Here is a 52,296-nt window from a genome sequence, read left to right as displayed (position 1 = left end):
GAATAAAGCGTTAGGCAAAAGCATATAAGTTGGCAATTGCGGAACCACAGCGCGAATTCCTTGCTTAGTCCGAATATCAGACTTAGCAGAAACAGGCGCTAGAATAGAATCCGTAGAAAGAGATGGAGTAGATATATCTGTAGAAGAGACCTCTATCGGATCAGATGATGCAGACGGAAAATCCGTAGTAGAAGCTCCATCAGAAGCAGAAGAATCGGGTGTAGGCGGGGTAACTGGAATAGATGGTACAGATAGCTCAGACGGAGAATCCGTGGGGGGTACAGACATAGAATCAATAGGGGCAGGTCTAACTGAAGAAGATTGATCAGAAGTCTCATCAGACGATTGATCAGAAGTCTCATCAGACGGAAGAGAAGGAGGCATAAGCGGAATAGGTAGTACAGGAGTAGACCCAGCAGGAAGGGACTCAGCTAAATCAGATGAAACAGACGGAGAATGATCCTTAGTAGAAGCTCCATCAGAAGCAGAAGAATCGGGTGTAGGCGGGGTAACTGGAATAGATGGTACAGATAGCTCAGACGGAGAATCCGTGGGGGGTACAGACATAGAATCAATAGGGGCAGGTCTAACTGAAGAAGATTGATCAGAAGTCTCATCAGACGATTGATCAGAAGTCTCATCAGACGGAAGAGAAGGAGGCATAAGCGGAATAGGTAGTACAGGAGTAGACCCAGCAGGAAGGGATTCAGCTAAATCAGATGAAACAGACGGAGAATGATCCTCAGTAGGAGCTCCATCAGAAGCAGAAAAATCGGGTGTAGGCGGAGCAACTGGAATAGATGGTACAGACGAAGAATCTATGGGTAGTGCAGGCGTAGAATCAGTAGAAGGAGAGACAACTGGAGGAGACTTATCAGATGAAGGAGATGCTGGTAAAACAGATACATTCTCAGAAGGATTTGATGGTGGCTGAATGTAGACAGCTTCGAGACGAAAATCCCAAAAATCTCTCCTCCCCTTAACTAATCTATTTTTGGAATCCGCCTTTCCAAAAGAAGAATTTTGTCCATAACCACGAAGGTGGTATTGATAAGGAAAACCACTTACTGTGGTATAATTACTGATTAACTTAAAAGAATCCTCATTTGCCTTCCCAGAAACTTGAATAAGTGAAATGCTCTCAGTGCTTCCATTACTTACCTTTCCACTGCTCACCTTCTTTTCTGAGTTCCTAAAAAAATCATTCATATTAACCAAAGTTGTTCCCGAAACATCACCATTGATCAAAATACGATCATTTTTGTTAGGCTCAAACAAGCCATTCTCATTCAAAAACGCACCGAGCGTAATCTGAACATTACCCTTCGCAATATATACTTCTTGGTATCGTTCACTTTCAATGCACAGTGTTTGATAACCACTGGATCCATTCTGACTGAAAACAAGACTACTATCAGAAAGCTGCAGACGAGAAACGGAGAAATCAACAGAATTAGATTCTTGTAAATCTTTCTGTCTTCTTTTTTCTATAAACCATGTTGAACCATGATTTAACTGTAAAACAACACTAGCCGCCTTCCCCACATGGATACCTCCTCTAAGTGAAGAATCCTGAGCTTTAATAGATACAACAGAGTTATTTTCAGCTTTTAATAACAAACCACCAGAAACCTTTGTATTTTCTGATAATTCAATAGAAGCTTCAACACCATAACCGTCAGCGCCAGTGGCATAAATAGCCGTCCCATCCGGAACTGCAAGAGTTGTATTCGACAAATGAACAAATGCCTCCCCCATAGTAATATGTGGTGTTTTCGAAACAGTCTCTTCTTTTCCGTAGAACTTAGCTACTTTATTAGAATCTAACAGATTAAAATACAGACCATACTCCCCTTTTCCTTTTACAGAAATCGTTGAATTCTCGATCTTAATATTTGTCTTCTTTAAAGTATCTGATGTGATATAATCTTGAATAAATTGGCCTTTGCTATTTAAAAAAACTGAGAAATTTTCGACCAAGAAGCCATTCATATCAGTAAGTTGCAGAGAAGACGCCTTCAAATGAACATTCCCACCTTGTAAAACCTCAAATGCCTCTGATAATGTGCTTGTATTTGTATCATTGACTGTGGCATTCTCCTTTTTTCCTGTTCCCTCAATTGTAAGGTTAGAAAGAAGGTATTTCCCACCAAGACGCGATAAAAATGAGCCCTTCTCATTAAAAGTAACCGAGCCACCCGACATCCTAACCATTGCACCAGACTCACTAACAATACCTGCATTCACATTTAAATTATTTTGTGTTTTTAAACCGCTTGTTTGCGTATTTAGACCGCTTGGATCGATTTCAATACCTATACGAACTAAAGCAACATCCGTCTCTTTCCCCGATGCATAAATAGCCTGAGGGCTCCCCTTAATAGCCCCATCTGTCATGCTAATAGTTCCTTTCTCAGCACGAAGTCCGAGTACACCCTTAAAATTTGATTCCTTCAGAATAAACTTTCCATTATCTTTCACATATCCACCATAGATAGATATCGTATTTGAATCACCTCCTGAGATTTCTATCTTAGACGCATCAATAATTGTGCCTTTTTTTTCTACATGTATGACTGCGACAGGAACCGAACCAGAAGAATCTTTCTGAGAATCTGTTAAATTATAAGTTTTATTTTTGATTGTATGTGTTTTACCATCGTTGCACATAATATAAGAGCTCCCTGTTACATCACAGGAAGCTCTACGATTATCAGAATTTGCATTAACACTTACAGTTGAAAGAAAAGAAAAAGTAATAGTTGTAAAATTAAATAAAAACCTATAATTTTTAGCTATATTAATCATAACTTTATTGTAAACTTTCTCCCCCCCTTTATATTTAAGAGAAAATAATATGATAATTTAAATATTTACAACGTAAAAAACTATTCTTGTAGTTTCATATAACACCCCTCACTTATGTAAAAATTACCTTATATTTCACGGATAACTAAAAACGGTAGCGAAGACTGCTAGAGAAACTCATTCCTGAAAAACCAGCTTTTCCAAATTGATGCTGATAGGTTACATCTCCATGAAACGCAAATTTTGAAGATAATTGCGCATTAAAACCCAATCCCGTTTCTAGAAAAGAACCAAAAGCACCCAACTGGAAAGCATCTTCAAAATGCACAGACTGACTTCCTCCAAAACCACGAGCAAAATGCATCTTGCCAGTAAAAGAAACAACACGCCCTTCTTGTGAGGTATCAAGGGTCTTCGTTAAACGCACACCAGAACGCATGATCCACTTATCAAGTCTTCCCATATCAATATCAAATCCATCAACATCGGATGTCTTATCAAATCGTAAATTTTGGTACATAACCTGAACCTGCGGATCAAAAACAAGACCTTTGTGCCCTGTCATAATCGACTTACCAGAAGTTAACGAAGCACTCAGAGATTTTCCCTTCAATGTTGCCGTCTTTCCCCTTGCAAGAGTAAGAACATCACCTTTAAAAGAACCATATGAGAAAAGACTATCTACATAAAAGCCCTCATCATGCTGAACAGTACCATAGGCTGCGGCTGTCCATTTATCAAATGCACTCTTCTGACTTTGTTCAACATCTCGAGGTTGTAAAGAAAGCTTTCCGTAAGACCCCATAACCCCAAAAGACATAGCAATATTAGAATCTTCAATTGTTTTCAGTAAGAGACCTGCCTCTACACCATTATAATCAAGGTTACCTCCGTAACCATATTCAAGTGTAGATAAATCCGATCCATAACGATAGTTCCCACCATATCCGCGCAAGAATAAAGCAGGATTTTCATAAATTTCTGGCATCCCAGTATCAGTAACACGAAGTGCTTCCAATTGCTTATTTTGATTTCTTACATCCATCAAACCAGCATGAAAGAAAGCGTTTGGTAAAAGAAGATAAGTTGGGACTTGCGGCACAACCGCCATAATTACCTCTTCATGCTGAGAAAGAGAAGAAGCGGAATCCAACATTATGGAATTATGATGAACATGACCCTCAGCAGAACGGGATGTACGACGACGAGAAGAAACTCTCTGCACCTGATTCTGACTAGAACGGGATGACGTAACGCGCTCGATATAGTCAGGTTCAAGACGAAAATCCCAAAAATCTTCAGTACCATTAACCTGATCTTTACGCCCATTTTTTGCTTGCCCTGGACCGTAAGCACGAAGACTATAACGATAAGGTGATCCCTTTAATGTTATATAAGGAACTGGTGATTTAAAAGAATTCTCCGTCGCCTTTCCATAAACCTGAATAATTGAAACGCCGCGAGCACGCCCTTGACGACCTTTGCTCTTTTTCACCTTATTTGTCAGTTTTTTTGGAATGCTCACTACATATACTTTAGTTGTTCCATAAACATCACCATAGATTAAAACTTTATCAGCCTGTATTACCTGATTATCTGTAGAAAAAGATGCATTTACATGAAGACGCGCATCACCATGCGCAACGTAAGCATGATCTGAATAGCTATCATTTAATCTCCCGATACGAAGCACCTGATAACGACTGTCTTGTGGTTTCTTAAAAAAAACAGAACTGTCAACAAGCCTCATAAATGAAATCGACGAATCCGTAGATTTTCCATTCCATAGATTATTGTTTTTTCTTGGTGTCACAGTCCACTGCGCCTTATTAGATAATTCAAGCTCAGCATAAGAATTGCTGTCAATACGTGCTCCTCCTACAAGGAAAGAATTATTCGCTTCAATCACCGCATAAGAATTATTTTTAACTTCTAATAACAAATCAGCAGAAACACGCGAACCATCTGATACAGTGATATAAGGAACCCTTCTAGAATCATCGACATAAACAGCCGTACCATCGAAGGCTCTTAAAGTGCTCTTCTTAAACTGAAACTCTCCTAATTCGGAAAGTAATTCACCCACTACATATTCATAATCGGAGAGACCTCCCTGAAAATGTAAACCGTGAGTTCCATGCCCCTTAATAACAATGTTTGTATTATAAATAATACCCTTAGATAGTTCCTGCAATTTTAGCGAATAACCATTGTAAGGAAAAACTGCTGGTGCACTTTCACCTACCAAAGCATGAACATTGGCAACGTCAACTTTACCATCTTTAACAAAAAGAAAGCTTCCTTGTTGCACACCAAAAACTGACCGATTTATGCCATTATTACGGCCGCTTATTTCTTTGCTCTTTCCAGTATTAACACCATTTCCAGTAACAGAAATACTATCTAAGATAGTTATAACTTTTCGAGCAGTCACCACTTCTGACGCAACTGAACCAACTCCTTTCAACTGTAGCGTCCCCCAATTTTTTGAATCCAGTCCTTTTTCTGGTTTTATGACTATTTCACGAGACTTTTCCGTGACCACAGCACCAACAAGTTTCTTATCAAAATTATCCTCATATGATGTAGAAATATCTTTCGATGCAAAAGAACCTTTAACTTTTTCAAAGTTATTACATGAATATGACTTAAAAAGAGAACCACATGAAGCTTTTAAATCCTGTGCATCAGCGGCTATATTGAATGCGAAAGGGAAAACAGATGTTGTAAGAACACATAAATATGCATGGCGTTTTAAAACTTTAATCATAATTTATTGTAAACTTTCTTTCTCACGCTTATTAAAAACTGAATAGATACAACCAACAATTAATCTATTATGTATTAATCGCTTAATTCGTTTTGTGTTAAATGTAAAGCCATAACCAAAAAAATAACATGTTAAAGTCACAATTTATATTTTTGTTATGTTTTTGATTTTCGCAATAAATGCGTTAAAGAAAAATACAGCTAGAAATAGTAAGCTTCATCCACCAGAAAATCTTTTCCAGAAAAACAAACCTTGATAAGTTTATACACGTATCAAGTCACTATGGAACGTAATTTTTGAAACAATTGCGCATAAACAGCAAATCAAATTTCTCTAAAAATTCCAACTAGAAAATATTTCCCAAATACACAATTTGTTTATGGCTAAAATCACAAATGAAATATTTTCTAGGAAAAATAACCTGTACTTCTTCAATCATGCAGAAACGTCTTGGTAATATAATCAACGTCTCTATAACTCGATCCATAGTTTCACCAGTTATTTTAATGAGTTTTATAAAGATTTTATGCGCATGCCCCTTCATAGACAGCTTAATAAGACACCATTTCGCTACCTAAAGGTAGCTCCATTGAAGAAAACATATCAATATAATACAAAAAAGAATAACCATTATAAAACAACATATATAATTCTTCTATAATTTTCTTTCTACTTCTTATGAAAATAAGAATACATTCCGTTCAATTACTTTTCTAGCATATATCTTTCATGAACTCATTTTAGGTTTCATACAGATTTATGTTTCATATAAAACCAAAATAAAAAACATTAAAGAGATCACAATTTAAAATTGCGATATTCATAAAAAACGTCTAAAATACAACTAGAATTTGTTGAAAATATCGCCACAAAAAACAAAAATTAAAAATCATGAAGTATAAAAATCTTATCTTCATTTTCAGGTAAACAGCAAAGAAATATTTTTGCATTTTTAAAGACATGTAAAGAAATTATTTTGAAAATAACCAATAAAATAACAGACAAAAAAGCCACAAGCATAGCCTGTGGCTCTTTAAAGGATTGACTCCAAAACATTACACTAGAACTGATAGCGTGCTCCACCAGAAAAACTTATTCCAGAGAAACCTGCTTTATCGAGTTTATGTTGGTAAATCAAATCAGTGTGAAGCGAAAAATTTTGAGATAATCGCGCATTAAATCCTAATCCAGCCTCTAGAGAAGAACCAAAAGCCCCTAACTGGAATGCATCCTTGAAGTGCACTGTCTGTTTGCCTCCAAAACCATGAGCAAAATAAAGTTTACCATAGAAAGCAACAACATTTACTCCTTCAGATCCAGCAGATAACTTAGACAAACGCCCACCAACACGTGCTACCCATTGATCAAGTGTGCCCATCTCAATGTCAAAGTTATCAATATCACGAGCCTTACTAAACTGGAGATGCTGATAAACAACCTGAGCTTGTGGCTCAAAGACAACACCCTTATAACCTGTGGCAAATGACTGACCACCAGTCAATGAAACGCTTAAAGGATTGCCTTTCAATGTAGCTGTCTTGCCACGTGCAAAGGTAAGAACATCACCTTTAAACAGACCATAGGAGAGAAGACCATCCACATAGAAGCCCGCATCATGCTGTACGGTACCATAGGCTGATGCTGTCCATTTATCAAATGCACTCTTCTGGCTTTGTTCAACCTCTAAAGGTTGCAGAGAAAGTTTTCCATAAGATCCCATCACCCCAAAGGACACGGTACTTCCAACATTCTCAATGGTTTTCAGCAAAATACCCGCCTCTATACCATTATAATCAACATCACCCCCATAACCATATTCAAGTGCAGATAAATCTGAAGCATAACGGTAACGTCCACCATAGCCACGCAAATATAAAGCAGGATTTTCACGAGCTTCTAACGTTCCACCGGAAGCAATACGCACAGCTTCCAACTGCTTATTTTGATTGTTAATATCCACCAAACCAGCATGGAATATACTATTTGGCAAGAGAAGATAAGTGGGAACTTGCGGAACAACAGACCTTACAACTTGTTCAGGAAGAGGTTCCAATTGGTCAGGACGAAGCTCAAAATTTGAATCTGTACCAGCAGAAGGCTGCGGTCTTAACACAATTTCAGGTTCGGGCTTAGGAGCAGGGTCAACATATCGATTTTCAAGACGAAAATCCCAAAACTCTCCCTCACCTTTGACCAACCTTTGCTCAGAATGTGCTTTTCCTAAACTAGAACTCGGACCATAAGCATAGAGCTTATATTGGTAAGGCAAATTTTCCAACGCAACATAACCGCCATCTAGTGTAAAAGAATCTTCCTTTGCCTCTCCAGAAACCTGAATAATGGAGATACCATGATTATTTCCGCCACTCCCCGTTCCTCCTCCTGGGCTTCCAGAAACAGTTTGCACATGAACTATCGTTTTTCCCTCAACATCACCATAGATTAAAACCCGATCTGTTTTCTGATCTTTAAGAGCTCCTCCCTTATTCAAATATGTATTAAGATAAAGATGCGTATCACCCTGTGCACTATAAACTGCTTCCTCTCTTATAACAACAATATGTGTCCTACCATACGGACGAGAAACTTTCTTTGCCCCCTCTCCAACACAAAGTGTCTGATAACCATCAGCTATATCAGCTTTTGGTTGTGAAAAAACGATAGAACTATCTGCAAGAGATACCCTTGAAACAAATGACTTATCTATAGAATTCGAATCCTGAACTTTTTGATATTGAGGTCGAGACAAAGTCCACTTTGAATTTCTTAAATTCAATAAAATAATAGAACTTTCATCAACATGACTTCCCCCTGAAAGAACAGAGGAATTAGCAAAAATCTCTAAAGAAGAGCTATCATCAGCTTTTAACAATAGATCTCCAGAAAGCACTGTACCTTCTGCAAGTGTAACAGAACTACGAAACTTGCTACTATAAACAGCTGTGCCATTCGGAACTGTAAAAGAAGTTTCTTGCAAATCAACAGTATATACTCCAGCTACAACCCCACCGTTCTTCCATGCACCTTCTTCATCTTTCAAAAAGCGCATACCATAAAAGTCTTCTCCCCCCTTCACAACAACAGTAGATTCTGAAAGCAGAGCAGAACCATGTTTTGCCTGGAGTAAAATGCCATGCGCATCAACAACATCCACCTTACCTTTGATAAAATGAATAAATCCATGATCTTTCGATATATGAAAAGCTGAGCTTTCACTAGACCTTTCTGTATTTTCCTCTCGGAGCCCCTTTCCAGTAATAGAAGTCTCTACGAGAGCGACATATCCTTTTCCTTCTGTTTTAACCCCTGTACCCCCTGTAAAATCAACTGTTCCCCCTTTCATCATAATGTCTGCACTAATACTCTTATTCTCCTCATTACCATTGCTTACCTCAGGAGTACGACTTAAAAGACCTATTGCTTTGTTACTCGCTTTAATATTTGTATTAACTAAATTAACATAAGATCGCCCACTAACACCATTTTCCGTATGTGCAAAAACACCTACTTTATTGGCATCAATCGTCCCATTTTCTATAACAACGCTACCATGAGCAACATCCACACCTGTTGATACATCTTTCAAAGTTGAACTATTCAGAACAATTTTTCCACCCTCTGATGCTTTTGCGCCAATTTCCCAAATTTTTCTTTCTGCTTCATTACTCGCACCAGCATTCGCACTCTTAACAGTGATCTTATCTCCTTTAACACTCGTTTTATCTTTAGAAACCTCTATAGCAATATTTACATTACCACTGCCATTTTTTTCATAAGTCTTATCAGAAATTACTTTGCTTTTACCATCACTACATTTATAAAATGAAGCTGAAGCTTCTCCGTTACATGAAGCCCCGCTATTTTCTACCTCACTACGCCCCACATTACTCTGTGCATTATTATTAGTAACACCCGAACCATTGCCATTCACTTCTTGCCTAGCAGATACATCGTGTACAAAAAAAAGCATCGCTGTTGTTACAGCATATAAAGAGAGATAATTTTTAAATTTGACCATAATTCCACCATAAACTCCCCCCTCGACTTAATTAGACACACGCACTCTGCTAAGCTTCTTTGACCAAGCACAGCATTAAGTACATTCTGTTTTAATATTCAGCGCACTATTAGTTTATTTTGTGCTTTATGTAAATGTAAAAATACAATGAAAAAAATAATATAATATAAAACTCATTAAAAAAGCAGTTATCTAAAAACAAATTTAATGAATTTATAAACAATCAAAGTGCATATTTGACACATTATAGTGCATTCATTGAAAATGATTATTTATCCATATTGCATATTCAATGAAATCCAGAATATAGTAAAATCTTTCCATTTCAGTCTTTTTTTATAACGGATCTATCAAAACTGCTCCTTTGCACATCATAAGTGAGATAAATATATGGATAAAAACCGCTTTTTAAAAGGCTAAAAGTGTCTCTTGTGAAATACCTCAATATAAGATCTACTAAAACAGAGATCTGAAAAATAGCATGATGGTGCAACTTATTTCCTGAAAATTAACCACCCGGCATAGACATAACTGCATGTTCATTAACATAATTGCATGTTTAAGACAGAAAAGTAAATCGACATCCTACGGATAATCCTAGCTTTTATATACTAAACTGAAAAAAGAAGATTGCATATATTTATTTGTGTTATTCCTGAAAACAGCAATACAATCTCATTTGAACAGAATATGAAGGCATAAAAATGTCAACTATCATCCATTTTTATCCTTCTCCTTTTATTTGACATTATAACTTTCCAAAATATCAAAAGCTTTATCATTTAAAATACTAAATACGTAAGAAGTTCGTGTTTTTATTCTCGCCATCCTTTATAATGAAATGCCCTCCTCATAAAATACAGCATGGACATAGCGTAGTTCATTCACATACTCTTTAGGGTAACATCTTATTTTGCCACAAACCTATTCCACCACAGCACTCGTAAAGAAGTATAATAAAAATCCATTGGATCCCACCATAAAAAACCAAACATATTATTCTATCTATCAACGCGTAATATTGCGACCGATCTTAAAAATAGTTCATAAAAGGATATATTTATTCTTTCTCAAATGTTTTTTCATTCACACACCAATTTCTTTTGTGATCTACAAGAAAACAGTTTTGTTTTCCTATATTCAAGAAATTTAACTGTATTCGTGGTTTTCATTCAAAATGAATTAACACTATAAATTTATTGATTATCCCTAAATTTATTCATTACCATAAAGCACAAAATTTAGAAATTATTTACGCACAAATCTGAGCCAACGTTTCAAGAAGAATGGGAAAGCTTCAACTAGAAAACACATTGAAGAAATGCAAGATAACTATATTTTCAAAAATATGAGCAAAATAAGCTAATAGAGAAAGAAAAAGCCACAAGCTATGCTTGTGACTTTTTAAAGTGTTCATCAAAACATAATAAATTAAAAATGATAACGCAATCCGCCAGAAACACCAGTTCCAGAAAAACCAGCCTTTGTAATTTTGCGCTGATAGACCAGATCACCGTAAAGAGCAAATTTTTGAGACAATTGAGCATTAAAGCCTAATCCAGCCTCGATGGTAGAACCAAAAGCACCCAACTGAAAAGCATCTTTAAAGTGTACAAATTGTTTTCCTCCAAAACTATGAGCAAAATGAAGCTTTCCATAAAGAGAAACAAGATGTGCTTCTTCAGTCATCGTAAGAGTTTTGGTTAAACGCCCACCAACACGGATCGCCCATTGATCAAGCTTTCCCATATCGATATCAAAATCATCAATATCATGTGCTTTATCAAAGTGTAGCTGTTGATAAATAAGCTGGGCCTGTGGATCAAAAACAAGACCTTGATTTCCTGCCATCAATGCCTCACCAACGGTTAACGAAGCATTCAAAGACTTACCCTTTAGTTTTGCTGTCTCGCCCCGAGCAAGCGTCGAAACATCACCATTAAACAAACCATAAGAGAGCAGACCATCAACATACAAGCCCGTATGATATTGCATACCACCATATGCTGTAACTGACCATTTATTAAACGCACTTTTTTGGCTCTGCTCAACATCCAAAGGTTGCAAAAGCAGTCTATCATAAGTCCCTATAATTCCTAAAGATGTGGTATTATAGGCATTCTCAATTGTTTTAAGCAAAAGACCCGCTTCAATGGCACTATAATCAAGCTCACCTCCATAACCATATTCAAGCGCAGAAAGATTTGAAGAATAACGATAACTCCCACCATAACCGCGCACAAAAAAGGCAGGTCTCTCATCACTTCTCACCCCTTCTTCAGAAGCAATTCGCAAAGCTTCTAACCGTTTATTTTGATTTCCAATATCCATCAACCCCATGTGAAATAAGGCATTTGGCAAAAGTAGATAAGTTGGAACTTGCGGAACAACAGCCTTAACACCCGGTTCAGGCTTAGGTTTTGGCTCTGGTGCAGGCGCAGGAGCTGGCTCTGGTGCTGGTGCAGGCGCAGGAGCTGGCTCTGGTGCTGGTGCAGGAGCTGGCTCTGGTGCAGGTGCAGGTGCAGGAGCTGGCTCTGGCCCTGGCACAGGACGGGGATCAACATACCTATTCTCGAGACGAAAATCCCAAAATCCCTCCTCACCTGCAACCAATCTTTGAGTAGAATTTGCTCCCCCTAAATCAGATTCTGGACCATAAGCATAGAGGATATACTGATAAGGTGAGTGGCCCAACGTAACATAACCACCGTCCAGCTGAAAAGAATTTTGATCTGCTTTACCAGAAACCTGAATAATTGAGATACCTTGGTTATTCCCACCACTCCCCGTATAACCTCCTTGACTTCCCGAAACACCACGCACATGAACCATCGTTTTCCCAGAAACATCCCCATGAATTAAAAGACGATCCGTATGTTGATCCTTAATATCACCTCCTTCATTCAGGAATGTATTCATATAAATGTGTGCACCATCCTGCGCTTTATAAACCGTACCCGTCCCGTTTCCAATCCTAAGTGTTTGATAAACGTAACTCTCGTCAGGTTTTGAATCTGTAAATTTAATAGTACTATCACCCATAAGAGTGACGTGTGAAACAGATGAACTATTTATAAAACCAAGTTCTTTCTGCTTTCTCTGTTGCAATTTTTGTAAAATCCATGTGGAACCAGCACCCAAATAAAGTTCGGCTTTAGAAGAATCATCAACATAAGTCTCTCCTTCCATAGTAGAAGCGTCTGCTAAAATGATCAAAGAAGCACCTTTCTCAGCTTTTAACAATGAACGCCCTGAAAGAGTGCTTTGCGATAAACTCACAGCACCATGAGTATCCCCTGTACTATAAACGGACACACCCTCAGAAACTGTAAACATCGTTTTAGCCAAATTAACAACTTCCAATCTAGGTGGAGTTTTCTCCTGCTCGGATAAAGGATCTTCTCTAAGCGCATGTTCTGTTAGTGCACTCTCTCCCCGAAAATATATACCATGCTTTCCATTACCCTTCACTGTAATGGAAGAGGATTTAATATTAACCTGAGTTACCTCAGCCTTATTTGATAATTCCTCAGACAGAGGAACTGAATTAGAAGTACTAACTGTATTTTCTAACAACACGCCATGAGTATCAGGAACATCAATAGTCCCGCTAAAATTAACAGATCCCCCTACATCCACACGGAGAACCGCGTAATTTTTGTCATTATCTCCTTTTCCAGTAAAAGTAACATCATCGAGAATTATTTCTCCCCCTAATGTTGAAGAAACCCCATGACTGTTTTTAATATCAATGCCTCCACCTTTCATGGTAATTTTAGCACCACCATAACTCCAAAGGCTTGCATCGCCATCGCTTGTTTCAATATTTACATTCTCTAAAACAACAACTGAATTCCCTGTTGCCTTAACTGCCTGACGACTTTCCTCAATATTCCCACCATATACCCCAATTAACCCATTATTAGCGTAAAGAGCTACCTCAACATTCTTAAGCGTAAACCCCGGCAAAATAATCTTTCCATTTTCTGATACAGATACACCACGTGTACGAGGATTATCAGAACTATCACCAAGAATAATTACCTTTTCTCCCTTAACCGCCGCATTCATCCCTTTCACTGTTATAGCCGTCCCAGAGGGATAATCAGAAACATTTTTACCCGTAATTTTATAATTTCCATTCCTAATTGTGTCTATTCCACAAGCATCGCATAGATAATATGACCCATCATACAATGAAACCTTTCCCTTATCCTCGCTATACTTAAAAACATATTTATCCCCCTTGCTATCACCCCCCATACCGCTAAGAGGACGATTAACATTACTCCCACTAAGCTTATTGTCTGACTTCTCATCCATTACCCCTTCTTCTCCCCCAAGACTCCTATAGTCTAATTTGCCCCCAAGACTGGAATTCCCACTAGGCACAGGAGTAACGGTAATCTTTAAAGGATAATTTGAATCACTTGAATTAGCCGTAATAACAGGAAGTGGAGTAACAGAGACATCAGTAGAAATACTTCTCTTCACTGTATGTGCACAAACCTCTACTCCATTTTGTAGCAATGAAAGGATAGCTGTTGTAAAGGTACATAAACACACATGATTTCTAAAAACTTTAATCATAGTTCCCTCGAAACTTTCTTTCCCCTCTCATTGAAAACGAAAGCACTCGCACAACATTCCGATGGCACCTCTACAAAAGAAGCTATAATCATCAGGATGCGTCTACTGCTCATTTGAATGGTGTGATGCATTATTCAAATAAATTTGGCGGAAGACCTACAACAACCACTTATAAGAGAACAACTAATTAACACACCTAATAAGTGTATAATGCATTCTGTATTTTGTGTAAAGTGAAAATAAAACTATAAAGAGTAATTGTTTAAAAATACAATCTATCATTGTGAGCTTCAAAAGAGTGACTAAAAATATGCATAAAAAGTCATCAAAATTAGAAAATGAATTTTTAAAATTCAGCTTTAGAAAAGCTCAAGCGCTATAATGAATAAATCAAATTATCACAAAGCAGGATATCGAGCTCTCTCACATCACAGAGCCCTAAAAATTAGCTACCGTATTGTATTATTATTAGCAAAATTTTTAAAAATGCGCTTGATCACAGATAAAAACAAATATTTTCACGCATAAAATGAGCAAAAAATAAAGATTATGACTTTTTTCATTCTTATCAAAAGGAGAATAATCTTTTGATATTAATATAAATTGTTAAAAAATAAAAAGGCAGCACGATGGCTGCCTTTCATATAGAGGTATGTATTACACCTTATATTAGAATTGATAGCGTACTCCACCAGAAAAACTTGCTCCAGAGAAACCTGCTTTATTGAGCTTATGTTGGTAAAGAACATCACCATGAAGAGAAAACTTCGGATCTATCTTGGCATTAAATCCTAATCCAGCCTCTAGAGAAGAACCAAAAGCCCCTAACTGGAATGCATCCTTGAAGTGCACTGTCTGTTTGCCTCCAAAACCATGAGCAAAATAAAGTTTACCATAGAAAGCAACAACATTTACTCCTTCAGATCCAGCAGATAACTTAGACAAACGCCCACCAACACGTGCTACCCATTGATCAAGTGTGCCCATCTCAATGTCAAAGTTATCAATATCACGAGCCTTACTAAACTGGAGATGCTGATAAACAACCTGAGCTTGTGGTTCAAGGACAACACCCTTATAACCTGTAGCAAATGACTGACCACTAGTTAATGAAACGCTTAAAGGATTGCCTTTCAATGTAGCTGTCTTGCCACGTGCAAGGGTAAGAACATCACCTTTAAACAGACCATAGGAGAAAAGACCATCCACATAGAAGCCCGCATCATGCTGTACGGTACCATAGGCTGATGCTGTCCATTTATCAAATGCACTCTTCTGGCTTTGTTCAACCTCTAAAGGTTGCAGAGAAAGCTTTCCATAAGATCCCATTACCCCAAAGGACACAGTATTCCCAACACTTTCAATGGCTTGCAGCAAAACACCCGCCTCTACACCATTATAGTCAATTTCACCTCCATAACCATATTCAAGTGCAGATAAATCTGAAGCATAACGGTAATTTCCACCATAGCCACGCAAATATAAAGCAGGACTTTCACGAGCTTCTAACGTTCCACCGGAAGAAATACGCACAGCTTCCAACTGCTTATTTTGATTGTTGATATCCATCAAACCAGCATGGAATATACTATTTGGCAAGAGAAGATAAGTGGGAACTTGAGGAACAACAGACCTTGCAACTTGTTTAGGAAGAGAAGATAAACCGACTCTACTTCCACGAGAATCATTAGACTTAACATACTGATTCTCTAAACGGAAATCCCAAAACTCTCCACCATCCTTCATAAACCTCTGATGAACACTCTTCTGTTTTGAAGTCGTTTCTGGACCGTAAGAACGGAGAGTATATTTGTAAGGTGAATTCTGCAATGCAATATAGCCACCTTTCAGTTGGAAAGAATCTTTTTCCGCCTTTCCATATACCTGAATCACTGGAACACTATGAGCAATATGAGCACCATTTTTAACCCCTCCTGCACTACCCGAAGTAGCCGCTACATGCACAGTAGTTTTTCCTTCAACATTACCATGAATTAACAACCGATCGGTTACTTGTTCACCACTCTGATCATTAGGATTCAAACGTGCATTGAGATAAATCACAGCCTCACCCTGTGCTTTATAAACCGTACCCTCCCCTTTTCCAATTTGGAGTGTCTGATATTTACCCTCAGTTTCCGAAGATAAAAACTTAATACCACTATTTACAAGACTTACAGAAGAAACACACGAATCTACACACTGTGAATCTTGAGCTTTCAAATCGCTATATTTACCCCTTTTGAGGATCCATTCTGATCCATTTTCCAAGTCTATTTTAGCGTAAGAATTGCTATCAATATGTGCACTACCTGAAATAATAGAGTTCTTAGCCAGCACCAATATATTAGAACTATTCTCAACTCTCAACAAGCTATCACCAGAAAGAATTGTTTTATTTTCTAAAGAAACGAGACCACCGGAATTATTAGCATAAATAGCTACACTCTTTGCAACTTCGAAAGTTGTCTTTTTCAAAGAAACTTCCCCCGTTACACCCACAGGTTTTTTCTTCTGTGCAAACTCAGCACTTCGATTTTGTCTTCCTGCCCTACCCGATTCTGCTCCATCAAAATGAATACCATAGGATTTTTCACCATCCACTTTAACAGTAGAAGATTCGACATTCGCGCGATTCATAGAAGAACGAACATTAGCAGATCTCTTTCTTCTATGAGAGACTGTATCAACGGCACTACCATCAGTTCCCTTAATCCTCAAAGCACTAGTACTGGTAACTACACTTCCATCAACAAAATCGATAGAACCACCACCACTTAGTAGAAAAGCGGAAGCCTCATCCTTCTTCGCAGCATCCAACTCCGCGGACTTATTGCCGTTAATAATTTTAACTTTACTGAGCTTAACACTTCCGCCCAGATCTGAATTAACAGCAACTCCACCTGTGAAGCTAATAGAACCAGAATTCATTATTATCTCACCGCCGTTACTAGACAAACCAGCAGCAGCAATTGGTCCTTCCACACTAATATCTGTGGAATTTAAATGAATACTCGATCCTGACTTTGCCAAAGCACCCACCTGATGAACACTAATCGTTCCATCAATGATTTTGACTTCTCCACCATTCCGAGTCTCAAGCCCAATCATAGAGGATTTAATAGCTGATTTCTTATTCAAAACAACCTTCCCCCCCTCTTCTGCAAGCACAGAACCCACAGGCTCTATTTCACTAAGAGACGTACCGGAATAAGGCTTACCACTAATATCAGCACTCTCTAAATCAACAGTGGTATTTTTAACATGCATAGCAGGTTTTTCATCTTTCGACGCCACTACAAGATTTTGTATTTTTTTCGGTTCACCACCACTACATACATAAGAGGTTTCCGCACTCCGCGCATCACTTTTCTTTATATCATTACAACTAACGGAAATATTTTCTTTACCAGAAGAACCATCAACACGCGCAACTGGAGAAGTGTCAGATCTCCCAGAAGAACCAGTCTTTCCAGAAGTATCTACTGAAGTAGCAGAAGAAGATGACACATCCTTAGATGTTCCAGATCCTCCAGAACTAGAAAGCAGAACTCGCCCTCTAGAACTGCTCGACGCGCCAGCCTGAGTAGGTGCAGGTTTAGCTGTAACAGGCGCAGAAGGTACACCATTTTCAACACCTTCAGAAATTTCAGATGAAACAGAAGCTGAAGAGGATGGATCAACAGACGAAACTTCAGAATTACCAGTTTCACTATCTTCTACATCAGTTTCACTATCTTCTACACCAGATTCACCATTTTCTACATCATCGGTGGAAGAAACAGAAAGAAGAGATCGCCCAGGAATAGAAACAGCATGAGAATTATCATTATACGCATAAACAAGAGGTGTATAATGTTCATCTTCTAAACGAAAATCCCAAACCTCCGTACTGCCCGGAAGCAATGTTTTATCAAAATATCCCATTTTTGGAGGGACTTCTGGACCATAAGCATGGAGGACATACTTATAAGGATCCCCCCCCAGCGTGACATAACCACCGGAAAGAACAAAAGAATCCTTTTTTGCTTTTCCATACACCTGAACTACTGGAATACTGTGATGTTTATGCGCATTTGATTCTATGTTTCCTGAATCGTCACTCACATGTATCGTAGTTTTTCCAGAAACATCACCATGAATCAATAATCTATCAGATATTTGAGAATTTGCTGCATTATTTAATCCCAAATTAACATTCAAGTAAACTTTTGAATCTCCAGCAGAACTATAAACTACACTCTTTCCATTTCCATTCCCTATACGAAGCGTTTGATAAACCTTCTGCGCATTATTACCATTTTGTGAATTGAACATAATAGAACTATCTGAAAGGTTTATAGATGAAACACATGAACCTGTAATATTACATGTAACCTGATGATTTCCTTTACTTTTTGTCAAATTCCACTTTGAATTGTTAGACAAATAAAGAGCAGATTTAGTATCCTTCTCAAGATGAATTTCCCCTGAAATTTCAGAATTATCAACAAAAATAGAAAGATTAGATTCAGCGTTCTGTTTAGTTCTCAACAATAGATCACCGGAAAGAACTGACTTCTCTTTTACAATGACAGCTCCCCACATACCATCACTATAAATAGCTGCAGAATCTGGAACTTTGAGAGTAGTTCCTTTCAAAAGAACCGTATATATTGTATCTTTCTTTTTAATATACCCGTTATTATCATCGCTTCCATCAAAATGTATACCATACGAGCTATTACCATTTATTGTAATATCTGAGGATTCAAAAACCGCTCTGCTCCGCCCTATCCTGTCCTTCAGGTCACTTGGCAACGAATTCGTCGAACCACTTCGCAACAAAGGTCGTATTCCACTAAAAATAGGTAGATGCTTTTTTTCAATTTCTTCTGCAACAGAAACAGGAACAACACTCTCATATTCGGCACTACCATCATTATTTATACTATCACGTATCCATAGAGCGACAGAAGCATCAGAATTGCTAGAATCACTAAATTTTCCTTTATGAAGAGAAACAAAACCTCCATTTAAATAAAAAAGAACACTATCTGCATTTTCAGATTTTTCTGCTTTTTTAATATTAATATCGACTTCCTCTAAGCTGACAAATCCCCCACTTTCTGATGCAACTCCTATCCCACCCTCTGGGAAAGTGAGCGAACCGGATTTCATTACAATTCCAGACTTACCAGCACTAAACAAACCCATTTTTTCTAGTTCTACATTATTCTGTTCGCTTAATTCTTTGTTTAAACTCACCTCAACATCTGTCTTATCCAAAGAAACAAATGATCCACCGTCAGACCTAACCCCCTCAACAAAAGCACTGATTCCCCCCTTCTTCATGGAAACTATCCCACCGTCTTCTGCTTCAATTCCATACAAAAAACCACGAATTTTTAACTCCTCCAGCTCAATATGCCCATTTAACTCTGCAAAAACAGCACTCGCAACCCCCATTGTGTTATATTGCAATTTCATGGGACCAATATTCTCCTCCTTCATGGATACATTTTTTGCTTTAACAGTCGTTCTTTTAAAAAATTTATTTTCCCCTTGAGTTTTTGTGGAAATTATATCTTCACCAACATCTCCTCCTTGACCGTTTATTTCTTTCCCCTCTACATGCAAAGCATTGTCACCAAACTTGTCAACGTTAATAATCCCCCACCCCATTTTGTGTTTTTCACCATCTTTACAAACAACAGGAGAAAATTCTATAGGATTTCCTCCATTATTACTTTTTTTTCGTTCAATTTTACATTCGTTACCATCCGCAGCTTCAGCACGACTATCTGTCACATAAAAATTTACGCCTTGAAAAAAGAAGAGAACGCTTGTTGTGAGTGCACACAAACGTGTACGATTTTTAAATACATTGATCATATGTCAAACTTTCTAAATATAACTTGCAAAGACACTAGAATTAAGTGAAAATAAGATAATCGCACGATTTGTAACATACATAAGTCAATTTTACAACATAGTGTTGCTTATTTAGATATCATATTGTGCATAAAAATGCCTAAGTTAAATTTTTAAGTGTAAAAACCAGTGTAAAACCACTTATAATTTCATAAAATAAAGGATAAAAAACGATGATAAAATATCTGAAATGGGCAACTTCTGTTCTAATTGTTGTAGTAAGCTTTGCAACATTTTCATGGGCAGATGCGGGTGTTAATGCAAATATAACCATTGATCATGTTTCGGGAACAACCTCTGTTCCAACCTCTCCCCAAAAGGTTGTTGTGTTTGATCTTGCATCGCTTGATAATATGAATCGTCTTGGTATTAAAGCAGTTTTTGGTATTCCTGAAGTAAAAAAACCAACCTATCTTCAGCAATTTAATGATGCAAAATATGAAAAAATTGGTACCATTTTTGAACCGGATTATGAAAAAATTGCTACCCTTCAACCTGATCTCATTATCATTTCTTCACGGACTCAATCCAAATATCAGGATTTATCCAAAATTGCTCCCACAATTGATCTTACTATAGGAAATGAAAATTCGCTTGAGGATATTAAACGGAATGTGTCTATCCTCGGGAAAATTTTTGGTAAAGAAAAGGAAGCTAAGCAAGAAATAGCAAAACTCGATGAGAAATTAGCAGAAGTTCGTGAAAACACTCAAGGAAAAGGGACAGGGCTTGTGCTTATGACATCTGGAGGAAAGATAAGTGCTTTAGGTCTAAAGTCACGTTTTGATATTATTCATTCCTCATTTGGAATTTCTCCTGCAACTGACAAATTAACCGTGCAAAAACATGGACAACTCATTTCCCCTGAATTTATTCTTGAAACAAATCCTGACTGGTTATTGGTAATTGATCGGGATGCAGCAATCGGACGAGAAGGTCAATCTGCAGCACAATTGCTCAACAATGAGCTTGTTCACCGCACAACAGCTGGAAAACAGAAACAAATTATCTATCTAGACTCTTGGAGCTGGTATCGTGTAAGTGGTGGTTTGACTGGACTTAACGAAGCAGCACAACAGATCAATGAAGCCTTTACAAAAAGCAAATAGAAGACTTAAAAGTACTTAATTGTCATAGTAAGTGAAATAATTATAGTAAATTTAAGAGCAGAAGTTACTTATAAAAGATTTCTGCTCTTTTTTGGAAATAATCTGACGTGAAAAGTTACTGGATAGCCATAATAGTTCTTACTCTACTGTCTATCCTGAGTATTTTTGTTGGTTATTCTGATGTAACACCTTCTGATCTCTTATCAGGCGATCCACATGCGTGGCTTATTTTCTGGCAAACACGACTTCCTCGCACGATTTCAGTATTTCTGGTAGGTGCAACGCTTGCACTCTCAGGTATGATTATGCAACTGCTTACACGCAATCGCTTTGTTGAGCCATCTACCACTGGAACTGTTGAATCTGCTTCTCTTGGCATACTTTTTGTTATGATTTTTTTCCCCCACATCCCTGTTTTAGGAAAAATGATTGTTTCTACAACTTTTGCCATGACGGGCGCACTACTTTTTATGTTTTTATCGCGCAAAATTCCTCTAAAATCTGCTCTTATCGTGCCACTTACAGGGATCATGCTAGGATACGTTATTGGCTCTTTAACCAACGCTATTGCGGATCATGAAATGTTGCTGCCCTCTCTTCAAGCTTATTTATTCGGCAGTTTTGCAATGATTCTCGAAGGAAAATATGAACTCCTATGGCTTTCTCTTCCGTTATGCATTCTTTCCTATTTTATCGCTGACCGCTTTACCGTAGCTGGTCTGGGGGAAGATTTAACCAACAATCTTGGACTTAATTATCGTACCGTTATGATCTTGGGTCTTTTTATTGTTGCATCAATCACCGCTGTTGTCATCTGTACAGTCGGTAAAATTCCTTTTGTTGGACTCATCATTCCAAATCTTGTTTCAAATTTCATGGGTGATAATATGCGCTATACTGCTCCTTGGGTAGCAATCAGTGGTGCAGGACTGGTTTTGATCTGTGATCTTTTAGGACGAATCATTCATCCTTCTCTTGAAATTCCCATCAGCACTTTGATGGGTGTTATTGGTAGTTTTGTTTTTATAATATTGCTTTTACGCTGGAGAAAGCGTCTTGGATAAAGAGAAAAAAGCAACGCTTATATTAACAACACTTATTGTAATGGCGTGCACTGTAATTGGTCTTTACATGACATGGAATATCAGCATCTATACATGGATATTCCGCCTCACAAAACTTGTTTCTCTTCTCCTTATTGCATACACTATCGCGGTTTCAACTGTTTTATTTCAAACAGTTGTCAATAATCGTCTTCTTACTCCTTCTATTATGGGGTTTGATCAGCTTTATATTTTAATCAAAACCCTTACAATGTATTTTTTCGGCTCTCTTTCTTTGCCCTTTTTAAAGGAAGAAGGACAATTAATTCTTGAAGCTCTGATTCTCGTTATCTTTTCAATAAGTCTTTTTCGTTGGCTCTTTTCAGGGAATCTAAAAGGGCTTCATTTAACTCTTTTGATTGGTGTTATTTTGGGAGGATTTTTTTTCAGCTTACGCATGTTTATGCAATTACAGTTGAACCCAGATCAAATGATGAATTTAACAGACATTATGTTTGCAAATTTTAATAAATTAAATACATCATTAATAAGTTTTGGCACGATTATTGTATTCGTTGTGAGTTTCATTTGTTGGCGTTTCCGCCACTTGCTTGATATTCTTGCTCTCGGGCGTGAAGCAGCACTCAATCTTGGAGTTGATTATCACAAAGCTATTACAACTATTCTTATTTTTATTTCTATTCTCGTATCCATTTCCACAGCGCTTGTCGGACCGGTAACCTTTTTTGGGTTGTTAGTTGCCAATCTTTCTTATGAACTTTCTCCTCAGACAAAACATCGTACTGTTGTGTCGATTGCAATATTATTGGCTATCATTTGTCTGGTTGGTGGACAATTTATTTTAGAACAAATTTTCCATATGGCAGGACGCTTAAGTTTTATCATTGAATTTTGTGGTGGTATTGTCTTCTTAACATTATTGATGAAGGGAAAACTAAAATGATTGAGATCAATCATCTTTCCAAAACTTATGGAGACAATTTGGTTATCGATAATTTATGCCTTCATCTACCCAAAGGAGGGATTATTTCTCTTATTGGGCCTAATGGCTCTGGAAAATCAACTCTTTTAATGCTGATAAGACGTCTTTTACCAAGCCATAAAGGATCAATTAACATTGATGGTTTTAATATTGATAAAATACCACACGATCTTTTGGCTCAAAAACTCTCACTTTTGCGTCAAGATAATCCTTTATCCATTCGTCTCACTGTGTACGATTTAGTCAGTTTTGGGCGCTATCCTTATTCCAAAGGAAGATATAATAAAGAAGATAAACAATTTATTGACAGTGCAATTCGTTATCTCGACTTACAAGACTTAAAGAACCACTTTTTAGATGAGCTTTCTGGTGGACAACGCCAACGTGCTTTTATCGCAATGATCATCTGCCAAAATACAGATTATCTTTTATTAGACGAGCCATTGAATAACCTTGACATGAAACATTCTGTGTCCATGATGAAACATTTACGTCGCACAGCTGACGAGCTTAAAAAAACCATTCTCATTGTTATGCATGATATTAATTTTGCCTCATCTTATTCAGATACGATCGTTGCACTTAAAAATGGTAAAGCAGCTTATTGTGGAACCCCAAAAGAAATTATGCAACCAGAAATTCTCAAAGAGATTTACGATATCGATATTCAAATTAAAATATTCAATGGCGTACCGATTGCTCTTTATTATCAATGAATTTTTCTTATAATTTATCATCTAAAGACTCTTCTTTTATACTTGTGTGCGTTACAAAATCTGCTAGAAAGGACAAAGTCTACATATTGGGGAATAGTTTAATGGTAGAACAGCGGACTCTGACTCCGTCAATCTTGGTTCGAATCCAGGTTCCCCAGCCAATATTGGTGTAATGCTGGTAAATTTTAGTACAATAGCATCTGCTTCCTATGCAATACCAGCCAATCTCAATACTATCTAACTGATCTCGAAACACTGCCAGACAATACTGAAATAATGCGAGTCAATCTCAGTGTAATAAGTGCAATAAAAATATCCTGCTTACAAAAAACGGTAGACAGATTGATCTGAACGGTATTTCCGCAATGACAGAAACTAACGACTTACAGCTCTTAGTTTTTTTCTGATACTATTTTAAGTGATCCCAAAGATCTAAGGCATCAAAATGATCTACAAAAAGATCATAGCAATAAGGTCATATAACCAATATAAATCCTTTCGTTAAAGGTGTGATATTGCAATTCACATTGGATCCTCTGCTGAAAATTCTGAAAAGCCTGATGATAATTGAAAACAATTATATTTCTCCAAAATAGACAAATAAAGTAAGACAATATCCATTAAATGCATTACACCCCCTGCCGCCATTATATGCCTTGCATCTACTGTTTTAAAAGATAAATTATGTCAGTAAAAACGTATTATCGTATATCATTTTTTACATTTTTCCGTATTTCTTTAAAAGCAATTCACGTACCTCATCTGCTATTTTTGTACCACGACTGGCGCAGCTCATCTTAATCAAGCGATGCAAACTTTCTGGCACATCAATTGTAAGACGCTTCATGCCTCCATCCATACTTCCTTTATGATTTTCAACCCATGCATCAGCCGTTAAGGGAATCGATTTATTGGTTGGCTTCGTACCAATCTTAATTTTTTTATTCATCATACGAACTCCTTGATTTCTGCTACAACAGCCTCAATTTCTGCTGCCGCAGGTCCCTGTTTATCAACTTCATAGACAGCCTTTCCCTGCGCCACAGTTTCCGCAAAAATCACACGCTGAGCAACGCTAGCGGAAAAAACAGGCACTGGATACACTCCCAGAGCTTCACCGACATCACGCCCTATCGCTGTATTGACTATTCTGCGATTAATCACAAAAGCAGATTTTAGATTGTCCTTATAGACACGCGCTTCATCAATAAGCTTTACAATTCCATCAGCAGCCCAAATATCATACGGACTGGGTTGTACAGGAATGAGGACCAAATCCGAAGCCATAAGAGCACTACGCGCAAGATCAGTCACACGTGGAGGACCATCAATAATGATATGATCATAATTATGAGCAATCTGTGTAATCTCTTTGTGAACCGTTGCACGCGGCAAACCGACAACTGGAAACAAAGGATCTCCTTCACGGGCGGCAGCCCAATCCAATGAGCTTCCTTGCGGATCAACATCAATAAGCAACACGCGTGCTCCAGCCCGTGCGAGACTAGCTGCGAGATTCACGCTCAACGTGGTTTTTCCTACTCCACCTTTTTGATTCAAAAGTCCAATGATCATACATTACGCCTTTCCGCTTTATCGTTTTTACGATTATACAGAAAATTACAAAGTAAACAAGCATCTGATACACGCAAAACAATCACCTCTCCCATTTCACGATAAAAATGATAGCGATATAGCCTTATTAAATATTTGAAGAACTCTCATCCTTCCCCACAAACGGACAAAAGAAAAAAAAGAGAAAAATCCACATTTTCTAAGGCGACGAATACTATCGACAAGTTATAAGATTAAATCCATAATTGTGCATCAAAACATCTTTACTGAAAAATATTTCAGTATACGATTCACCATAAAAACTTGGAATAATCTTTGAGAATTGAATAATCTCTTTTGTTTGTATACCTTTATCTACAAAATCATCCTTGATAAGAATCCCTCGCAAAAACCCGTGCATTTCCCCATAACAGATGATCCCATCATCTTGATAACAAGGACCATCACGCTACGATCTCCCCTCTTACCTTTGCTCTTATATGAAAATTTTATCAAGAGCTGTATTGGATATCGAGGTTATTCACATACTTTTCCCTCTTGCCACAGAGAAATAAATGATTTTTTTGATTAAGTTTACTAAGAGAATAAAGGAAAAGAATACGCTTTCATTCACTGCACTACCTATATGAGATTAAAATAGATTCAGAGAATAAACTATCAAAAGATACATAATGAAAATGCGGATATAAAATATCTTATATAATACATTCATTTTTTCCAATCGGATCTATTTTTCTCGACATAGAAAACATTTTTTTAAGATATCATCTGAAAAACTTTATCCTTATAATGCCCTTTTAACATACTAGAAAACCTCATGAAAATGATGATATTGGAGATAATGAAAAAGATGCACTTACAACAAATTGATCCTGATATTTTTATCAGCGCACAGATTAGCATTGAGCATATAAAAATATTAGCACAAGCGGGTTTTAAAACAATTGTCTGTAACCGACCTGATCAAGAAGATCCTCATCAACCTGATTTTTCCACCATTAAAACTGGTGCACAGGAATATGGTATAGAAGCATATTATATTCCTATCGCGCCACCGACCATAAAACAATCAGATATTGAAAGCATGAAAACAGTGCTAAAAACAGCATCTAGACCTCTTCTTGCCTATTGCCACCACGGAACACGCTCACAGCATCTTTATCGGTTAGCTTGCCTTTAAACTCTTGCCTTAACAGTTTCCAAAGCAAGCGATAAACCTTTGAACTAAACACCACTCATTTTAAAAAATTCTGTAATCAAATATTGAAACCATGCAAGCAATTTTAAAAACGGTATCTTATCCCCTTCCTACCTATCGCATATCATAAAATATGCTCACCACATTTTGACTGATCAACCATCTTTAAGCACTTATTTTAATAAATTATAAAGAAATAAGCAGTAAGTCTTCTGAAGAGTCATAAAATGATCAAATTTCATAAATTTATGAAGAAGATAATGCTTAAATCAGAACACCGGACATTAGAAGCCCTTTCTCAACAAAGAAAAACGCATATACTTTATAATATTTTAGAGTATATTTTTGTGATCGTCATCAGTTTAAGTGCTATTTGTGCCACTCTTATATCCTTTTCAGATCAACTGAAGACATATTTTTAAAAGTAAGTAGCCTGTCTAGCTGTGATAAAGGCTGTACTGTCGCCAAAATTTCTTTTGCTGCTTTTTCATCACATCGCATTTGAGCGATCAATGGCTCAAGACCATCGAATTTTTCTTGCCCTCGCAAAAACTGAAAAAAAGAAACCGTGCAACTTTCTCCGTAAAGATCATCGTTAAAATTGAACAAATAAGTTTCTAAAAGCGGAGCACCATCTTTAACAACTGTCGGACGACACCCAAAACTTGCAACCCCATCATGTAAAACACCGTTAGCACGACGTAATCGTACCGCATATACACCATGCGCCAAACTGACCTGAGGAGGTAAAATCTGGTTAGCAGTAGGAAACCCTAAAAGACGTCCGAGTTTTTCACCCTCGACAACATTTGAGCGCACCCGATAATGATAACCTAACAAATGAGCTGCAATTTCCACCTGACCTTGTGAAAGAAGTTTACGAATAGAACTAGAAGAAATGATCGGTTCCTGTAGATCCTTTGTGCTCCCCACACAAGGAACTTGCACAACTTCAAATCCATATTCTTCTCCTTTTTTATAAAGAAGATATGGATTTCCACTTTTTTGATGACCAAATCGAAAATTTTCACCCGTTACCACAATTGAGACATCGAAAGTTTGTTTTAAAATTACATTGATAAATTCATCCGCCGAAAGAGCGGCAAAATTTGCATCAAAGGGCTGCTCGATCACACCATGAAACCCAAGAATTTTAAAAATTTCAGCTTTTTCAACAGCCTCGGTCAAGCGATCGACAGGAACTGATCGTTGAAAAAAACTTCTTGGATGTGGTTCAAAGGTTAAAACAACGGCTGGCTTGTTTCTTATGCGCGCTAAATCAAGAGCTTTTTGAAGAACAACTTGATGTCCACAATGAACACCATCAAAATTTCCAAGTGCCAACACTGCTCCCCGTAAGGAAACAGGAAGCATATGATACCCCCGAAGACGCAAAAAATCAGCCATTACTGAAGTGCCCACATAACTGCCTGTGGCTTATAGCCATGACGTTTAATAAAAGAATGCAATGCTTGCTTATCCACAACACCGTTTTGCATATAGTTATAGCGATGAATCCCCCCCATGATATAAAGTACATCAAGACCAAAATGAACAGCCCCTTTAACATCGGTCAAAAGACCGTCACCAATCGCCAAAACTTGGCTATTTTCCACGGTGCCACGAATTTTTTTAAGTGTTTCAAAAGCACACTCATAAATAGGTGCATGGGGTTTACCAGCAATACGCACCTCCCCCCCTAATTGTTGGTAAAGGCGCGCTAGTGCACCAGCGCACCAAAATTCCTGATTTCCATGATGTACAATCACATCAGGATTGGCACAAATAAAAGGCAAATTCCGTGCACGTAGACGGCGAAACATGTCTTCATAAGCAGATGGCTTTTCATCAAGCTCTTCAAGAAAACCACTACAAACCACTACAGATGCTTCACATTCCTCAACAAGTTCACAATCTAATCCTTCAAACAGATTCAAATCACGTTGCTGACCAATGAAAAAAACTTTACGCGGAGCAACACGAATAAGGTCGCGCGTCACATCCCCCGAAGTAATAAGAGCATCATAATAATCGCTATGAACATTCATATTTTGTAACTGGATAATAACATCTTCTCGTGGTCGAGGTGAATTGGTTAAGAGAATAACACTTTTCCCCATCTGCCGAATTTTGTACAACACTTGCAATGCCGGTTCAAAAGCATGTACGCCGTTATGCACAACACCCCAAACATCGCAAAAAATAGCATCATAACGCGCTATAATAGTATCAATATGGGTAAGCTCATTCATGTCGCACCTAGTTTGTATCTTTACCATTTATCAAACTGCCTTTTACTTTAAAACTACTTATCGGAAGATAATTCTTCTGTCATCTGCTTTCTCAACACTTATTTTTTGCTCTCTTCATCGCTTAACAACGTATAGAGAAATTTGAGAAATGGTAAAATAAAAGAAGTGATTGTAAACGGTAAAAATTCTGAAATGCGTTATATGAGGAACTGATAATTCCACAATAACAAAAACTGCAATTCCCACAATTTATATAACCTTATATAATTATATAACCTTATATAACCAACGCAAGACATGTAAAATTGCATGCGAGCAAACTTCCATAAAATAATATACTTCCATTTATATTTAAGAAAATGAGAAATCAAATATAGTCTTACTGGAGATTAAAAAACTGTCAAAATGCAAGCCTAACTCAAAATGCAAGCCTAACATAGGGTAAAATTAAGAGGAATATTTGCAGTAAACAAGTAGCCTCTATATTCTTTTAAGTTATACAAACTATTTAATAAGTTATACAACTGTTTCACAGCATTATTTGCACAAATAACGAACAAAGTTATTACAAATTTCATATGGATTTTATCTACTCTATCTACTCTAGTAATTTTAATTTACAACTATAATTGTTTAGAAGATTTTGAAATATAATATATTTCATATAGTTATCGCGTAATAAAAACATATATTTTTTTATACCCCCCATATATAGAGAAGATGCGAATATTTATCCGCTGCCATTAATATATATATCATTAAAATATAATTATGAAGAATGATAATGAAAACAATTCAAACGTGAACAACAGTTAAAGTCCATCATAGCTTAATATTCCATGTCAACAAATATAGCAGTTCAATAAAATAACATGCATTTATAGCAGTTATGAGCGAATATATGATTTGAAACCAGTGTTATTATCAATTTAAATGCTCTATTTATTGGCACAATGACAAAGTCAATTTGACTCTTTGCGTAATGTAATTAAGCAAGATAATGTACTTTCTAAATCAACAATTACAAATGGATCTCGACCAACCACAGCTTCTCTTGATCTAAAAGAGTTTTTAAGATCCACCAAATCATAGGAAGATTCTCTCATTTCAAATCTTCTTTATGATAAAATAATCAACCCCTTTTCCTTACACGCCACAAATCACGGCTATGTGAAGATAAAAATTGCTTAAGATAAGAACTAAAAGCGCATTTTATAAATCACCTCGATGCAAAAGCTATCGGCAATATTGGAAATGAGGAAATATATGAGAAGGTAGCCATTATACTGTAAGCGGCAAGCAAAACGATAGCATCAGCCTATGAAAAAAGCATAAATGTAAAGATAGTGTCATAATAAATTTTGCTTTATACCTTTCACAGTATCGTTGTTGTTGCGAAAAAGTATTTTTGAACGATAGAAAGGTTTCTTTAAAAAGCTGCGTGAATAAGCAACTAAATACATGCCAATAAAAAACGTTATGGCGTTTTTTATTTCGTAGAAGGTATTCCTATTAAAGAATACGATAAACAAACGCATGAGCGAATGCGTAATCTTTATATTTAAGAGACATGCTTTTGTATGCTTTTAAAATGGGTTACATAGACAGTCAATAAATGAAACAAACCGAAGAGATAGATTGGCTATGTCAGAGTGAAAATCTTCGTCCTTTAGGAAGAGGAAAAAAGCAATCCCCAAAATACAGATTAACATAAAAATGGTTGAGAATAACATCTCACCTCAATGTGCAACGTACAAGCCGACTCACAATTCTTCTTTGAGGTTATAACGACCTAGAACATCCACTTGAGTATATCCATGAAAGTGTTAAAAATACACTTCCTGCATTCCCATTACGAGAGCAAGGACGACAAAGGCATAAATGCCTACAATGAATATTGAATAAAGCATAGCAGCTTTTATGATATCAGTCATTAGAACTTCCTTCTATTCTTTGTAAGATCAATTTTGCAGATAACATGATGTTACAGTCTGTAATATATGCTGATATAATATGCTAAGCAAACTGATTTTTTCTCATAAAAACTTTAGACACCTTAACGCGAATGATGAAAGAATAGAACTTTATTGTATTTGCTTTGTTTTTTTATGTATCAGATGTTGGGTGTAAAAAACTCTTTGTTATACAAATGTTCTGATTGATTTTATAGCGTCACAAAATCAACCAAAGCTGTTCTATAAAAACACAAAACCTAACCATTAAAGAAAAAGCATAAAGGATAACTTCATCTTGAAGATTGGAACGAGAGGTTGCAAACAGCAGAAACTTTATTTTGCAGGAGCAATTATTACTCCTAGAGCTTTTCTTTTATCTATAAAGTACGCATAACTATAAAGTGCCCATAAACATAAAGAAGAATTATAAACAGTAAATTATGCATTATTGAATGAAGTCATCAGCGAAAAGACTCTTTTATAAATACAATAGTAGCAATATCGTGAGGAACAGATTTAAAAGTTTATAATTATAAAGATTATAATTGCCTGTTGTTTTAGGAACTCTTGAAAGAGTGTAAAAAATCCTATATAGTCGCCAATTGCAAAGAAAAGCTAATGATAATTGAAAAAAGGAGTTTTATGGCTGTATAGCTATTTAAAGATATCTTTTTTGATATTGCCGTGTGTTGATTTGTTCAAAGAAATGTTTGTTTGAACTTTATGCCGTATGTATGCGGAATAAAGAAAATATAAAAAGCAAGTATTAAGAGAAACAAATCTTTCTGAACCAGTGTTGGATGGTCTTCTAGAGATACAAGGACACCTATCATTGGATACGTAGAAGTAGCAAGGCTATAGAGAGCGAAATGTTGGATCTTTAAAGCGTTTAAGCCTTTATGTGTCGCAAATTTTATTTATGTGTCACAAATTTTATTGGCATAGAATTGATATTAACACATCTATCATTTTCTGCCAAGGAAAGGCAAAACAGATTTGGATTTCTCTAATACCCACCTCGTGTGAGTAAAAGGTTGGTGTGGAAGTGTATAGCATTTTATTGAATTGATGTCACGTCAGTATCCAATATATCGCATCGCTAGTAGTTATAGAGCAAATACCCGTGGTGGTTTTAGAGTAAAAGAGCAAAATAAATATTTCATATGACGCGTTAAAAATCGAAGGGATATACGCTTTTTAAAATTATTGTGCTGTTATTATAACAGTGTTCGCACAATAAATTCAATTGAGTATATCAGCGTTGAAAAAAGCTGTTTGATCTCCCTTATTTGAAAGCAAGATTAAACAATACTGTTGAAGGGGAAATAGAAATGTCTGTAGTGCAATACGGCGATGATAGTTTTGCATCAAAAGCAAAAGCTCTCGATAACAATCTTATTGATCGTAATTGGGCAATGACAAAATTTGTAGCTGCTGTTAAAAGCTTGGCACAAGTAGTCGATTACGAAAGTAATATGTTAGAGAACAGTGGCATTCCAGATTATGAAGAAATAAATTCATGTAAAATACGTGGCTTACGTGATCTTAATAAATCTATGAACGATGTAAAACGCTACATGAATGAAGATATTGAGAATGAAATTGAAAGCTTGTTATCAGATTTACAGGAAAAATTACATCATAATAGTGAATTGCTTCAAACACATTTAAATGCAATAAATGATCTTTCACAAGCTATACAAATAACTGCTCGTGCAAAAGAAACAGATGGGAACCGGTGATTTAATTTCAGTCAATACTAGGCATTCTAACTAATTAAATCATTTATGTCGCGTATGGATTTGTCGAGCAATTATGCATATTCTAGCGTATTTTATCAGTAAGCATCATGATTTACAATTTTGAAGCTTACCGAGAAAATTTGATTATAAAGAGAGAATTGTTTCGAATATAAAAAAGATATGTATATTCCCATTTTTATTAATGAAAAGGAAATTTCCCCCTACACTAAAAAGAGTTATCTCTTCTAGAAAAGTACTCCTTTTAAGACATTTTGGATAATAGCATCTTTATATATGGCTCCCTTCTCTAAATTCCTTATGAAAATATGCGTTTTCTTCTATCATGTTATTAAACGCTATCGTCTTAATTTCTTTGCTATTGTTTAGATTTTTCAATGAATCTTATTTGTTCTCAATGTTTATATCTTCAATGTTTATATCTAAAGCATTTATATTTATAAGGCGCCATCATCTCTTTACGCTTGTTCTTAATATACGCTTGTGCTTATATAAGGCTTATATAAGCCTGTGCTTAATTTTATTTTCCATCTCCCAGTATTTTGCTATCTCCCAATTATATTTTCTCACTTCCAATATTGCGATAGCTTTTACACTGAGACAGTCCATAAAAAGACATTTTCATCCTTATCTCACGCGATTTTTATCCATAGATTCATCTCTCATTTAATGACGTGCATAGATAATTGACGTGCACAAAGAATAATTTTAATAGACCCATCATAACAAAGAATTTGAAATAGAATAATTTTACGATATTTAAGAGATCTTACTCAACATGCAAAAGGATGAGTTATCCTTATAAATCAATATACTGATAATTTATTGTATAACTCTCAGAGCCAATAGATTTTATTATAAAGATCGAACGATTTCACTGCACCTTTTTTATATTATAAAAACACAAAGTGTTTTTTTATTTTTAAATAGATAACGTCCTTTTATATTATTCTACACAAAAATTATATTATTCTACACAAAAAAATCTGCTGAAATTTTTGTCGTATTTCATAATAATATCTTCTACCTGTAAGCTGTAAAGTTTTTAAAACAACAAGATTTATCATTTTTTTTCAAAATATCCTGCTTCATAGTGTTTTTTTTAACACAGATTTACTGAGCTCACTTTTCTGCAATTGCAGTTCACTTGATGTTTCACTGATTTACATCATTTAAAATGCTTTTCTGATACCAATTTTCCAACCACAGAAATCACCATAACTATAATCTGTTTTGTTCTTTACAATAAAAACATAATGATATAAAAACATCGCGATACTTGTGCCATAAGGCGTATGGAATAAGCATCAAAGGCATACCAATACTAAAGGCATATCTATGTATAAAAAATCTATTTATAAGAAACACTTTTTATTATGTACAATTACTGGGGCTTTGATTTTTTCTCATTTCAGTTCAGCTTATGCAGCTGCACCCCTTCGTGAAGTTTCTAAGATTGAAGCCAAAGAAGGGAAAAAGACTTTTTTGGGTAATGTTATTTCTCGCGATAGAATTAGCAATGTAGATGCTGTTGGAAAAGATTCTGTAGCTACAGTTACAAAAGCAGAAATGATTTCAGAAATGATTTCGCTTAGTGCAACAAAAGGTGGACGCATTAACGCTAAAGAAATTAATGCTAAAACAATGATAACAGGCTTACAAATCGCAGATGGCTTGATCAATCTTGAAGATTCAGTTGTAGATGTTAAAGGAAACCATACCAGTTATGGTATCTCCTTTGGTTTTCTCTCGAAAGATCAAACCATAACCTTTAATGAAGCAATTCTTACCAATACAAAACTTCTTGTAAAAGATGGTATTGGTATTGTAGGACCTCTTTCAAGTGGTAAGGTAAAGCTTAAAAATTCAGAAATTCGTTCTGATGTGTTGTTGCAGAATAAAAGCATGCCAGGAACTGATCCTGTCACTTTTACATTAACTGCTGATCGTTCATTTTTGGAGGGAAGAGCAAGAACCTTACAAAGCAATACAACGGTTTTTAATTTAAATAATGACAGTAAATGGCTCTTAAAGATTAGCAAAAATGAAGTCGATAATGATGATATTTTAGCTATATTTAACTATAAACTCCTTGACATTAAGAAACGCGCGCATTCTACTGTTTCAGTATTGAATCTTGATAGTAGCTCTATCATCTTTGATACACCGATAGGAGAACAATACCAAACTCTCACTGTAGGACGCGGAGAGGTAATAGATACTCCCAAGCTAGGTGAAGGTCTAGGTTTTGGTAGAGCGCTTAGCGAAATACCAAGTAAAGCGCCTCATGATGCATCAAATGAAGCACCGAGTGGAGCACCTCATGAAGCGCCCAGTACTAAAGCTGTTTACAATGCAACAGGGTCAGCAAAGATTTATTTCAATGCTAAATGGAGTGATGGTGCACCAAAAGAACAACAAAAAGCAGACCATCTTCTTGTTTACGGTGATGTATCAGGAACTACAGCAATTCATTTCAACAGCCTTCTCAAGAATGAGGAATCAAACGCTGAAGATGAAGATAATGTTCCCTTGAATATGCGTGGGCTTTCACTCGTTCAAGTTTCTGGAAAAGCAAATGAAAAATCTTTCAAACTTGCAAATGGTTACACCACAATGGGTGGGTTACCTTATAAATATACTCTGAATGTTTATGGACCAACCTCAAGCCGTGGGAAAGCCCATAGTGGACAAAATCTCTTAGGAGAGAATAAAGATTTTTGGGATTTCCGTCTGCAGAGTGCCACACTTGATCGTGAAGGAAAGATCAAAGCTCTTGTACCACAAGTAGCAAGCTATTTAGTAATGCCAAATGCTTTATTTTCCGCTGGTCTTGCTGATGTAAACAATCAAAATACACTGTTAGACAATGCGCAAACAACAGAAAGAACAAAGAGAGGGATCGTCTTTTCTTCCTATGGCAATGGTATAACACTATCTTCTAATCGTAGTCCTTTGCAATATGGCTATGGTGCTGATGTTCGTTATGCTGCGTTGCAAGCAGGTCTTGCATTAACAGCTCTAGAAAATCAAGATACGACTACAAGCCTTGGTTTCTTGGGCACATACGGAAAATTGGCTTTCACTCCAAAGGGCATAGAAGGCTCTGAAAAAAGTACATTGGATAAATGGTCAGTTTCTGCATATGGTAGCATCCATCATAATAAAGGCATGTATCTCAATACATTCCTCTCTTATGGAGCTTTCAAGGGGCACATCACCACAGCCCTTATTGGAAATACTGTCGAGTTGGATAACACGAACACATTCAGTGCATCGGCTACTGTTGGGCAAAAATTAGCAACCGGTACGAAAGGATTGACCTTTGAGCCACAAGCACAGCTTGTTTATCAGCGTCTTGCTTTTGGAACTTTCTCAGATGTCGATAGCTTTGATGTCAATATAGGTGATCTTTATCAATGGCTCGTGCGTTTTGGTGGGCGTTTAACACAAACTATGCTTCCTGCTGAAGATGGTTGCGCTGTTTCTGTCTACGCGAAACTAAATTTTATGAAAACTTTTGATAATGATAGCGTGATAAAGATTGGTGATATATTCCATCTTGATTCTATGGGATCTGCAATTGAAGGTGGTCTTGGCGTTAATGCGCATCTTTCTAAGAATGTCATCCTTCATGCCGATGTGAATTATCAACATAAATTGCAAAAAGCAGGCATATCTGGAATTAATTTTTCCGGTGGAGTAAGCTACCGCTTTTAAAAGTCTTTGATTGCTATTTTTGAAATATAAACAGCGCCGAAATATAAACGGTGCTGTTTGTGTTTTGTGCATAACAAAAAGCATCATATACTGAAAGTTCAAAGCGCAATGTGTCAGAGAATTATTCAGTTTTTAGCAAAAAATATCTCAAAAATATCTTTATGTATAAAAACTCTGACGATGATATATAGCCGTTTGTATTTTTCTTATTTGAACGCAATCCTATACAAGCGGTGCTTCTTACCTAGATGATTGAACCTATGATGCACACAAAAACTTTTATTTCCCTTTTCTTTCTTGAGTCATTTGATTAAAAATAAAACAACCATAGCAAGAAACCTCGAAAAAAATTTTTTTAGTATATTTAAATTCAATATATTTGATGGAAATATTTAAAATAATTGAGATGAAATGAAGAATAGTCTCAACAGATCTTTGGAAAATTCTGATCAATATAAACCAATAAATCATTTTGCTACCTTCATGAGAAACCTCATCATAAGTAGAAAATATATTGATTGTAAGGATAATTCATTGTTTTACATGTTAAGTAAAGATTCCAAAATATTGTAAAATTCCCTCATTTTAAATGCTCTTCATGATGTATCAATCAAATTCATTCCTTTACACATCATAAATAAGAAATAAACATGATGGATAAAATTGCTTAAGATAAGGACTAAAAATGCCTCTTATAAATCGTCTCAATACAAAATCTGTACAAAAGCTATCGCAAGATAAGAAGCTAAAAAATAAAATGATCGTGCCAAATTGAACACATAAGCAAGCAAAGAATACAAACAGTGCAATAACATACACCGTCTCTGTCAAACAGAACGCCACCCCATTGCACATTCACAGTCTTATTTTAAAGAAACATTTCTCAAGGCTCCCAAACCTATTTCACGACGGCGCCCGCGAAGGGTATATCGATAAATCCATTGAACACCTCCATCTTTACGCTTATGAAGAAGCAATCTCCAGCACCATCATTATATTTGCTAACCTCTCAATATTTGCCAACCTCCAATATTTTGCAACAGCCCTTGCATTAAGACGGTTCATAAGAACCATTTTTAGTTCTTTCTTGTAGAATTTTATCCAAACACTCATCCCGCCCATGACGTGCAAACGAATGGTTTTGGTTGATTCAATATAAACAGGTCTGAAATGAGAAAATCTTACGTTATTCAGGACTCTCATTCAACATACAAAAAAGTGAATTATCATTATAAATCAAATCGTTGTTAATAAAAGAAAACAATCATTCATAACATGTAAGAAATAAAGGGTTTTAATTTATCATCTCCTATGAGTACTGCATAAATGGCATAAAAGCGGACTCTCTTGTTACCTCATCAAAATACAAAACCAATACTTCTACTTGAAAAGCAAAAAGCTTCTTCATTAAAAAAATGAATAACCAAATTGCGCAATTGATAATAATGAAGCACGCACACATTTCTCATCCTTATTTATAGTTCCTTATCTTTATTTAGCATTGTGAATATACTTAGCATTGCGAATATATTTGCGTCTGTTATAAATTTTGAAAGTCATATGAGAAAAACAATGACATAAATTCCTATGGTTTATTTCAATTTTATTTGTCAATTTCTTCTCTAAAAACATTTAAGCAAATATTTTAGTAAAAACTGATTAAAAACCAGCAAAGGGATTATAAGATCCATTATCCTGCCGCCATTTCAAAGGTTCAGTGAAATGGCTTGACCAAAGACCAACTTTGTTATTACGCGCTGTATTTTCAGCACTACGATACTGTTCTGGAACAGGATTTTTTCCTTCTTTTGAGATCACCAACATACCCTCTGCAAGACCTATTTCAGCAAGATCAATCCCATCAACAAAACATTGCGCATAAAAAATACCATTGTGTATAAAAGACAGCTTGCAAGATAAATTCCGACCAAGTGTTTTGGTGACAAGCCAAGCCGTTGTAACCGCACCACAAGGCCATTCTTGATCATTTAATTTTGCTTTTTGACGCGGTGCACAAGTATCCACGCCATAGAGATGAACACTGCGCGTCATATACCTACGCCAAGATTGCGCAACAGGTGTAAACAATTTAAATGTAACACCACTGGTAACAGATGCCCTGCCATGAAAAACAACAGTATTGTTTAATGAAATATTTTTCTGCACATGAAAAGCAGGTTCGTTTTTTGCTAACTGTCTTTTGACAATAGGTTCTGGTGAGGATTTTGGTGTTTTTTTTTCTTCCAAATGCATATTAACAATATCTTGAACATCTCGCATCGTAAATGTTTTGAGAATACTTAAATCTATTTTATCTTTATATTGGCTTATCCCCCACAAGAGAGAACCTATAATGTAAAGAACAATAATGAATTTAAAGCGAATTCGCTTTATAAATTCCCTTAAAATATTCATTTTCTTTTTGTCCTTTCATATTTTTGTCAACAATCTACCCGATCTTAAAGAGACAATTCTCCACAGGATGTGTTGAGTATTAACGACATTCTATAAAGAAGAGCATCGTTTCTTAAGGTAATAGAATTACCACCTTTAAAGAGATCCATACAACTTAAAATTGCCATTTTCATACAATACAATTGTAACATGAAAATCTTCTATCTCTCGAGAAGAGGATTCTGAGAGTGAGCAAGAACCACTATCAAAATTTTTATAAAACATAACCGTGGGATGGTTTGGGCTGTAATGAATGTAAGAGTCCTTTAGCAGCCTTTAAAGACAAGAAAATGTCAACGTAACTTAAAGAGAGGTCAAATGACAAACAATATATCCAGGAACATCATTTTTATCGTTATTATGTTGCTGTTAACAGCAGTTGTTGTGTTCAATCCTTCTTATGCTGCTTCTGCTGCCACAGGTGGGGCAAGTGGATTAGGAAATATTGATACCGTTTTGCAGAATATCGTGTCGATGATGACAGGATCAACAGCAAGGCTCATCGCAATTATATGTGTTTGTGCCGTAGGTATTGGCTGGATGTACGGCTTTATTGATTTACGCAAAGCAGCTTACTGCATTATCGGCATTGGTATTGTTTTTGGTGCGCCTGCTCTTGTTGGTAAATTGGTGGGCACGACATAGAAAATGAATAGGGACAAGACAGATGAATGAGGATACTCTTTTTCTTGCATGCACAAGGCCCGCTATGTTTGCTGGTGTCACAATGGAAGCAATGGCGCTTAATGTCATGGCAACGTCCGTTCTCTTCATTTTGACGAGTGGTTTTACAATGATTGGTATTGGTATTGGTATGCACTTTGTTTTGCGTGAAGTGACAAAACATGACCATAACCAATTTCGCGTATTGTTTGCTTGGCTCAATACCCGAGGAAAACAAAAAAATATCCAAAGATGGGGGGGAGGATCCACCTCTCCACTACGACTTGTTCGTACTTATAAGGAATTGCTCTAGTGAAAAAGAATACGTCAGTGATGAAACAGGAATCTTTGCCTGAAGATTATATTCCCTACATACGTCATATCAATGAGCATGTCATTGCTTTAAGTTCGCGCTGCTTAATGACAGTGATCGCCGTTGAGGGGGTAAATTTTGACACTGCCGATATTGATCAATTAAATTCCTTACACAATCAATTAAATACTCTATTGAAAAATATTGCGGATGAGCGTGTTGCTTTATATTCTCATATCATCCGCCGGCGCGAAACAATCTATCCAGAGAGCGAGTTTTCCTCATCTTTTGCAGCGAAATTAGATGAAGAATACAAAAAGAAAATGGTTTCGCAAGAACTCTATAGAAATGATCTTTTTGTTTCACTACTTTGGAATCCAGCGGCAGATAAGACTGAACAGCTTTCTGCATTTTTTCAACGTTTAACGAAAGCCAAAAAAACACAATCGGAACCAGATAGCGAAGCCATTCGTAAGATTGAAGAGTTAAGCGAAGACTTTATACAAGGGCTAGAAAGCTATGACGCCCGCCTCCTATCAATTTATGAACATGAAGGCATGTTGTTTTCCGAACAAAGTGAATTTCTTCATCAACTGGTGGGAGGAAGGCGTGAACGCATTCCTCTTACATTTGGCACCATTGCCTCTACGATTTATTCAGATCGCATTATTTTTGGCAAAGAAACGATTGAAATTCGTCATGAAAGCAATGAACGTTTTGTTGGTATGTTTGGATGGAAAGAATATCCTTCTAAAACCCGCCCAGGTATGACCGATGGTTTGCTGACAGCACCGTTTGAATTTATCTTAACACAGTCCTTTGTTTTTAAGAGCAAAGCGGCTGCAAGTATCATTATGGGACGCAAGCAAAACCAAATGATTAATGCGGCGGATCGTGCCAGTTCACAAATTGATGCGCTTGATGAAGCACTTGATGATTTAGAGTCAAATCGTTTTGTTTTGGGTGAACATCATATTTCTTTAGCTGTTTTTGCTATTCGCCCTAGAGAATTGTCTGAAAATCTCTCAAAAGCACGTGCGCATTTAACCAATGGCGGGGCGGTTATTGCCAGAGAAGATTTAGGATTGGAAGCTGCATGGTGGGCACAATTACCTGGAAACTTTAGCTATCGTGCGCGTTCTGGAGCTATTACCAGCAGGAATTTTGCAGCTTTATCACCCTTCCACTCTTTTCCCATTGGTAAACTGAAAGGCAATATTTGGGGACCTGCGGTAGCATTGCTGAAAACGCAAGCAGGTTCTCCTTATTATTTCAATTTTCATTATGGTGACCTTGGCAATACTTTTATTTGTGGTCCATCGGGTTCTGGTAAAACAGTTATCGTTAATTTTCTTCTTGCTCAATCACAAAAATACAATCCCACAATGGTCTTTTTTGATAAAGATCAAGGCGCAGAAATTTTTGTGCGCGCTGGAGGCGGAAAATATAAGCCTTTGAAAAATGGTCAACCCACTGGCATTGCACCGTTAAAGGGCATGGAATACACGGAAAAAAATAAGATTTTCCTTCGTAATTGGGTCTTAAAACTTGTCACAACTGAAGGGCAAGTCGTAACAGAACAAGAACGACAAGATATTGAGAGAGCTATAGATTCTCTGGAAAGTTTACCCCTTGCGCAACGCTCTCTTGGTGCCCTTCAACTATTTTTTGATAACACATCAAAAGAAGGAATTGCTATAAGATTACAGCCTTGGATCAAAGGCAATGCTTTAGGCTGGGTGTTTGATAATGACCAAGATGATCTTAACCTAGATGCACAATTCATTGGTTACGACATGACCGATTTCTTAGACAATGAAGAAATACGGCGCCCCTTAATGATGTATTTATTTAACCGCATTCTCGATCTTATTGATGGACGACGCATTATTATTATCATCGATGAGTTTTGGAAAGCGCTCGAAGATGACTCTTTCAAAGCTTTTGCGCAAGATCGGCTTAAGACAATCCGTAAACAAAATGGCATGATGCTCTTTGCCACACAGAGTCCTAAAGATGCATTAAAATCAACAATTGCACACACAATTATTGAGCAGTGTCCTACACAAATTTTTTTTCCAAATCAAAAAGCAAATTACAACGATTATGTCGAAGATTTCAAACTGACTGAACGTGAGTTTGAACTGATACAGTCGGAATTGAGCAGAGAATCTCGTCGTTTTCTCATTAAACAGGGGCAAAATTCTGTCGTTGCTGAGCTTAATTTGCGCGGAATGAACGATGAGATTGCCGTCTTAAGCGGCACAACCAAAAATATCGAACTCGTCAATCAAATTATCAGCGAATATGGAGCAAACCCTGACCAGTGGCTGCCCATTTTCCATCAAAGGAGAGAAAAACAATGAGAAAATATGGCTTAATCACACTCTTATCTCTATCTTGCATCTCTCATGCACTCGCACAAGAAGGCACCCCCAGTGTAGATGAATATTATAAACAAGTATTAGAAGGCAAGAAAGCATCAGAGACTCAAAAAGTAGAAGAATTAGAATCTATCCATGCATCAATCGCTGAAACTCAAACAAAAATTAAGGAGATAGAAAGTAACCTTCAAACAGCTAAACCTGAAGAATTGCCAGCGCTTCAAATAAAGTTATCCCTTCTTCAAGCAAGTCTTCAAATGGATTCTTTAAAACTTCAATCTGCAATGGTTAAAGCAAACAACACAAAAACAACAGAAGAACTCCATGAAGAAGAAGCCCGACAAGAGCATAAAAAACTTGAAGAAGAATTAAAAGCAAAGCTTGAGAGTTCCAATGTCAGACTTTAGTTTTGCTCCCTTTGAAAGCATTGCTGGATATATTTTACAACCACTCGATGATGTGATGAACACAACAGTGAGTGGTTTGTCTTCGGCTATTTCAGCTCCGCTTAATCTTGCGGCAATTATTTTCATCTTTCTGTATAGCTATAATGTGATGACGGGACGCGTTGCCCTTTCCATGAATAGTCTTCTCAATAACGTTGTTAAAATTGTTGTTGTGACAACAATGGCAACGAATGCGGATACATTTAATATCTATGTCAAAAATATTTTCTTCAATGATCTTGTAAATGCTATTGGAAATGCACTTAACGGCAATCCTTCTGGCTCTAATGTTTTTGATTATATTTTATTACAAGCCAGCACACGCTATCAAGAGGTCTTAGCAAAAGCTTGGTTCCTTGAAAAAATCATGGTTGGCCTTCTTGGCTCATTAATGATTATGGCTGTTATTGTTTTTTGTATTGGCGGCTTCATTGTTCAAATGTTTGCTCAGATTGCCCTTGTAATGATTATAGGTCTAGGTCCCCTCTTTATTAGTCTTTATTTGTTCAATGCAACCAGAAAATATACAGATGCATGGATTTCAACTTTGGTTAATTTTACCATTTTGCAAGTCCTCGTGATCATGCTTGGCACGATTATGTGCAAAATTATCCTGTTTGTTCTCAGAGGTAGCTATGATTCAATCTATTACCTTTTCCCTCCTGTTGTTGTCATTTCTGTAGTAGGAGCCATTCTTTTCCGAACACTTCCTGGCATTGCTTCTGCCCTTGCCTCTGGTGGACCATACTTTGGAGCGGGTATTTCTTCTGGAGCACAAATTTTCACAATGATTTCTGGTGGTGCTAAAGCTGGTGGAGGTGCGGCAAAAAATGCGGTTTCAAGACTTTCTGGTACAGCAGGTGCTGCAGCGAAAGCTGCTAAAGCAGTAACAAGTGGAGGTCGTGGTCGTGGACGGTTTTAATATGAGACACTTCTTAAAAGAAACCATAATCTTTGTTTTTGCACGGCGTGCGCGAGTGAGCGCACGCACCATGCGGATCTTGTGCAAAACACTTGATAGCTTCGGTTTTATGAAACCAATCAGAATCTCCCATTGCACGCTTTTGTGAAATTATTCAAAGCAAGAGCTATCATGCATTGTATTCCAAAATATTTGTGAGTTCAAAAAATGAAACGAAAAATAACTTTTTTTGTGATCCTTACCATCGCCCTATCTGGGGTCTTGGCAAGCTGTGCTTCTCTTCAAGGTCCCAAAAAACCACCACGATGTAATGGTCAACATACCCGCGCTTTAAACAAAGATAAGTGGAATTGGGAAGGTAACGGCATCATTTTACAAGAAAAAACCATCAGACCCGTCACGACTCCCATTATCCTCAACACACTAGAAAGTGAAAAAGCAATGGCTGACGTGCGGCATGCAACTGCGTTGAATTTTTTAAACCATGAAACACTCTCGCATAAAGTTGTAGAGGTTTCCCATGAAAAGTAATGAATTTGATGAATATGTAAAAGAAGCACGTTCATTTGATATTGATCGCATGCATAGCATGCGCATACGAATGAAAATTTCCATAGCTTTAACGATCCTTTTTGGCTTGATGACGATCGCCTTAGCTTTAGCTGTGGTTGCCTTAACACCCTTAAAAACCGTAGAGCCTTTTGTCATCCGCGTTGATAATTCCACAGGTATTGTTGATACGGTGAGTGCCTTAAAAGATGCTCCAAACGACTATGACGAAGCGATAACACGCTACTTTTCTAGTCAATATGTTCGTGCACGTGAGGGTTTTCAAGCATCAGAGGCTCAAAATAATTTTCGTTTGATCTCTCTTTTATCCTCACCAGCAGAACAAAACCGTTTTGCGAAATGGTACGGGGGCAACAATCCAGAAAGTCCGCAAAATATCTACCAAAACAAAACCGCTACAGTCACAGTTAAATCGATCTCTTTTTTAAGTAAAGATCTTATTCAAGTGCGTTACTACAAAACAATCCGAGAATTAAATGGACAAGAAACGATTTCCCATTGGGTTTCGATCTTAAATTTCTCTTACATTAACGCACAAATTTCAACAGAAGATCGATTAATTAATCCCCTTGGCTTTCAAGTATCGGAATATAGATCCGACCCAGAGGTGATACAATGATCAAACTATCACAAACACTCTTTTTTGCTTTCATTATTGCGATAAGCTCTCATACATCTGCTTCATTTGCAGAAATCGCGCCTATGAGTGCTCGCAAAGACAATCGTATTAGATTTATCAATTATGATCCACATAATGTCACACAAATTATTGGCTCTATTCGTTCTTCGGTCCAGATTGAATTTGCTGAAGATGAAGAAGTTGCCTATGTAGGAATTGGCAATTCTGTTGCTTGGCAAGTTGCACCAGCTGGTCATTTTGTTTTTTTAAAACCTCGAGAAATTCAGCCTGTTACCAATTTACAAATTGTCACAAGCCGTCAAGATGGAACAAAGCGTTCTTATCAATTTGAACTACAAGTGCGTGAAGGTGAGGTCTCAGCAGGCAATGAAACATATTTTCTCGTAAAGTTTCGTTATCCAGAGGATGAAGCCTTGCGCAAGAAATTAGCTGAAGCAGCAAAAGCTGCACAGCGCGAGGAAAATTTTGTCAATGATATTTTAAACACCCATGAAAATTTTGGGCCACGCAATTGGGCTTATGTTGCACAAGGTTCACACTTAATCGAACCGACTTCTGTTTATGATAACGGAAAAACAACAACCTTTACATTTTTGGGCAATAGCGAAATTCCTGCCATTTATCTTGTCTCTCTCGATGGACAAGAATCTCTCGTTCCAAAATCGATTAAAGGCAACCAAGTTATTGTTCATGCCACGGCTGCACGATTTATTTTGCGCCGAGGAAATGACGTACTGTGCATCTTTAATAAAATGTTTGTCCCTGAAGGAATTAACCCAGAAACGGGTACGACATCACCATCGGTACAACGTAAAGTGAATATAGGAAACGGCCATGAATGACGAAATCGATGAAAAAGACATCAATGATCGTGATACGATAAAAGACGCTCATGGAAATAAACAACATAGCAATGTGGGCAAAGCAGCTGCTCTTGTTCTTCTTTTTGGTGTCTGTCTTTATTTAGCATACTCAACGCTTGTCACAGATAAAAAACAAACTGTTGAAATTCCCAAAGAAGGGATCATTAAGCAAACCGAACTTTTCCGCCCTGCAGAACCAAAGCCTATATCACTCGACCTTGAACCAACGCAACCCAATAACAATCTGTTACCCAAGGTCGAGCTACCAACGCCCACAATAAACCAATCCAAGCCGGATGCTACACTCTTAGAAGCAGCACAACGTTCTCCCGTATTAGCTTATACAACGACAAATCAGAACCAAGCAAATATAATAAACAATAATAATGCTTTGTCACACCAACCAGAAAACAAACCCGATGAAACAGCGCAACGCTTTAATAATCTCCTCAAACCAACAACTCTTAGAGGTCTTCGTGCTTCGATCCTTGGCAATCGCAATTATATCATAGCAATGGGGACTTCTATTCCATGTATCTTAGAAACAGCAATCAGCAGTGATCAACAAGGGTTTACCAGTTGTATTGTTTCTAGAGATATCTTGTCAGACAATGGACGTGTTGTTCTCCTCGATAAAGGGACACAAATTGTTGGCGAATACCGTTCGGGATTAAAAAAAGGACAAAATCGTCTCTTTGTTTTATGGAATAGAGCCAAAACACCTAATGGTGTTGTTATAACATTAGCTTCCCCAGCAACAGACTCCCTAGGGCGTTCCGGCATTGATGGAGATATTGATAATCATTGGTTCGAACGAATTGGATCTGCTCTTCTTCTATCGATTGTCAAAGATGCAACAGAATATGCGAAGGGCCGTTTTGCAAAAGTTCAAAGCGAGAAAGGCAATAATGATACCATCTCTTCAGGACAAAACATTGCAAATATTCTGGTAGAAAACTACGCCAATATCCCTCCAACTTTGACAAAAAACCAAGGAGAAATGGTGAATGTTTTTGTTGCCCGCGATTTAGATTTTTCCAGTGTTTATAAATTGAAAGTTATCGACAACAAAAAACAAATTATTAATCGAGCTCTTTCAAGAAACTTTTATAAAAATTCTTCCGTGACATTGAAATGAACCAAGACTTGCAAAAATTGAACGATGAAACCGTCGCTATTGTTTTAACAAAGCTTGAACCAATCAGTGCTTTTCTAAAAGATGAGAGTCTTTTTGAAATTGTTATCAATCGTCCTTATCAAGTGATGACTGAAGGTATTGAGGGATGGAAAACGATAGAAGTCCCTGCGCTCTCATTTCATGAACTTATGGGAATTGCTAAAGTTGTTGCTTCTTATTCCAAGCAAAACATATCGGACAAAAATCCAATATTATCTGCTACCTTACCGGGCAATGAACGTATTCAAATTGTCATTCCTCCAGCAGTAGAACAAAACACCATCAGTATGACAATACGTAAACCTTCGTCGCAGAGTTTTGCTCTTGAAGATCTCGCAAAAAAAGAACTTTTTTCACTATGTGAACAGATATCATTCACCCCCATAACTGATTATCAATCGCGTTTGCATGAACTCAAAAACATTGAACATGATTTGGTAACCTCTTACTATAATAAGGATTTTGTTACTTTTTTAAATCAAGCTGTAGAGCACCAAAAAAATATTTTGATTGCTGGGAAAACCGGCTCTGGCAAAACAACGCTTTCAAAAGCATTAATTGCCAAAATTCCTCATGATGAGCGTATTATCACCATTGAAGATACGCCAGAATTGGTTGTGCCACAACCAAACCATGTTTCTATGATCTACTCAAAAGATGGACAAGGTTTGGCTTCTGTTGGTCCCAAAAGACTGCTTGAATCTGCATTACGCATGCGTCCTGACCGTATTCTTTTACAAGAACTTCGAGATGGTACAGCTTTTTATTATATCCGCAATGTCAACTCAGGACACCCAGGATCAATTACCACAGTTCATGCCTCAACTGCTCTTTCAGCTTTTGAACAAATGACTCTTTTGGTCAAAGAAAGTGAAGGTGGTGGTGATTTAGAGCGTGATGATATTCGGGGATTGTTGATTTCAATGATTGATATCATCATTCAGTGCAAACGTGTTGAAGGAAAATTTAAAGTCACAGAAATTTATTATGATCCGTTCAAACAGCGAAATATCTTCGGAGGAAACTAAATAATCTCTGCTGCATAAACGCTTAAAGCAATCGCTGAAAATACAAAGAAAGGAAAAATCATTGAAAATGATGATAACAGAAGATCTTCCATCAATCACACCAGAAGAATTGCAAAAGCGCCGTGAAGCGGTTGACGCAGCCATCAGCACGCATGCGATTGAAGGGATAGCACTCCATCCTAAAACGCTCGAAATTTTAGAAAAATATGCGAGGGGAGAAATTTCATTAGAGGAATTTAATACTCTTATGGACAACGCTTTCTTATCAAGGAGATAACAATGCCAAAAGCAAAAACAAAACATCTTTCAGAGGTTCCCCCACATCACTACACCTACCCTGGTAGCAATGTCCTGAACAATAAATATGGAATAGAGGAGTTGAAAGGTTTTCTTGAAAAATGTTCCCATGATTCAGCAAAAGAAATGGTAAATTTGCGTCAAGAACTACCACCCAAAAATTTTGATAGCTCCTATCTAAAATATCTTCATTATCGCTTGTTTCAAAATACATTTGAATGGGCTGGACATACCCGTGATGAAATCTTTACATTTGAAGATGGCAGCTCTACCACTAGGCCAGAAATGAAAAGAACGGGATGGGATCATCATTTCGCGATCGGTGACGAAATCAAAGAAGGCTTAAAAACATTCGATCAAAAACTTTCCGAGAAAAACAATTTACAAAGCTTAACGCGTGAAGACTTTGTCGTTGAAGCCGTGAAACTATTTACTTTTCTCAACCAGACCCACCCTTTCAGAGAGGGTAATGGACGAGCGCAACGGGTGTTTTTTGAAAAGCTCGCGGAAACAGCTGGTCATCGACTTGACTTTTCACTTGTCACAAAAAAACGCATGATGCTTTCCAGTATTGCAGCAGAAGAAGATGGTAATCTAGAACCTATGCAACATCTCTTTGACGATATCTCCCATCCAGAAAGAGCCTCCCTTTTAAGGGAATTTATGGATAACATGAAAGAGAGTGGGCGCAATGTTAATGATCGTCCTGTTCAGGTTGCTCAAGAAGGTCAAATTTATATGGGCACCTATATAGGTTGTGGTGCTCATAGCTTTGCATTCAACGTAAAAGGAGCGTTCATCATTGGCAATAAAGACCATCTCCCACTCGCACAACTGGAAACACTAAAGCCTGGAGACAAATTCACCTTTACAGTCCCCACGACACAAGAGCTAGAAAAAACACTCATCCCAAAGGAGACATTAACTCCTTTGACAAAAAGTGAACTTTCCGCAATGGTTTCGGAAGATGCTTGTGTTTCTACCTGCCGAGATCAAATCCAAAAATTGACAAAAATTGTTTATGGCAGTTCAAGAACATTAAACGCCAAAATGGAAGAAATGAATAAAAATCCAGAACTAGGACAACGGCTTGCTAATCAGATTGAAAAATCTCCTAGCTCTGTTTCCAACCTTGCAGGTTTCGATTTCATTTGCTTGAAAAACCGAGCACGCGCAGAGGCTGAAGAACACGTCGAGATGCTCTGTACTGCAGTGGTAAATTATGCACATGCTGTAAAACATGCGAGAAAAGAAATCACACAAGAGTATCAAAGCGAACAAAACCGCCGCGAAAAAGCGGTAGAGATACCAAGTAAGAACCTACAAGATTTCCTTTCTTTACCACCAGACCAACAAAGGGAAGCCTTATTGCACTCTCCTATGTTGCAACAAGAACTTCGCACTTTTGTAGGTAAATTACACGATCGCCTCTCCTCAAATGAGCATAAAGCGATCAAAAGCAATGATCATGTAACACTAGCGAAAAGTGTTGGTGTGTCAGAGAATAAAGCAAAGGAAATTACAGAAACCGTTCAAAAAGTGAAAGAAGCACACCAGCAAGCCCAAACGATCAAAACACATCGCTCGCAAACGCTCGCTATAGCCAGCTAAAAACTAGTACATTCTCCTTTATTCTACACCACACATGGAAAAAAGCTAACACCACGTATGAAGAAAAACGATTTTGGCATTTTCTTACCCATAAGAGACAGATATTTAATGCCATCTTATTGATTTTGAAGATGTCATTTTATGACACCCCCTGATCAAACCGGAGGTAAAATACAAATGAAATATACAAAAATGCAGTTGGTGCTTATTTTAGCACCAATCGCTTTAGGAACTTTAACGATCCTTCTCGTTCCTTATTTACTATTGTTTGTTACAAGTGAACTGCAAACGCATCAAATTTATTGGTATCTTCGTTCAGAACCTTTATTGAGACTGGTTCTATTTGCCATTGTGTCATTATTTTACACGTTTTCGCAAAAACTGCACCTACGCAAAGCAATCACGTTTACTTCATCTCTTTTTTTTGGAATGACTGCTTTATACCATATTTTTGGTGAAATAAAACGTTTAAGCCCCTATGTTGGTCAACAAGGGATCACTTGGGGCTATGCTCTCAAGTTCATGGATCCGATGGTTATCTTTGGTATCATCGTTGGTGTTTTTCTTCTAGCTGTCCAAGTCATGATCACGTCTCCGCGTGCAAACAAAATCAAGCGCGCCAAAAAAGGCATTTTCGGAGATGCCTCTTGGATGCAATTAAAAGAAGCAGCAAAAATCTTTCCGGCCAATGGTCAAATTGTTGTTGGCGAAAGATACCGTGTTGATCAAGATAACGTGTGTAATATCCCCTTTGCACCCGGCAATAAAACGACATGGGGCAAGGGTGGGAAAGCACCTTTGCTAACCTTTAATCTTGATTTTGGTTCAACCCATATGATCTTTTTCGCTGGGTCTGGTGGCTATAAGACAACAAGCACAGTGGTTCCAACCTGTTTAACATATCCAGGCTCTATTGTTTGCCTTGATCCTTCAACCGAAGTCGCACCAATGGTTAGATTTGCGCGGAGGAAGATGGGCAATAGAAATGTTATTATTCTAGACCCCAATTCAATTTTAACAAAAAGTTTTAATGTGCTTGATTGGCTTTTAGACGACAGCGTCCCACGCACACAACGTGAAGCCAATATAGTGGGTTTTGCCAAATTGCTTCTCACAGATAAAAAATCAGATAATTCTTCTGCAGAATATTTTTCAACACAAGCGCATAATCTTTTAACCGCTCTCCTTGCGCATGTGATATTTTCTGATGAATATGAAGAACATGAGCGTAATTTAAAAACATTGCGTGGTATACTTTCTCAATCAGAAACAGCTGTTGTCAATCAATTACGTATGATACAAGAAACAACCCCTTCTCCTTTTATTCGTGAAATGGTTGGTATTTTCACAGAAATGGCAGATCAAACCTTTTCAGGGGTCTATACCACGGCTTCAAAGGACACTCAGTGGCTTTCTTTATCCAATTACGCTAATCTTGTCTGCGGAAATGATTTTTCTTCATCGGATATCACCAACGGAAAGACAGATGTTTTTCTCAATCTCCCTGCAAGTATTTTAAACAGTTATCCAGCAATTGGACGGGTCATTATTGGAGCCTTTCTCAATGCAATGATTACCGCTGATGGGAACTACAAAAAACGTGTTTTGTTTGTTTTGGACGAAGTCGATCTTCTTGGTTATATGAATATTTTAGAAGAAGCACGCGACCGTGGACGTAAATATGGTACCTCCCTTATGCTTTTTTATCAATCTTCTGGTCAGTTGGTTAATCACTTTGGGGAATCGGGAGCAAGGTCATGGTTTGAAAGCTGTTCATTCGTGAGTTATGCTGCCATTAAAGATTTACAAACAGCCAAAGATATTTCAGAACGCTGTGGTCAAATGACCATCGAAGTAACCGGAACAAGCAAATCGAGGGGCTTAGCTTTAACAAAAGGTTCTCAAAACATCAATTATCAGCAAAGAGCGCTGATTTTACCTCATGAAGTTATTCAAGAGATGCGTCAAGATGAACAAATTATCCTTATGCAAGGACAGCCCCCTTTACGATGTGGCCGAGCGATCTATTTTAGAAGAAAAGAAATGTTAGCCGCTGCTGAAAAAAACCGCTTTGCTCCACAAGTAAAGAAAAGCTAAGGATACGCGCAAAGAGTTTCTTAAGTATCAAGACGCTAATAACAGCTAAAGGTAAAAAGCATAAGGTTCTAGTTCATAAAATCGCATTAAAAAGGTCTTTCTGGATGATCCAAAAAGAAAAAGATGATGAAAAAAAATCCTTAACGACCGCTTTTATGTATGCGCTTACTGAGGCTCACGCTCTTTATGAAGAGTTCCAAACCAACTTAACAATCAATTATCTCCATACCTATGATGTTGACATTTTAAGTCCTCATCAAGACATTTTTGACACCATCTTTTTTACAGAAACAGTGCGTTGAAACCTTGAAACCTTGAAACCTTGAAACCTTGAAACCTTGAAACCTTGAAACCTTGAAACCTTGAAACCTTGAAACCTTGAAACCTTGAAACCTTGAAAC

At 37.1% G+C, this 52,296-nt stretch carries 32 protein-coding genes, 1 tRNA gene and 1 pseudogene; 22 read left to right on the top strand and 12 right to left on the bottom strand.

Annotated elements, in window-relative coordinates:
- The 5 genes from ABID39_RS05920 to ABID39_RS05900 form a co-directional block, all read right to left on the bottom strand.
- Positions 1–2,808, bottom strand: a 2,808-nt coding sequence (locus ABID39_RS05920) for an autotransporter outer membrane beta-barrel domain-containing protein (protein WP_354186975.1), incomplete at its 3' end; no start/stop codon positions are given.
- Between the two features lie 145 nt (positions 2,809–2,953).
- Complete coding sequence (locus ABID39_RS05915) at positions 2,954–5,578, bottom strand: autotransporter outer membrane beta-barrel domain-containing protein (protein WP_354186973.1); 2,625 nt, start codon at positions 5,576–5,578, stop codon at positions 2,954–2,956.
- A gap of 1,060 nt (positions 5,579–6,638) precedes the next feature.
- Complete coding sequence (locus tag ABID39_RS05910) at positions 6,639–9,596, bottom strand: autotransporter family protein (RefSeq protein WP_354186971.1); 2,958 nt, start codon at positions 9,594–9,596, stop codon at positions 6,639–6,641.
- 1,431 nt (positions 9,597–11,027) lie between these two features.
- A complete protein-coding gene (locus ABID39_RS05905; protein ID WP_354186969.1) occupies positions 11,028–14,186 on the bottom strand; it encodes an autotransporter family protein in 3,159 nt (1,052 codons plus the stop codon).
- A 669-nt stretch (positions 14,187–14,855) separates the two neighbouring features.
- Complete coding sequence (locus ABID39_RS05900) at positions 14,856–20,060, bottom strand: autotransporter outer membrane beta-barrel domain-containing protein (RefSeq protein ID WP_354186967.1); 5,205 nt, start codon at positions 20,058–20,060, stop codon at positions 14,856–14,858.
- 212 nt (positions 20,061–20,272) lie between these two features.
- Here ABID39_RS05900 and ABID39_RS05895 point away from each other — a divergent pair, with 212 nt between their 5' ends.
- From ABID39_RS05895 to ABID39_RS05875, 5 genes are all read left to right on the top strand, one after another.
- Positions 20,273–21,208 carry a siderophore ABC transporter substrate-binding protein gene (locus ABID39_RS05895; protein ID WP_354186965.1) on the top strand — a complete coding sequence of 312 codons (936 nt, stop codon included), beginning with the start codon at positions 20,273–20,275 and terminating at the stop codon, positions 21,206–21,208.
- 107 nt (positions 21,209–21,315) lie between these two features.
- Positions 21,316–22,272 (top strand): ABC transporter permease, encoded by a 957-nt coding sequence (locus ABID39_RS05890; RefSeq protein WP_354186963.1) that lies wholly within the window; start codon positions 21,316–21,318, stop codon positions 22,270–22,272.
- Entirely contained in the window at positions 22,265–23,215 is a 951-nt protein-coding gene (locus ABID39_RS05885) for an iron chelate uptake ABC transporter family permease subunit (protein ID WP_354186961.1), read from the top strand. Before ABID39_RS05890 ends, ABID39_RS05885 begins: the two co-directional genes overlap by 8 nt.
- Positions 23,212–23,970 (top strand): iron ABC transporter ATP-binding protein, encoded by a 759-nt coding sequence (locus ABID39_RS05880; RefSeq protein ID WP_354186959.1) that lies wholly within the window; start codon positions 23,212–23,214, stop codon positions 23,968–23,970. The genes ABID39_RS05885 and ABID39_RS05880 overlap by 4 nt, the downstream gene beginning before the upstream one ends.
- 87 nt (positions 23,971–24,057) lie before the next feature.
- Positions 24,058–24,131 (top strand) — tRNA-Gln (locus ABID39_RS05875).
- A gap of 557 nt (positions 24,132–24,688) precedes the next feature.
- Here ABID39_RS05875 and ABID39_RS05870 read toward each other — a convergent pair.
- Positions 24,689–24,919 (bottom strand): hypothetical protein, encoded by a 231-nt coding sequence (locus ABID39_RS05870; RefSeq protein ID WP_354186983.1) that lies wholly within the window; start codon positions 24,917–24,919, stop codon positions 24,689–24,691.
- A complete protein-coding gene (parA, locus tag ABID39_RS05865) occupies positions 24,919–25,545 on the bottom strand; it encodes a ParA family partition ATPase (RefSeq protein WP_354186957.1) in 627 nt (208 codons plus the stop codon). Before parA ends, ABID39_RS05870 begins: the two co-directional genes overlap by 1 nt.
- Positions 25,546–26,395: 850 nt before the next feature.
- Here parA and ABID39_RS05860 point away from each other — a divergent pair.
- Positions 26,396–26,725 (top strand): protein tyrosine phosphatase family protein, encoded by a 330-nt coding sequence (locus tag ABID39_RS05860; RefSeq protein WP_354186981.1) that lies wholly within the window; start codon positions 26,396–26,398, stop codon positions 26,723–26,725.
- A 402-nt stretch (positions 26,726–27,127) separates the two neighbouring features.
- On the opposite strand, the gene ABID39_RS05855 is transcribed toward ABID39_RS05860, so the two are convergent.
- The 3 genes from ABID39_RS05855 to ABID39_RS05845 all read right to left on the bottom strand — a co-directional run bounded on the left by ABID39_RS05855 (position 27,128) and on the right by ABID39_RS05845 (position 30,101).
- Positions 27,128–28,150, bottom strand: coding sequence for a bifunctional riboflavin kinase/FAD synthetase (locus tag ABID39_RS05855; protein WP_354186955.1), 1,023 nt, complete (start codon positions 28,148–28,150; stop codon positions 27,128–27,130).
- Entirely contained in the window at positions 28,150–28,995 is an 846-nt protein-coding gene (locus tag ABID39_RS05850) for a TIGR01459 family HAD-type hydrolase (protein WP_354186953.1), read from the bottom strand. The genes ABID39_RS05855 and ABID39_RS05850 overlap by 1 nt, the downstream gene beginning before the upstream one ends.
- 962 nt (positions 28,996–29,957) lie before the next feature.
- Positions 29,958–30,101 carry a hypothetical protein gene (locus ABID39_RS05845; protein WP_354186951.1) on the bottom strand — a complete coding sequence of 48 codons (144 nt, stop codon included), beginning with the start codon at positions 30,099–30,101 and terminating at the stop codon, positions 29,958–29,960.
- Between the two features lie 2,180 nt (positions 30,102–32,281).
- On the opposite strand from ABID39_RS05845, the gene ABID39_RS05840 reads away from it, so the two are divergent.
- Positions 32,282–32,692 (top strand): flagellar protein FlgN, encoded by a 411-nt coding sequence (locus tag ABID39_RS05840; RefSeq protein WP_354186949.1) that lies wholly within the window; start codon positions 32,282–32,284, stop codon positions 32,690–32,692.
- A gap of 1,356 nt (positions 32,693–34,048) precedes the next feature.
- Positions 34,049–36,430 carry an autotransporter outer membrane beta-barrel domain-containing protein gene (locus tag ABID39_RS05835; RefSeq protein ID WP_354186947.1) on the top strand — a complete coding sequence of 794 codons (2,382 nt, stop codon included), beginning with the start codon at positions 34,049–34,051 and terminating at the stop codon, positions 36,428–36,430.
- Between the two features lie 866 nt (positions 36,431–37,296).
- Here the strand turns inward: ABID39_RS05835 and ABID39_RS05830 are convergent.
- Together ABID39_RS05830 and ABID39_RS05825 are read right to left on the bottom strand one after the other, a co-directional pair.
- Positions 37,297–37,504, bottom strand: a pseudogene (locus ABID39_RS05830) (Arm DNA-binding domain-containing protein); the annotation flags it as partial.
- Between the two features lie 585 nt (positions 37,505–38,089).
- The gene (locus tag ABID39_RS05825; protein ID WP_354186945.1) at positions 38,090–38,845 is read right to left on the bottom strand and encodes a hypothetical protein; all 756 of its coding nucleotides are present in this window, start codon (positions 38,843–38,845) and stop codon (positions 38,090–38,092) included.
- A 357-nt stretch (positions 38,846–39,202) separates the two neighbouring features.
- Between ABID39_RS05825 and ABID39_RS05820 the strand changes: the two genes are divergently transcribed.
- The 14 genes from ABID39_RS05820 to ABID39_RS05755 all read left to right on the top strand — a co-directional run bounded on the left by ABID39_RS05820 (position 39,203) and on the right by ABID39_RS05755 (position 52,197).
- Positions 39,203–39,529: a TrbC/VirB2 family protein gene (locus tag ABID39_RS05820; RefSeq protein WP_354186943.1), complete on the top strand. Its 327-nt coding sequence runs from the start codon at positions 39,203–39,205 to the stop codon at positions 39,527–39,529.
- Positions 39,530–39,551: 22 nt separating this feature from the next.
- Positions 39,552–39,860, top strand: coding sequence for a VirB3 family type IV secretion system protein (locus ABID39_RS05815; RefSeq protein ID WP_354186941.1), 309 nt, complete (start codon positions 39,552–39,554; stop codon positions 39,858–39,860).
- Between the two features lie 20 nt (positions 39,861–39,880).
- Entirely contained in the window at positions 39,881–42,226 is a 2,346-nt protein-coding gene (locus tag ABID39_RS05810) for a VirB4 family type IV secretion/conjugal transfer ATPase (RefSeq protein ID WP_354186979.1), read from the top strand.
- The gene (locus tag ABID39_RS05805) at positions 42,223–42,651 is read left to right on the top strand and encodes a type IV secretion system protein VirB5 (protein ID WP_354186939.1); all 429 of its coding nucleotides are present in this window, start codon (positions 42,223–42,225) and stop codon (positions 42,649–42,651) included. Before ABID39_RS05810 ends, ABID39_RS05805 begins: the two co-directional genes overlap by 4 nt.
- Positions 42,638–43,612: a TrbL/VirB6 family protein gene (locus ABID39_RS05800; RefSeq protein WP_354186937.1), complete on the top strand. Its 975-nt coding sequence runs from the start codon at positions 42,638–42,640 to the stop codon at positions 43,610–43,612. The genes ABID39_RS05805 and ABID39_RS05800 overlap by 14 nt, the downstream gene beginning before the upstream one ends.
- A gap of 207 nt (positions 43,613–43,819) precedes the next feature.
- Positions 43,820–44,143, top strand: a complete 324-nt coding sequence (locus ABID39_RS05795) for a type IV secretion system protein VirB7 (protein WP_354186935.1) — start codon at positions 43,820–43,822, stop codon at positions 44,141–44,143.
- Positions 44,133–44,801 (top strand): VirB8 family type IV secretion system protein, encoded by a 669-nt coding sequence (locus ABID39_RS05790; RefSeq protein ID WP_354186933.1) that lies wholly within the window; start codon positions 44,133–44,135, stop codon positions 44,799–44,801. Before ABID39_RS05795 ends, ABID39_RS05790 begins: the two co-directional genes overlap by 11 nt.
- Positions 44,798–45,664 (top strand): P-type conjugative transfer protein VirB9, encoded by an 867-nt coding sequence (virB9, locus tag ABID39_RS05785; RefSeq protein WP_354186931.1) that lies wholly within the window; start codon positions 44,798–44,800, stop codon positions 45,662–45,664. The genes ABID39_RS05790 and virB9 overlap by 4 nt, the downstream gene beginning before the upstream one ends.
- On the top strand, positions 45,657–46,823 hold the full coding sequence (virB10, locus tag ABID39_RS05780; RefSeq protein ID WP_354186929.1) for a type IV secretion system protein VirB10: 1,167 nt from the start codon (positions 45,657–45,659) through the stop codon (positions 46,821–46,823). The genes virB9 and virB10 overlap by 8 nt, the downstream gene beginning before the upstream one ends.
- The gene (virB11, locus tag ABID39_RS05775) at positions 46,820–47,890 is read left to right on the top strand and encodes a P-type DNA transfer ATPase VirB11 (RefSeq protein ID WP_354186927.1); all 1,071 of its coding nucleotides are present in this window, start codon (positions 46,820–46,822) and stop codon (positions 47,888–47,890) included. The genes virB10 and virB11 overlap by 4 nt, the downstream gene beginning before the upstream one ends.
- A 67-nt stretch (positions 47,891–47,957) precedes the next feature.
- The gene (locus ABID39_RS05770; protein WP_354186925.1) at positions 47,958–48,167 is read left to right on the top strand and encodes an antitoxin VbhA family protein; all 210 of its coding nucleotides are present in this window, start codon (positions 47,958–47,960) and stop codon (positions 48,165–48,167) included.
- A 2-nt stretch (positions 48,168–48,169) separates the two neighbouring features.
- Positions 48,170–49,798, top strand: a complete 1,629-nt coding sequence (locus ABID39_RS05765) for a BID domain-containing T4SS effector (RefSeq protein ID WP_354186923.1) — start codon at positions 48,170–48,172, stop codon at positions 49,796–49,798.
- A gap of 177 nt (positions 49,799–49,975) precedes the next feature.
- Positions 49,976–51,895 (top strand): Ti-type conjugative transfer system protein TraG, encoded by a 1,920-nt coding sequence (gene traG / locus ABID39_RS05760; protein WP_354186977.1) that lies wholly within the window; start codon positions 49,976–49,978, stop codon positions 51,893–51,895.
- A gap of 104 nt (positions 51,896–51,999) precedes the next feature.
- Positions 52,000–52,197, top strand: coding sequence for a hypothetical protein (locus ABID39_RS05755; RefSeq protein ID WP_354186921.1), 198 nt, complete (start codon positions 52,000–52,002; stop codon positions 52,195–52,197).
- Positions 52,198–52,296: the final 99 nt, after the last annotated feature.

Source organism: Bartonella japonica, from assembly GCF_040545385.1.
GTDB classification, from domain to species: Bacteria; Pseudomonadota; Alphaproteobacteria; order Rhizobiales; family Rhizobiaceae; genus Bartonella; species Bartonella japonica.
Note: the sequence above shows the minus strand (reverse complement) of the source record. Positions and strands in the feature narration are given on the sequence as shown.

Bases quoted from the DNA above. Each gene is read 5' to 3' on its own strand.
- ABID39_RS05915 (WP_354186973.1), bottom strand. From the start codon at position 5,578: ATGATTAAAGTTTTAAAACGCCATGCATATTTATGTGTTCTTACAACA.
- ABID39_RS05910 (WP_354186971.1), bottom strand. From the start codon at position 9,596: ATGGTCAAATTTAAAAATTATCTCTCTTTATATGCTGTAACAACAGCG.
- ABID39_RS05905 (WP_354186969.1), bottom strand. From the start codon at position 14,186: ATGATTAAAGTTTTTAGAAATCATGTGTGTTTATGTACCTTTACAACA.
- ABID39_RS05900 (WP_354186967.1), bottom strand. From the start codon at position 20,060: ATGATCAATGTATTTAAAAATCGTACACGTTTGTGTGCACTCACAACA.
- ABID39_RS05895 (WP_354186965.1), top strand. From the start codon at position 20,273: ATGATAAAATATCTGAAATGGGCAACTTCTGTTCTAATTGTTGTAGTA.
- ABID39_RS05880 (WP_354186959.1), top strand. From the start codon at position 23,212: ATGATTGAGATCAATCATCTTTCCAAAACTTATGGAGACAATTTGGTT.
- ABID39_RS05870 (WP_354186983.1), bottom strand. From the start codon at position 24,919: ATGAATAAAAAAATTAAGATTGGTACGAAGCCAACCAATAAATCGATT.
- parA (WP_354186957.1), bottom strand. From the start codon at position 25,545: ATGATCATTGGACTTTTGAATCAAAAAGGTGGAGTAGGAAAAACCACG.
- ABID39_RS05860 (WP_354186981.1), top strand. From the start codon at position 26,396: ATGCACTTACAACAAATTGATCCTGATATTTTTATCAGCGCACAGATT.
- ABID39_RS05855 (WP_354186955.1), bottom strand. From the start codon at position 28,150: ATGGCTGATTTTTTGCGTCTTCGGGGGTATCATATGCTTCCTGTTTCC.
- ABID39_RS05850 (WP_354186953.1), bottom strand. From the start codon at position 28,995: ATGAATGAGCTTACCCATATTGATACTATTATAGCGCGTTATGATGCT.
- ABID39_RS05845 (WP_354186951.1), bottom strand. From the start codon at position 30,101: ATGAGAGAATCTTCCTATGATTTGGTGGATCTTAAAAACTCTTTTAGA.
- ABID39_RS05840 (WP_354186949.1), top strand. From the start codon at position 32,282: ATGTCTGTAGTGCAATACGGCGATGATAGTTTTGCATCAAAAGCAAAA.
- ABID39_RS05835 (WP_354186947.1), top strand. From the start codon at position 34,049: ATGTATAAAAAATCTATTTATAAGAAACACTTTTTATTATGTACAATT.
- ABID39_RS05825 (WP_354186945.1), bottom strand. From the start codon at position 38,845: ATGAATATTTTAAGGGAATTTATAAAGCGAATTCGCTTTAAATTCATT.
- ABID39_RS05820 (WP_354186943.1), top strand. From the start codon at position 39,203: ATGACAAACAATATATCCAGGAACATCATTTTTATCGTTATTATGTTG.
- ABID39_RS05815 (WP_354186941.1), top strand. From the start codon at position 39,552: ATGAATGAGGATACTCTTTTTCTTGCATGCACAAGGCCCGCTATGTTT.
- ABID39_RS05810 (WP_354186979.1), top strand. From the start codon at position 39,881: ATGAAACAGGAATCTTTGCCTGAAGATTATATTCCCTACATACGTCAT.
- ABID39_RS05805 (WP_354186939.1), top strand. From the start codon at position 42,223: ATGAGAAAATATGGCTTAATCACACTCTTATCTCTATCTTGCATCTCT.
- ABID39_RS05800 (WP_354186937.1), top strand. From the start codon at position 42,638: ATGTCAGACTTTAGTTTTGCTCCCTTTGAAAGCATTGCTGGATATATT.
- ABID39_RS05795 (WP_354186935.1), top strand. From the start codon at position 43,820: ATGAAACGAAAAATAACTTTTTTTGTGATCCTTACCATCGCCCTATCT.
- ABID39_RS05790 (WP_354186933.1), top strand. From the start codon at position 44,133: ATGAAAAGTAATGAATTTGATGAATATGTAAAAGAAGCACGTTCATTT.
- virB9 (WP_354186931.1), top strand. From the start codon at position 44,798: ATGATCAAACTATCACAAACACTCTTTTTTGCTTTCATTATTGCGATA.
- virB10 (WP_354186929.1), top strand. From the start codon at position 45,657: ATGAATGACGAAATCGATGAAAAAGACATCAATGATCGTGATACGATA.
- virB11 (WP_354186927.1), top strand. From the start codon at position 46,820: ATGAACCAAGACTTGCAAAAATTGAACGATGAAACCGTCGCTATTGTT.
- ABID39_RS05770 (WP_354186925.1), top strand. From the start codon at position 47,958: ATGATGATAACAGAAGATCTTCCATCAATCACACCAGAAGAATTGCAA.
- ABID39_RS05765 (WP_354186923.1), top strand. From the start codon at position 48,170: ATGCCAAAAGCAAAAACAAAACATCTTTCAGAGGTTCCCCCACATCAC.
- traG (WP_354186977.1), top strand. From the start codon at position 49,976: ATGAAATATACAAAAATGCAGTTGGTGCTTATTTTAGCACCAATCGCT.
- ABID39_RS05755 (WP_354186921.1), top strand. From the start codon at position 52,000: ATGATCCAAAAAGAAAAAGATGATGAAAAAAAATCCTTAACGACCGCT.